We start from the raw sequence: 57,399 nt of genomic DNA, 5'->3' as shown, positions 1-57,399 counted from the left end.
TCTGCGGTCACCTCTCACATGGTAGCAATGAGCCAGATGTCCGCAAGCGGCAATGTTATCTTCGAAATTCTCCGAATCGCGCTTTAGAAACGCCAGATAACTTTCAATCGCTTCATCATGTCGACCGTTGTCCATCAGCTCGTTGGAATAATAGAAATGAACACGCGGCGACATTTCGCTCTCTTCCCGATTTATGACTTCTTCAAGGATCGAGAGATTGCGCGATTTGCTTTTATGTTCCCGGTCTGATTCATGCGTCACTTCAATGCCTGACGGCAGGACATGGCCTGATACGACTAGCACTTCATGCACCGGATTGACCCACTGGAAGCCGCGGGAGCGCTTCACGATCCGGTTGCGGCGGGTGAATGCCTGGGCATTGCCGTGATAATCTCGTGAAAGGACATAGTCCATCATTACCGAATCGTAGCCTGGATTCAGATCTTTCTTTAAATCGCGTAATGCTTTCTGGTCTTTGTCTAGCAAATAATCGTCCGCATCAAGCCAGAATATATAGTCCTTCGTGGCTTGCTTGAATGAGTAATTACGGGCAGCAGCGAAGTCGTTTATCCATTTGAAATCGAAAATCCGATCGGTATAGCGCGCGACGATTTCTTTCGTGCGGTCTGTCGAACCGGTATCGATAATATTGATTTCATCGACGAGATCGGCGACAGAATCGAGGCAGCGGGCGATCATCTCCTCCTCATTTCGTACGATCATGCATAAACTGAGGGAAATCAATCTGCTTCATCCTTTCTCCAAATGGCTTCTTATAAGAGAAGAAGCTATACGGCTCTTAGTCCGTATAGCTCCAAGTCTTGTCCTTAGACGGTGTTGGAAGCGAGACCCCAGAATACTTCTGGTCCTACCCGCGAGACGACTGTCGTGGAGACAGAGCTGACGAATGCTGAATATGCTGTCTGTGCTGCGGCGGGAGCAAGAAGATCTTGTGCGTTGAAGCTGCGGATTTGCGGTCCAGGAAGTACATTTGGAGTAAAAATAGCTGTGTAGATGATTGGATCCGTAATCAAGGTTCCGCGTACAACGTTAACAAGGACCGTAACTCCTCCAAGAGACGATAATCCGATAGTTCCGGAAAGGTCGACAATCGGGTTCGCGACTCCTCGCGTTTGCAATCCAACTACGCCGAACAGAGCTGGAGTAGCTGTGATTGTAATCGTGGTTGCGCCGGAGGCACTGATGTTCATCGAGCTGCGTTGATCAAGAAAAGTTCCCATGCTGATTTCCCCCTTTCCTCGTAGATCATACATGCTATTCCAAGTTCTCTGTAATGGAGTAGGCCAAGAATGGCCTCTATTTGCGGATTTTATGAGACTCATAGGCAAACGAATGTAAAATCACCCCAGGCCCCCGTATATTTAACGGATCAAGCATCCTGTTATCTTTTAACATTCAGGTGGTATTTTGCGCATTGTTTGCTATAATAGGAGGTGCGACATAACTGAATATGACATGGGGAGCTGGAGTAGGCCGGCTGAGAGGGGATACCGATACAATCCCGACCCTTTGACCTGATCTGGATAATGCCAGCGTAGGAATTGCATTGTAGCCAGCCCGTTTTCATGGTTTTAAGTGAAAGCAGGGGGCGGATTTTACAAAGCCGTTTACAAGCGTCTTCCAGCGGGAGGGCGCTTTTTCTTATGGACAAATCAGGGTTATGTGAAAATGTTGTCGCTTATCTTGGACGATATTGGGGAGGAGCAGCGCAGATCATGGCAGTTAACAAACGGTTCACAATGGCAAAATGGGGAATAGCGGTGCTTGTCCTGCTGCTCACGCTTGCGGGCTGCGGAGCCAAAGAGAATAATACGGAGCAGGCAGACAACGCGGCGGGTACAAACAGCAGCGGTGCGGATGCGGATGGAGCCAGCCAGGAATCCGGCAGCACGAATGTCGGACAGACTGCTGCCTTAACGAAGGTGAAGGTCGTGCTGGACTGGACGCCGAATACGAATCATACAGGGCTGTATGTAGCCCGGGACAACGGTTTTTTCAAAAACCACGGACTTGATGTGGAAATCATCCAACCCGGCGAAGCCGGTGCCGACACGATGGTGGCCACGGGCGCGGCAGATTTTGGAGTAGGTTATCAGGAAGGGATTACACAAGCGCGGATTCAGGGTGTGCCGCTGGTTTCCATAGCAGCCGTCATCCAGCACAACACCTCGGGCTTCGCTTCGCCTGCGGACAAGAATATCAAGACGCCGACCGATTTTGAGGGTAAAACCTATGGCGGCTGGGGCTCTCCGGCCGAGGAGGCCGTCATCGATTCCTTGATGCAGGAGCAGAAGGCAGATGCGGGCAAAGTGAAAATCGTGAACATTGGCGATGCTGATTTCTTTACGGCTGTGAAGAAAAACATTGATTTTGCCTGGATCTATTATGCCTGGACCGGTGTGGAGGCCGAGCTTCGCGGGGATAAAATCAACATGATTTACTTGACCGATTACAGCGACAAGCTGGACTATTATACGCCTGTGCTGGAAACGAATGAGAAGATGATTGCCGAGCGCAGCGACATTGTAAAAGCATTCGTGGCCGGAGCATCCGAAGGATATATCTTTGCGATCGATCATCCAGAGGATGCGGCGGAAATCCTGATCAAGGCGGAGCCGGATCTGAACGCCGATCTGGTCCGGGCCAGCCAGAAATGGCTCAGCCCGCGCTATCAGGATGATGCATCCCGCTGGGGAGAGCAAAATCCGGAAGTATGGACGAATTATGCCGACTGGATGTTTGAGCATAAGCTGCTGGATAAAAAACTAGAGGCGGATAAAGCCTTCACAAACGAATTTTTGCCTGAATAGCCGATAAGGCCGGAGGGAACTCAAAATAGCGAAAGGGGAAGGAAACGACATGGCGAACGCCTTATTAAGCATTCAAATACTGCCGCATACACCTGGAGGGGAAAGCGTCATCCCGTATGTGGACCGTGCCATCGAGATTATTAAAGCATCCGGCGTGCCTTACCGCGTGGCGCCGCTTGAAACGACGATGGAAGGGGAATTGAATCATCTGCTGTCTATCGTCCAGGAGATGAATGATGCGATGACCGTGATGGGATGCCCATCCGTAATCTCACAAATCAAAGTGTACTATAATCCCGAAAGCGGCGCGTCCATGGGCAGGCTGCTGGAGAAATATCCAGATGGTCAGTAAGCTTCGCAAATATGGGCCTCCTGTAATTGTATTGGCTGTTTTTATTGTGTTGTGGCAGGCGGCGGTGGCTGTTTTTGATATCGAGCCCTACATTCTCCCGTCTCCGCTTGCGATTGCGTCCAACACCGTCACGGAGGCGCCGCGTCTGTTTCATCATACGCTGTCAACGCTGGGCGTGACTCTGCTCGGCTTTACGGCAGGAACGGCGGCGGGCTTCTTGCTCGCCGCTTTGCTGCATCTTATACCGGGAGCCAAAGCCGGTTTCTACCCGCTGCTGGTCCTAACCCAGAATGTGCCCGTTATCGCACTGGGATCGCTGCTGGTGGTCTGGTTTGGCTTTGGCATACTCCCGAGGCTCATACTGATTATGCTCGTCTGTTTCTTTCCAGTTGTTGTAGCCATGCTTACGGGACTTACGCAAAGCGATCCCAAGCTGGTCGACTATATGAAGATGATCGGTGCGTCCAAGAGCCAGCTGTTCTGGCGCCTAGAGCTTCCCAACGCCGTATCCTATCTGTTTTCGGGCCTGAAAATCGCCGCTTCCTACAGCGTGATCAGTGCAATCTACGCCGAATCGATTGGCGGAAGCGAGGGATTGGGCAACTTTATGCTGGTGTCCCAACGGGGCTGGCAAACGGCTAATGTATTTTCCGCTATCGCGATCATTGTCGTTCTGAGTCTCATTCTGTTTGGAATTATCAGTTTGGCTGAGCAAATACTGGTGCGCGGAGGCAGGCGCAAACCCGAGAAAGGAGCGTGACATTACCTAATGACACAGAATGCGCTTGAGCTGAAGGCTGTATCCAAGCGTTTTAATGAAGGAAACTCTTCCAAGCTTGTATTGTCCGATGTGACCTTTCATGTGAAGGAAGGTGAATTCGTCTCGTTAATTGGACCATCCGGCAGCGGGAAAACGACTCTCTTCCAAATTATTGGCGGACTTGAGCGGCCTTCTTCAGGTGAGATCCGGATTGACGGCCGAATCAGTCTCGGCGAGCGGGGCAGAATCGCTTATATGCCGCAGCAGGCTGCATTACTGCCTTGGCTGACCGTAACGGGCAATATTGAGCTTGCTTTATCCATAGCGGGCATCCCCCGCAGAGAAGGACGGACCCTGGCAAAGGAATGGCTGGAACGCGTCGGTCTAAGCGGATTGGCTGACTCTTATCCTCATGTCCTCTCCGGAGGCATGCAGCAGCGCGTTTCTTTCCTGCGTGCTTTGCTTTCCCCTCAGCCCCTGATGTGTCTGGATGAGCCTTTCGGTGCTCTGGATGCGCTGACCAGACTGCATATGCAAACCTGGCTGCTGTCCCTGTGGGAGGAACACCGCCGGTCTGTCCTGTTTGTCACTCACAGTATTGAAGAGGCGCTCCTGCTCTCGGACCGCATCATTGTGCTGTCGGCTTCTCCGGCTGTCGTTCTCCGGGAAATTGCGGTTCCTTTCCCGCGCCCGCGCAGCGGGGAGCAGCTTTGGAATGAACCGGTATTCAATACCATGAAACTGGAAATTTATGAGCTTCTCAAGCCGGATGGAACGTTTGAGAGCAAGCGCAAGGAGGAGGCTATGCATTGAAAGGGAATACCGGCTTGAACGAAGGCTCATATATCGATGCGCATTTGCATGTGGATTTATATGCGCCGGAGGAACGGGAGAGCCTGCTGAATGGGGCTTTTCACAACGGAATTGCTGCAGTCGTTGCCGTATCCATGCATCTGAATTCCTGCAAAATAAACCGGGAGATTGCCGCAAGGCATCCGGGAAGAGTGATTCCGGCTTATGGCTTTCATCCCGAGCAGCATCTTCCTGGCGAGGGCCAGCTGCAGGAGCTTGTACAATGGATCAGGGAGCGCCATCAGGCAGATGAGGTTTTTGCAATTGGTGAGGTTGGTCTGCCTTATTATTCGCGTATGGAAGCCCGTGAAGCGGGTGTGGACTTTGATGAGAGTCCTTATCTGTTGGCGCTTGATCAATTTGCTGCTCTGGCTGCCGAACTGGACCGTCCGGTCGTTCTCCACGCGGTCTACGAGGATGCAGACAAAGCTTGCGATATTCTGGAGAAGCACGGCGTCCGGCGTGCGCATTTCCATTGGTTCAAAGGCTCCGAAGCCACTTTGGAGCGGATGCGTGCAGCCGGTTACTTTTTGTCGGTAACACCGGATGTGCTTTATGAAGAAGAAATCCGGCAGATGGTGAGCGCTTATCCCATTGAACTGATGATGACGGAAACGGACGGTCCCTGGCCGTTCGAAGGTCCTTTCGCCGGACAAATCACCAAGCCGGCCATGGTACGGGACGTGGCTAAGGCAATTGCCTCCCTGAAAGATTTACCTGTCGGTGAGGCAGCTTCCATATTGCTTCATAATGCACGGGATTTCTATAGCTAATCCAACGGAGCGGATAAGTTTGGATTAAATTTTTGCATAAAAGCATCGCCAAGAGGAGAAAACAAGAGGGAACACAATCATGTATCCCAAATGGAGGTCTTCTCTTGAAAAAGATGATCGCAAGCCTGTTCGTATGTGCGGTTCTTTCTGTTATGCTGCTGGTGCCAGCTTTTGCTGCTCATGACATGAACCGCTCCAACATCAACAACAGCACAACGTATCCCGGTACAAACCTGGGGACGGACAATGGAATGGTCGACAGAACCAGCAATACCGCAGGTGTTGGCACAAACCCTAGAATGAATACGTATGGGACAACTACAGCCAACAACATAAGAGCCAATGCAGCTGATGACAACAATGATATGGACTGGGGCTGGCTTGGTTTGCTTGGACTTCTCGGTTTGGTAGGCTTACGCGGCCGCAGCAAAGAGCGGACATAAGCTTTAGCTTTGCCAAAGACGAATAAACCCGATAAAGGGGCAGCATATGCTTCTTTATCGGGTTTATTGCGTTTTATAACTGCCCGCCGTTCATAACAAGCGCCAACCTCAAATGATAAACATCGCAACGAGCGTCGTCACGGCAAGGCCAAGCAGCACAGGCTTCAAATTCCGGCGGGCCAGCTCGAAGGGATCAACTCCGCAGATGGCGGCTGCCGGAATAAGCGCCCAGGGGATAAGGGTTCCGCCGCCGACCCAGATTGCGGCAACCTGACCGAGAGCCGTCAACGTGGCCGCTCCGGTTCCGATTGCGGATGCGAATAATTGGGCGATCGAACCAGCCAGTGATAGTCCGGAGAAGCCGGAGCCGTCCAGACCCGTAATCGCGCCGGTCACGGTAAGCGTTACGGCACCGATTGCCTGATTAAGCGGCACATGGTTGGCCAGCGCGACGCCGAGGTCATTTACGATGCCGTGAGAGCCCTCCGGCAGCACATTGCCGAACATTTCCGTGAAAGCGGCGTCTCCCAGATAGAAGAATGCCGCTATCGGAATGACTGGACCGAACACCTTGAAGCCGAATTGGAAACCTTCGATCAAATAAGAGGTGGTTTCCTCCAGACCCCGGTTCCGGTGAGCCAGCATCGTGACCCCGATCAGGATCAATACGGCAGTGCCGCCTACGAGCGCCGTGGCGTCCCCGCCCTGCAGATTCAGAATGAACATGGCCGCCACGTCGATGGCAAAAAGCACGGGAATCAGCACGGCGAGCAGCTGCTTTTGTTTGTGAGGCAGGTTGATGCGCCCTTCGCTCTGGTTCGCCGTGTGCCCGCTGATTGTCCCTGATACAAGGCCGTCTCTCCACGTTCCCTTCTTCATATCCCGCCGCATCATCCAGAATGCCGCCACCGTTGTGACGAGACCCATGACGATTACAAGGGGAATGCTAGCCTCCATTACTTCCGAGACCGGCAGCCCGGCTGCATCAGCAGTCAGCTTCGGAGCGCCTTGAATGATATAATCTCCGGAGAGCGCAATCCCGTGCCCGAACAGGTTCATGGCCATGGCCGCGCCGAGCGCCGGCAGCCCTACTCTTACGGCAACCGGCAGCAGAACAGCGCCGATAAGCGCAACGCCGGGAGAAGGCCAGAAAAACCAGGACGTAAACATCATAATCAAACCGATGCCCCAATAGGCGAGGGCAGGCGTCCTTAAGAACCGCGTAAGTGGAGCTACCATAACCTCATTGACGCCGGTTTTGATCAAGATGCGGCTCATGGCGACGATGATGGAAATAATAAAGATCGTGCCGATCAGCTCTTTTGTTGCATAGATAAAGCTGTTGAAAATACCGCTGACTGATCCGCTGAGGCTTTCTGTTGCCAACAGACCAAGCGCCAAAATACCAACCACACAAATTAAAGTCGTATCCCGCCTTTTGATGAGCAGAGCCATTATGAAGACGATAAAGGCGAGATAAACCCAATGCAGCGGGACAAGCTGAAATTCCACCTGGAATCACCCTCTCTTGCCTGTAAAAAGTCATACATTGTATGCAGCTTGTGCCATAGGCGTTCGCTGGATATGATGCGGCAAGTTTTTATGGTGATGCAAGGTGGCTTTCCAAAGACAAGCTAAGCTCGACACTTTACAGCATATCTCAACATTTGGGGGAGTTCTGACCTGGGAATCTCATATAAATTGACAATCAGGGAACAAAAAAAAGTGGCCCGCAGCTTTCGCGGGCCAAATGAAACTATATCAATGGGGGGTCATGTAACAATATTAACCGCGCCAAATGACATTGAATCACATCGTTATCCTCATTTTTCATTTATTTATGCCCGGCGTGTCTTCGGCAAATGAATGGAAAAGGTAGCTCCTGTCTGCTGACTTGACACATCGATGCTCCCGCCGTGCTTTTGCATGATCAGGTAGCAGTAAGTCAGGCCCAGCCCAAAATTATCCTCATGCTGCTTGGTGGAAAAAAACGGCTCGAAAAGCTGCGCGCGGGTATCCTTGTCAATTCCCCTGCCATTATTGGAGAAATCAACCAGGAAGTCTTTCTTGCTCTCATGTATTCTTATTGCCAGCATGCCATTGTCCATTTCCACCGCTTCAACCGCATTGCGGATCAGATTGGCGAATACCTCCTGAAGGTGGAGCTTGTCGCAAATCAAATTGCAGGGAAAAGAATAGTCCGTCAGGACGGAAATCCTTTTATGCTCAAGCAAATAGCGGTTGGATAGCAGCGCCTGGGCGACAATGTCGGACAAGCTTGCGGGTCCTTCGACAATTTCGATATCTTCTATATGTTTCTTGATCCTTTTCACCATATGCATCATCTGCCTCGTCTCCGCTTGAATAACCGCAATATCCTCGTCCGCTTGTTCATGCAGCCGGTTCTGTACATGCTCCTTCATACGGCTTGTCAGCATATCAATGTTTGTGATGTGATTTTTCATGGCATGGTTAAGCATGGCCGCCCCCGACACGATTCCCTTTATCGTCTGATCGTGAAGCTGCTTTTCAAATTTAATTCTCACGCCAAGCACGCCGAACCGGATCGCAGACACAATAAATACGGCAAAAGCGATGACGACGAACAAACTGATGTACCGGTAGCTGCCAAACGTATGCACAGCTCTTTCGAAGTGATTGACCACAACAATCATAATGACGGGAGGAACAATAAAACAGACGGTTATGAGCCGGTTTCTTCTTTTAAGCGGGTTCTTTTCTTTCAGATAAGCATAGATAACGAGAAAACATCCGGCCAGATAATAGGGAACCGCCCAGAAGAGAAGGAGGAGAAAATCCATCTGGATATCGGGCTTCATTGGCGTAATAAGCAGCGTCAGGATAATCGGCAGCGCAAACGCACAGGCGAGTATGTTTTTGACTCGGGGAATCGCGGTTTCGGAATAAACGATCGAGAACATGATGAAGCCGTAAGGGGTGCATGCCTGAAGGATGAAGAAGAAGAGACTGTGCCATACAGGGGCTTGAGCGACATCCGAAAAACTGCCCAGCCCAGCAAAAAATAGAAATAATACCGCCCATTTGGTCGCTTCGTGTTTGCGGCCGTAGAAATAAATCATGGCGGCGAGTAAAAGATCAATAATGGCTGAATAGATCATATTTTATTTTCCTACCCGTCAATCCACCCTAGCGGCGGGTTTTCCTTCATGGTAGCATGATTTTCCGAAAATTCCCATAAAAATTCCATAGATCATGCTACAGCCATCTGCCGACCAGCACATATTCCGGATGAAATAAATACTCACTTTTTTGAGTACAGACTTGAGTATGGTGGACGGGTAGAATGAATCTCGCAAGTTTACTCTGACAGACTTGTACAATCCGGGAAATGAAATGTACATGATGTCCACACATGCCGCGATTAAAGAACCGCAAAGGCTTGATCTGATCGGGCTGATCGGCCAAATGTTTACCATGCAAGCCGTACGCAAAACTCCCGCTGGCCCATGTGACCGGCGGGAGTTGTTCCGCTATCAGGACCGCTGATCCACCCCACACAAACATTTTGCTAATCAAATGACCAGCAACGCTATCGGCAAAAGAATCTGCCAATATTCCAGGTTTATAAACGTAAGCCTGAAATATAATGAGTACGAAATATTCACATACAAAAATAAAAAAGCAGACGGATAAAAAAAATGTAACCAGATCAGTAAAATTCCTTTTCTTGAACCAGGTAAAGATGAGCATCCCGACACCGGTTACAGCAAGGCAAATATACCAGAATAAGTTCATCATAGTCTTCTCTCCAAATGTGCTTGATAATAGGCAAGCCTTTCAAATGTCTCCTTCCGGAAACGAAGAATTACATAAAAAAACCGGGGCCCTCTTTCGAGAGCCCCTTTTCATGGGAGAGGAGAAACCGGACGAAGAGCTTATGGGGAAACGTAAGTCTTCTCCGCGGTTGTCTACGGCATCTCGCGACGCCGATACAGATAGGATTGCCGATTTGTGGGGATTTATACATCTCGCGATTTTTTTCAGACAATTCGGGTAATGGTAATCGAGAGAAACGAGCAAAGGCGGGGATCATCATGGGATTCAAGTTTATCCTGATCTATTTCATCATTATTTTCCTGGTGCTTGAGATTGCGATTATTCTCTTTCGCAGTACGGGTCTCAAGCGTGAAATATCTCGGTTCCAGGTGGTCTCCATGATGACGGGGACAGGCTTCACGACCAAAGAGTCTGAGCTCATATTAAGGCATCCGGTGCGGCGGAACATCGGTATGTTTCTCATTTTGTTCGGTGTGTTTTCCCTAGCGGTTATTATCTCGTCCATCAGTGCAATCATGACGGAGAGCTTTCACGTGCCCCAGCTTGTCTGGACAGCTGCTGTGCTTGGGTTATTATTGCTGATACTGCGCTTTACGCCGGTCCACACCTTTCTGACAAAATGGTTTCATGGTGAGCTCCAGCAGAGCTTCGATCTGAAGGAACTGCCGGTTTCCGAAATCTTTGAGATGGGCGAGAATGATCAATTTATCGATATTCCTCTTTTTGCAAATTCCCGGCACGTTGGCAAACGCGTTCAGGAGCTGCTGACAGATCAGTCTGATATTAATCTTCTTTTTATCAAGCGGGGTAAAGAAACCATTCGCAAGGAGCGCTTATCCACCGAACTGCGCAGCGGGGATCTCATTTATGTTTACGGCAATAAGGCAGACCTGGCAAATTTGTTTAAGGAAGAGCTGGCCGAGAGGGATAAACAGGACCATGATGAGAACAGAGCGGTCAGCCTGAACGAATAAAATCCATGATTTGTCCTGCAGCCTGACCCCTGACCCCCCATTTTATGTGATAAAATAATACTAAATATGTGCAAGCGCTATCGGCAGACTCTTATATTGCAGGTGGATTATTACGCCGCATGGGTATTAGGAGTGTCTCGAGTTTCATAATTAGGGGGACTTATTTTATGAATGACGATAAAGCAAAGCTTGCGGCTTGGCTGCAGAATCATGAATCCGGGATGATCGACCTGCTTCGCAAACTTGTATCCACCCCTTCCGACAATCCGCCGGGGAACTGCGCGTCAATCGCTGAGATGGTTGTCAGGGAGCTGACAGACAGAGGGTTTGAACCGTTTATGGATGTCGTTCCGAAAGAAGAGACGCTGGCAGCTGGTATGGCAGAGGGGAGAAATGTGGTTGCCGATACTCTATTTGGCACCGGTACAGGTCCCGTAATTGCGCTTAACGCACATGGCGATGTGGTGCCGCCCGGAGAAGGGTGGACATATGACCCCTACGGGTCTATTATTGCGGAAGGAAAGCTTTATGGCAGAGGAGCCGCCGTATCCAAGTCCGATATCGCCGTCTATACCTATGCGGTCATGGCGCTGCGTGAGTGCGGGGTAGAGGCAGACGGCAGGCTTTGTCTGGCCATCACTTTCGATGAAGAGACGGGCGGCGAAATTGGTCCGCAGCGGCTGCTACGCGAAGGATTTATTGCACCGGATTACGCAGTCGTAGCAGGTTTCACTTACTCCGCTGTAACCGCTCACAATGGCTGTCTGCATCTTGAAGTTACGCTCAAGGGAAGGTCAGCTCATGCGGCTATCCCAAATACAGGAGCCGATGCCCTTGAAGCGATGAACAAAGTATTGAGCGCTTTATATGATTACCGCAATCATTTATCCGGCATCCATTCTGCAGTCGAGGGCATTGAATCCCCGACTTTGTCCGTGGGACTTATTCAGGGGGGCATCAACACGAATGTGGTGCCGGACCGCTGTGTTATACGCCTGGACCGGCGCATCATTCCGGAGGAGAATCCCGGGTTGGTCGAGCAGGAGCTGACGTCAGTCATCGGATTGGCCGTTCAGGGCTGCACCGATATCGAACTCCAAATCCGGCGTATTTTGCTTGCTCTGCCCTTTAAGGAAGTTGAAGGGACCCGGCCGCTGCTGGAGGCGCTCCGCGCCAACTGGACACAGGTCATGGGAGAAGGGGAACTGCCCGTACAGGGGGTACCGCTTTATGCCGATGCTCGGCATTTCACCGAGGCGGGTATCCCGACGGTCATGTTCGGCGCAGGTCCCCGCACGCTGGAGGAAGCGAACGGTCATCGGGCGGATGAGCATGTCCGGCTCCAGGATGTCGAGGCAGCCGTGCGGATTGTCACGTTTACCCTGTATGATTTGCTTCGTCAGCAGGGATAGCTTGCATAAGAATATGATGGAGGGCTAAATTTCAATGAATATTGTTGTTTTGGATGGCTATACCTTGAATCCGGGCGATTTGAACTGGGAGGAAATATCCAGACTGGGCAAGCTGACGGTATACGACCGCACCACGGAGGAAGAAATTGTCCAGCGCGCGGAGGATGCCGAAGTTGTGCTGTCAAACAAAACCCCGTTGTCGGCTGAAACGCTCGCCAGGCTTCCCAAGCTGAAATATATCGGTGTTCTCGCTACCGGCTATAACATCGTTGATACCAAAGCCGCTGCACTGCAGGGGATCACGGTCACCAATGTGCCTGACTACAGCTCGTTCTCGGTCTCGCAGCTGGTTTTTTCCTTGATTCTGGAGTTTTGCCATCAGGTTCAAAAGCATAGCGATGCCGTTCATGGCGGGCGCTGGTCGGCCATTAAAGATTTTACGTTCTCCTTATCCCCGCTTCATGGATTGGTTCATAAAACGATGGGCATTATCGGTTTTGGCCAAATCGGCCAGCAGGTCGCTCAGATCGCAGCAGCCTTCGGCATGCATGTGGTGGTCCATACCCGGACCGCCAAACAGGTTGAGGGCCTTGAGCATGTTCGATTTGTAGAGGAGGACGAGCTGTTCCGCGAGTCTGATTTTATCTCTCTTCATTGCCCGCTAACCGATCAAACGAAGGGGATTGTGAGCAGCCGGACGCTCGGTCTGATGAAACCGACGGCGTTTCTCGTTAATACGGCTCGCGGCGGTCATATCGTGGAACAGGATCTGTTGGATGCTCTGCAGGCAGGCACGATTGCCGGCGCAGGTCTGGATGTATTGTCCGTGGAGCCGCCTCCGGCTGACCATCCGTTAATTGCCGCGCCCAATTGCTTTTTGACCCCGCATATGGGCTGGGCTACCGTTGAATCGAGAAAGAGCCTGATGAGCCTGGCTGCAGGGAATCTGCAATCATTTATGGATGGTGCGGTGAGGAACCAGGTAGGGTTATAGCCCCCTAAATCCCCCGGAGGGGGACCCCAAGGGCCCCGGCCCTCTGGACACCCGGATGGTGTAACGAGGGAGATGCAGAGACGCTCCTGACAACAGTTGGCGGACTGCCCGTTTGCGTCCTGCGGACTCACTTACCATGCGGCGCATCCGAAAGGGATGGAGTCCCAGAGGGACCGGGAATAACGCAGAAGGTGCAGAGACGCACCTGATGGCTAGTGGCGGACTGCCCGTTTACGTCCTGCGGACCCACTTACCGTGCGGCGCATTCGGAAGGGATGGAGTCCCAGGGGGACCCGGAATAACGCAGAAGGTGCAGAGACGCACCTGATGGCTAGTGGCGGAATGCCCGTTTGCGTCCTGCGGACGCACTTACCATGCGGGGCATTCGGAAGGGATGGAGTCCCAGGGGGACCGGGAATAACGCAGAAGGTGCAGAGACGCACCTGATGGCTATTGGGCGGACTGCCCGTTTACGTCCTGCGGACCCACTTACCATGCGGCGCATCCGAAAGGGATGGAGTCCCAGGGGGACCGGGAATAACGTGGGAGCGCAAGGGAATAAACGAGGAAAATAAGGCGAAAATGGATAGTGAGGAGAGTTTGATGCGCGGATTTGTCATTATTATCGGTTTTGATGGTTTAGGGTGGCTGCTGCATTCAATTGCCCGTGTGCCGCTTCCTTCTCATGTGCTGGGGCTGCTTCTGCTGACGGCGGCTTTGTTTTTGAATGTCATTAAACTGGAATGGGTGGAAGCCAGCGCAACGTTGCTGACGCGGCATATGATGCTGTTTTTTGTACCGCTGCTTGCCGGCGTGTCGACCTTCCTACCCTTGCTTCAGGAATCCTGGCTTGCCGCATTGATCAGCTTGACGGCAGGTACAGCTGTTGTTACGCTTCTGACCGGTCTGGTCACGCAGCTTTTAACGAACAAGCGGAAGGAGATTCCGCATGAACGGCAGCAGTCTTTATAGTGATCCGCTTTTTGGCGTATGTGTCACTGTTGTCGCGTATGCAGTCGCGTTGCTTGTCCGGAAACGGGTTCCGCGGCTGCATCCGCTTATCACGGCACCTGTTCTTGTTTATGGATTCCTGCAGCTTGGACGCATTGATTATTCGAACTACAAGGTTGGCGGGGATATGGTCACTTTCTTTCTCGGTCCGGCAACGGTAGCGCTGGCTATTCCGCTTTATAAACAAGCCGTCCGGTTGAAGCCGCTTCTGCCCTCCCTCCTGCTTGGAGCCTTCGTGGGTAGCGCACTGGGTATTGGCGTGAACGCCCTGTGCGTAATCGCTTTCGGCGGCACCGAGGAGCTGCTGAGATCATCGCTTCCGAAATCAGTGACCGCGGCCGTCTCGGTCGAGCTTTCACGCTGGCTGGGCGGATCGCCGGAATTCACCGCAGCCCTTACCGTGATGACGGGATTGTTCGGCAGTGTGGCCGGCCCTGTGCTGCTCAAGCTCGTTGGCGTGCACGACCGTGTAGCCGCTTCTATCGCCATTGGCGCCGCTGCGCACGGCATAGGCTCCGCCAGACTGCTCGCCGATTCCCAGGAGGAGGGCGGCGTGAGCGGGTTTTCCATGGCCGCCTGCGCTGTGTTTACCCCGGTTTTGCTGCTGCCGATTCATTGGTTTCTTTTATAGAAACTGCCGACATTTTATCTTCTCTTAAGGTTTTTTAATTTTTAATCTGGTATATTTGACTGCAGCAGAAACAATAACTGCATCCATTTTCAGAAGGGAGTTTTACGCATTGAACGAGAAAGACAAGGATCTAGATAAAGAGATTGAACTGGAAGAAAAGGAAGCTTCGGCAAGTCCCGAGCTTGACGGAGAAACGGACGTTGATTCCCCCGCCAAGGGAGGCTTTAATCTCGAGAAGGAAACGCCCTCGGACTTGACGGAGGATGTCACGGACCGGGACATAGAGTCCGGGCTTGCAGATGAGCGTGAAGAGACCGATGGTGCTCAAGACGAGTCGCTCACGCCCGTTCCGGTTGGAGCAGGCCCCTCAGCACCGGAAGCAGGCCGCAGAGGCAACAGCAGCAAGCCCTGGATGTTCATCGCGATCGGACTGGCACTGCTGCTTGTTGTAGCGCTGATCAAGCCGCCTTTTGGCAGCGCAAGCGGCAGTGATGAAGTTGTGGCAACCGTCAATGATGTCAAAATCACGCAGGACAACTTGTTTGACAAAATGATCAGTTTGGGCGGCAAGTCGACGCTGGATCAGATGATTCAGGAAGAGCTGGTCAAACAGGAAGCCGATAAAGCCGGCATCACGGCGACAGAAGCCGATATTGACAGCGAGGTCAAGCTTTGGGAGGGACGTTTCCCTACAGCGGACGACTTTAATGCATGGCTGCAGCAGAACGGAATGACAGAAGCGGATTTCCGCAAGGAAATGCCGACTCAGCTTCGTATCCGCAAATTGCTGGAACCGAAGGCAACGGTTACCGACGACCAGATCAAGCAGTATTTTGACCAAAACAAAGCATCCTTCGATACGCCGGAGCAGGTTCGCGTCTCCCATATTCTTGTCGCAACCAAAGCGGAAGCGGAAGCGATTCTGAAGGAGCTTCAAGGCGGAGCAGATTTCGCCAAGCTGGCTTCCGAGAAATCGATTGACACGGGCAGCAAGGATAATGGCGGAGATTTGAACTTCTTCCCGCGCGGCGTGATGGACAAGCCGTTCGAGGATGCGGCGTTCGCTCTCAAAACCAAGGACGAGCTTAGTCCGATTGTACAGGGTGCCAACGGCTTCCATATCATCAAGTTCACAGACCGCAAAGCAGCCCACACGGCTACCCTGGATGAGGAAAAAGCGAAAATCAAGGACCAATTGCTTGCGCAGCAGGTTTCTGAGCTGTCCTCATCATGGCTTCAGGATATCAAAGCCAAAGCCAAAATCACCAATACACTGGAAGAACCGGCAGCAGCCGATGCGCCGGCAGATCCAAATGCACCTCCTGCAGATCCGGCTGCTGAGACTCCAGCGGGCTAAACAGCATTCGGTATAGGAAGCAGCTTCAACACAAAGACCGCTTGCCTTTTGCGACGCTTCATGCGCAGAAGACAAGCGGCTTTTTTTTTACAGGATTTTCTCTCCGAGCAGAGAGCTGATAAGCTCGACGGCAAGCTTGGCTGTTCCATGTGTGCTGTCGAGCAGCGGATTGACCTCTACCACATCGGCGGAGGTTACCGCACCGCAATCATGCAGCATTTCCATGGCCAGATGAGCCTCCCGGTAATTCAAGCCGCCCCTCACAGGGGTACCGGTTCCCGGAGCTTCGCCGGGGTCAACGCTGTCGATATCGAAGCTGACATGAACGCCGTCTGCTCCGTTGGCGGCGATACGAATCGCCTGCTCCATGATACGGCCCATGCCGAGTTTGTCGATATCATGCATGGTGAAGCAGGTGACTCCGAGCGCCTGGATGAGCTGTTTCTCTCCTTCATCGAGCTGCCTGGCGCCAACGAGCACTACGCGGCTGGGCTCAAGCTTGGGGCTGCTGCCGCAAAGCTGGACAAAACCGGGGTCCCCATACCCAAGGCCGGCAGCAAGACTCATGCCGTGCATATTGCCGGAGGGCGATGTGAGAGGAGTGTTGAGATCAGCATGTGCGTCGATCCAGATGACGCCAAGCTTTTTTTTATGCTGACATAGTCCGGCAATGGTGCCGATGGCAATGCTGTGATCGCCGCCGATCGTCAGCGGGAAGGAGCCGCTGGCAGACAGCCGCGATACCTCGGACGCGACCGCCTTGCTCATGGCGAGAACGCGCCCCCAGTGTTTCATGCGCTCTGAGGTCCGTTCGTCAGCCGCAGGATCAGGCAGATAGGAGTCCTTCAGGATGACATAATCCAGCTTTAGCTGCAGCAGCTTATCCTCAAGGCCCGCGATGAGAACGGCTTGCGGGCCGCCTTCGGCTCCGCGTCGGCTGGCTCCCCAGTCAAAAGGAACAGGGAGGACGGCGATTTGCTGTTGTTTCATACTTTTGGCCTCCCTGTGCATAATTGGTAGTTTTATTTGCGCAGCACTACGCTCTTCACGACGAACATCACATTAGCGGGCCGTTCGGCCAGACGCCGGACGAAATAGGGATACCAGCTGCGGCCGAACGGAACGTAGCTGCGAACCGTGTAGCCCTCCTTCGCCAAGGACCGCTGAAGCGGATTCCGGATGCCGTAGAGCATCTGGAATTCGAAGCGGCTTCGGGGAATTGCGCGCATGCGCGTGTAGGATTGCACCCACCGGATGATGCTTTGGTCATGGGTTGCAATCGCTGTATAAACGCCGCTGTCCAAGCGCGCTTTGATCAAACGCCGCATATTGTCGTCTACTTCCCGTTTCGTTTCGAAAGCAATGCGGCGGGATTCCTTATAAGCGCCTTTTACGAGCCGCAGATTCATTTTATTTGCCGTCATGGCTTGAACATCACGACCGCTCCGGTACAGATAGGCTTGAATAACGGTGCCGACATTCGAATATCCTTCCTCATGCAGCTTCCGGACGATGCCGATTGTGGAATCGGTCCATGGACTGTCCTCCATATCCAACCGGACGAACAGCCCGAGACTGGCGGCCTCCTTCACAACGGTCCGGATTCCTTCTTCGCATGCGGTCCGGTCCAGCGCCAGACCGAATTGAGTCGGCTTGAGCGATATATTGCCGTTGATGCCTTCCCGCTCAATTGTCCTGAGCAGCTCCAGGTACCCAAGCTCGCTTGTTTTTGCCTCTTCCAGACTGCTCACGCTCTCCCCCAGAAAATCCAGCGTAACCGCAATGCCTTCCGCATTCAGCCGTTTAGCCTGAACGATTGCCTCTTCCATGGTCTCGCCTGCGACAAAGCGCCTGGCCCCCAGCTTCATCCCATATCGTTGTGACAGTGCCCGTGCCGCACGGTTGCCGGCAAGACCGAGCAGCGCCGAGCGGAACAATCGGTTTCCGATATCCATCCGAACACACTCCTCACGCCTATAGCCGAAAAACTCCCGCTCGCCGCCTTCGCGCACACAAGCTGTCATTTTTACCGGCCGTCATGCTTATATATAGACCATATGCGTCGATGACATGACAAAAAATGATCGCAGCATAATAAGTTTCCATTAAGCAGACGGATGAGGCTATAGAAAATGATAAAGAATGTTTGAAGGAATGGTCCATGCTTATAATGAACGTTTACCTTATTTATCATTCAAAAACAGTCTTAGGGGAACCGACTTCAAAGCCGGCGGACCCGATTATTTGCTTCCATTTTTTCAGGCGAAGGTCGTTTCGGGGCGAATGTAGAGCGCCCCATACGCTTTAACAACTGCCGGGAAGTATGTTAAGATAGCAGCAGTCTTAACGAGAGCTTTTGAAAGGGGAAGGGCAAGAAGTTGAGAGTTATTGCAGGTACGGCTAAAGGCCGTGCTTTAAAAGCAGTTCCCGGAATGAATACGCGTCCGACCACCGACAAAGTCAAGGAAGCGATCTTCAGCATGATCGGTCCCTATTTTGAAGGCGGATGGGCGCTTGATCTGTTCGCCGGTACCGGTGGGCTTGGCATCGAGGCGTTGAGCCGGGGGGCGGATCATGCGGTATTTGTCGATTTGGAGCAGAGCAGCATCGATGTGGTCAAACGGAATGTACAAGCTGCCGGGTTCACGGAGCAGGCCGAAATATACCGCAATGAAAGCTTGCGTGCATTGAAGGCCCTCGCCAAACGTGGGACGGCATTTCGTATCGTTTTTCTGGATCCGCCTTATAAAATCAGGAACATGGATGTCATGATGCAGTCGCTCTCCGGGCTTGGGCTGCTTAGTCCCGGCGCGGTTATTGTCGTCGAGCATGATGCCGGACATACCTATCCGGAAGCGATTGACGGCTTTGAGCAGGCGAAACATTCAACATACGGCGACACGGCAGTTACGATTTATTATTACCGTCATACAGACGGTTCGACTGTACAAATGGAGGAATAATGCATGCCTTTCTCATCTAATCCCGCAGCCGGTTCAATAGGCGCAGCGCCTTCCATAAACCCGCTTATCCCGGTGGAAGGAACGCTCGCCGGTCAGCGGGTAGCTGTCTATCCAGGCAGCTTCGATCCTGTCACATACGGGCATATGGATATTATCCGCAGAGCCGCCAGGCAATTTGATCATCTGATTGTGGCTGTGCTGAATAATTCCAGCAAGAATCCGCTTTTTACCGTGGAGGAGCGTAAGGTGCTTCTGAAGGAAGTGACCCGGGATTTGCCGAATGTGTCCATTGACAGCTTCCGCGACTTGCTGGTTCATTTCATGCGCTCGCGCAATGCGGACGTGATTGTCCGGGGTATCCGCTCCGTGACGGATTTTGAATACGAGCTTCAGCTGGCATCGACCAACCATCAGCTGGACGGTGAGATCGAAACGATCTTTATGATGACCAACCCCCGGTACTCGTATCTCAGCTCCAGCATTGTCAAGGAAATCGCCAAATTCCATGGCAAAGTGCAGGATCTGGTTCCGCCTGAGGTCGAAAAAGCGCTGGCTGTGAAATATAAAAACAAAGAAATATGACCGCTGCCTGAACGAAAAGGAAATTCGCTGCGCCGCGGCGTTTTTTAGCGCGTCCACTTCCGTGGGGCGCTGACAGAGGCGATTGCGAGCACAAGCACTCCGCCGGCAAACAGAAGCAGGACCAGAGGCATGAACGGCCACAGGCTGAACAAATCTCCGGCTTGTACGGTTTGCGTGAACGGGTGCACGCTGCCGCCCATATGTTCAAGCGTCGTGGTGGAGGCGGGGAAGAATGCGGCGAGAGCACCGGTAACTGGCCGCCATAAGGCGATTGTTGCGGCGAAGGCGAGAGCCGATTGGGCCAGCCGCATCAGAAGGAGCGGCCGGACCGACAGATCGGTTCCGGATACGGAGCTTGCGGCCTGGAGGAGCGAACTGATTCCCCCCCAGCTGAGCACGGCTGCAATCGCTGCCGCATTCCAGGCAAGTCCGCCTGATTGTTCGGAAACCGCGGCCGCATACGCGCCTATATGGCTCTCAATAAGTCCTGGCAAAATATAAGAAGGCAGCTGACTTGGCATAAGCGGTTCAAGCAGCCGGACAAGGACGGCGCAGATCATCATAAACCCGCCGATTGCCATCAGCTTGTACACCGATGTAGTGACAGCGTCGCCCAGTGTTTTGCCGAAGGTGCGGCCATCGGCTTTGCGGGCATCCGCCATTGCGGTCGCAGCCCGGCGAATCAAAGGGCGGTTATCGGTTACGACGGGAGCGCTCTGATCGCCGGCATTTGTGATTCTGGCATGGACAAGACCGCTGGCCAACCCAACCAGCCATACGATAGCGGCGATTACAATACCCAGCTCCGGCCGATGCATGAACCCGGCGCCGACGACAAGCAGCATGAACAGGGGACTTGGCATATGGGAGAGGGCGAGCAGGCGCTGTCCCTCCGTGCGGGAGACAAGACCGCTTCGTCTGAGCGCGGTGGCGGCTTCCGCACCTGACGGGGAGCCGGCCGTCCAGCCCATCGCCATGGCGAAGCCCGCTTCGCCAGGCAGCCTGAACAGCCTTCTCATCAGCGGATTGAGCAGGGTTCCGAGAAAATGGACCCCTCCGAAGGCAAGCATCAGCTCAAGCAGCGCCAGGAAAGGCAGCAGGCCCGGGAAAACAATATTCCACCAGATGGTCAGGCCCTGCAGCGAAGCCTGAAAAGCGTCATCGGGACGATATATGATCGCTCCGACCAAAAGAATGGACAGAAAGGCGATCAGCAGCGTTCTTTTCATTGGGACTCACTCCATTACAAGTATAGTAGCTGGACATAAACAGCCACTACATTGTACGCTGGACTTGTCCGTATTAGACCTGTTAAATCGTAATCGGCTTCTCATAATAATCGCGAAAACAATCGCGTGCCGCGGCATTGCCCCTGGCCAGCGTGTAGGCGGCGGTGGCCTGTACATCGAGATCGAGGTAAGGGAAGAACTCCGGAGGCCTTGCGGCGCTGTGCAGAACCGGAAGCTGGGCCGTCGTTTTCATTCTTCGAAGCAGCTCGCGGCCTTTGCCGGTAAAACCAAGCACGCGCAGGTATTGGAGGCCGTTTCTCAGCCGCTCCGGCGTCATGTCCCGCTTGCGGTGCCCGAGCAGAACGGCAAGCAGCATACGCTGCAGCTTCGTCCGCGTATAACGGCGCGTCTTGAGAGCTTCAAGCAGGGCATCGACCTCCAGGGAAGCAAGCGCGGCTGCGGAATGCTTGAGCCTATGCTGAAGCCCTTCGCTCATTTCATGGTACTCGGCAAGCGATGCCGCCGATTCGGTCATAATTTTGTGAAACAGCGGCTTCGTAAAAGAAGACCAGCTGATGGGGCCGCGGCCTGCTGCATAATCCCGTTGCAGCAGACCCATTGTGGACTCGGGCACATAGGGAGCCGCCTCATCAGGCGTCCCCTGCTGCGAAACCAGCTTGCGGATCGCCGTGGCGCTGGCGATCCGGCGGTCCGTTATTTCCGCCTGCGAGTACCCGGCTTTCTCGCGGCGGAGCGTATAGGGCTCGATGCGGCTGTCCAACCGCTCAAGCGCCAGCAGGTAATGCAGCCCAAGCGTATTGTTGGGCTGCTCCAGAGGGAAGGCGGCAGCCTCCTGATCGCCCGTCTGCGCCATGTGGAGGCGCACCGCTTTGCTATAAGCCGCAGGGTAGCTGGCGCCGCCGCCCAGCGTATCCGCCATCAGCCGGGCGAATGGCTCCGGCTCATGCGCGAGCGTGCGGGCAATGCGGCGCAGCGGCGCAATATCTCCGGCCTCGCTGCCGAAGCAGAGGGCGTCTACGACGCCGGTCGCGCCGAGCAGCGCGACGGCGCCGTAGGCGAACCATTCCGCCGCCTGGGTGGAATAGGCGACAGGCAGTTCAATGACCAGATCGCAGCCCCCGCGGAGCGCCATCTCGGTCCGCGTCCATTTATCCAGCAGCGCAGGTTCGCCGCGCTGCAGGAAATTTCCGCTCATTACGGCAATAACCGCGTCCGCGTTCGTTATTTTGACAGATTGTTGTAAATGATAGTAATGTCCGTTATGGAACGGATTATATTCAACGATTAGACCGACTGTACGCATCGCAATGACCCTCCGGAATAGTGCTGGTATTTTTTTCACTATATCATGGAGTGAAATTGTTGACAAAACGATTCAAGAATCGATATAATAAACTTTGTTTGTTTGGGGTGATCTTATGAAGATTCAGCTTCGTGAATTTTTGTCCAAAGGGGCAACGATTCCGATTCGCGAGAGTTTAAACGCAGATTGGCTTCAGCAGGTTCGCAGCGACGTTATCAGCGCAGGTCCGCTTGAGGTTGATATGACGGCCAGAGTGACAGACGGTATTGCTCATGTGGAGGGCAAGCTGTCCGTTGAAGTCGAATTCGCATGCTCCCGCTGTCTGGAACCGACGAAGGAACAGATTACGGCTTCCTTCGATGAACGTTTCAAGCCTGCCAATGCCAAGATTGAGAATCCTGAGAATCTTGAGAATGCGGAAGAAATTATTGCGGTAGAAGAGGACAAGGTGGATCTTGAGCCTTTCGTCGAAGAAACGATGCTTCTCTCCCTGCCTTTCATCCCGCTGTGCGAAGAGGACTGCAAGGGACTCTGCCACACATGCGGCGCCAACTTAAATGTGGAAAATTGCGGATGCTCGAAGGATGTTATTGATCCCCGTTTGGCCGCGTTGCAAGATTTGTTCAAGGAAAAGTAGGGGCGGCTGCTCATGGGCAGGCGTCTGACGCGAATTCTGTTAAGGAGGTGGGAAATATGGCAGTACCACAACGAAGAACATCGAAAACCCGTCGTGACAAACGCCGCACGCATTTCAAACTGGCTGTGCCGGGCATGGTGAAATGTGAGCAATGCGGAGAGTTGAAATTGGCTCACCGGGTGTGCAAAGTTTGCGGATATTACAAAACGAGAGAAATCATCAAACAATAGTACGATTGACCAGTAGTACTTCATCCCGCGGTGAGGTGCTATTTTTTTTGTCTCCTTCATCCGGCATGGGATCAATTGATGAATTTAACCCTGTTGTCATTGCTTCCCATCGGATTCTTATATATACTTGTTAGGACCAGGTTATAATAGCTGGATTCAATTGGATACCCGCTAACAAGGACGAAAAAATATAAAAAGTCCGCAAAAGGCCATGCAAAATCATAGATAAAGGGTGGTGCGGATTATCGAGCGTCTTCCGAAAAGACAACGGCACCAGCAGCTCTCCCGGCTTATTGAGGAGAACCCGTTCATTACGGACCGTGAGCTTACACGTCAATTGAAAGTAAGCATTCAGACCGTAAGGCTTGACCGAATGGAGCTGGGCATTCCCGAGCTGCGGGAGCGCATTAAGCTGATGGCCGAACGCTCCTATGATTCAGTCCGCTCCCTGCCGCTGCATGAAGTCATAGGGGATATTGTTGATCTGCAGCTGGATAAGAGCGGTATCTCCATATTTGAAATACGGGCTGAACATGTTTTTTCCCGAACCGGCATCGCCCGCGGACATCATATTTTCGCGCAGGCCAATTCGCTGGCTGTCGCTGTTATTAACGATGAGATCGCACTGACGGCTACGGCGGACATCCGTTTTTTGCGTTCGGTGAAACTGGGAGAGAAGTGTATTTCCAAGGCCTATGTAAGGTCCATATCGGGCAGGCAAAGCAAAGCGAAAGTAGAAGTGTTTTCTTATGTGGGAGATGAAATGGTGTTTCAGGGCCACTTCGTCATTTACCGGTCCGCGGGAGAGACGGCCATCGAGGGAGGAAATTAAGTGCGGATCGCAATTGATGCGATGGGAGGAGACCATGCGCCTGAGCTCATCGTCAAAGGAGCACTGGAGGCAGCGTTAGAATGGCCCGATACGAAGCTGATGCTTGTCGGCGACACAGTCCGGATTAGAGAGCATATCGCGGGGGCGCTGCCGTCCAACGTGACAATCGTTCATGCAGAGGATGTTATCGGTCCCGATGAAGAACCGGTGAAAGCCGTGCGCCGGAAGAAGGAAGCTTCCATGGTTGTAGCGGGCAGACTGGTTCGTGAAGGCGAGGCAGAGGCGATGCTCTCAGCCGGCAATACCGGTGCGTTGATGACCACAGGACTGCTCGTTGTGGGCAGAATTGAGGGCATTGAACGGCCGGCGCTGGTCTATATGCTGCCTACGGTGAACGATGTTGGCGTGCTTGCGCTTGATCTGGGCGCGAATATGGATGCCAAGCCGGAGCATCTGCTGCAGTATGCCATTATGGGCAGCATTTACCGGACCAAGGTACAGGGCCTGAAGAACCCGCGCGTTGGTCTGCTGAATGTGGGAACGGAAGCCATGAAAGGCAATGAATTGTCGAAGGCGGCCTATAGCTTGCTGGAAGCGGCACCGATAAATTTTATCGGGAATGTGGAATCGCGGGATGTGCTGGCGCATAATTGCGATGTGCTTGTCTGTGACGGCTTCGCCGGCAACATTATGCTCAAGACCATGGAAGGAACGGCTGGGATGTTATTCAGCACCCTGAGGGACACATTGACCAGCTCTTTCATTAATAAAATCGCGGCATCGATTCTTCGCTCCAGCATGCAGAAGCTGCGCAAAAAAATGGACTACAAGGAGCATGGCGGCGCACCGCTGCTGGGCGTAAACGGACTTGTTATCAAATGTCACGGATCATCAGATATCAAAGCGGTGAAGAACGGTATCCGCCAGGCCAAAATAGCGATAGAGAGCCAGCTGATTCCTTCAATCGCGGCTGAAATCGGCAGGAAGTGAGAGTGAGTCATGCTGCAATCATCAGTTGGCATTATTGGAACGGGCAAATATGTGCCTGAACGTATTTTAACGAATCATGAACTGGAGCAAATGGTCGAGACCAACGACGAGTGGATCGTCTCCCGGACCGGAATCCGCGAACGCCGGATAGCCGCTCCGGAGCAGGCGACATCGGATCTGGCATTCCATGCTTCGACAGCTGCTCTTAAGGCAGCCGGCATTACAGCCGAAGAGCTGGATCTTATTATTGTGGCGACGATTACGCCGGATATGTTTTTTCCTTCAACCGCCTGCTTGCTGCAGGAGAAGCTGGGAGCGAAGCGGGCGGCCGCGTTTGATTTGTCGGCCGCCTGCTCCGGCTTTATCTATGGTTTGGCAACGGCAACCAGTATGATTTCAACCGGCATGTACCGTCATGTGCTGGTAGTCGGCGCAGAATGTCTGTCCCGGATTACGGATTACACGGACCGCAACACCTGCATCCTGTTTGGAGACGGGGCGGGAGCGGTTGTAGTCGGGGCCGTGCCGGAAGGACGGGGCTTCAAATCCTTCGAGCTTGGTGCGGACGGAGGCGGCGGCGATCTGCTTAAAATTTCCGGCGGCGGTTCGCGCAACCCTTCTACGGCGCAAACAATAGCCGATAAACAGCATTTTATTTATATGGCGGGCAGCGAGGTATTCAAATTTGCCGTCCGGATTATGGGCAATGCCGCAGAGGAAGCGCTTCGCAAAGCCGGGATGGACAAAGGGGATATCGATCTCTTAATCCCCCACCAGGCCAATATCCGTATTATTCAGTCCGCATTGAACCGGCTGAGTCTTCCGGAAGAGAAAAGCATGATTAATCTTCACAACTACGGCAATGTCTCGGCCGCATCGATACCGATTGCGCTTGCCGAAGCGGTAGAGCAGGACCGCGTCCATGATGGAGATCGTCTTGTAATGGTCGGCTTTGGCGGCGGGCTTACATGGGGAGCGTCCGTATTGGTCTGGTAATGGCAGAAGGTTTGATGATTTGAATAAGGAGGTGCATCGTCATGGGCAAAACAGCATTTGTATTTCCCGGTCAGGGTGCGCAGGCGGTAGGAATGGGCAAGGACGCCTTCGATACGATTGACGCTTCAAGAGCCGTCTTCGAGCGGGCGGACGAGGCGCTCGGCTTCAAGCTGAGCGAATTGATCTTCAACGGTCCGGACGAAGCGCTAAAACAAACGGTGAATACGCAGCCTGCACTGCTGACGGTAAGCATTGCGTTTCTGGAAGCCTTTCGCAAGCTGGGAATCACAGCGGATTATGCCGCAGGCCACAGTCTGGGCGAGTACAGCGCCCTTGTTGCCTCAGGCGTGCTGTCGTTCGAGGACGCAGTTCGCACAGTCAGAGCGCGCGGCGAATTCATGGAACAGGCCGTGCCTAGTGGACAAGGGGCTATGGCAGCGGTGCTTGGCGCAGAGCGCGATGATCTGGCGGCGCTGTGTGCAGCAGTTTCTGCAGAGACAGGCGCAGTGGAACTGGCCAACATAAACTGTCCGGGACAAATCGTTGTATCCGGCACATCGGCTGGTGTACAAGCCATCGTTGAGCGCGGCAAGGAAGCGGGCGCCAAGCGGGTCATTCCGCTGGAAGTGAGCGGACCGTTCCATTCCTCCTTAATGAAGCCGGCTGCCGAGAAACTGGCTGAGGTATTAGCCAACATTCAATTAGGCGATGCGGCTGTGCCGGTTATAGCCAATGTTACAGCAGGCCCGGCAGTGGAGGCGTCGGAGATCCGCCGTTTGCTGGCCGAGCAGGTTTACTCACCGGTTCTTTGGGAGGACAGCATCCGCTATTTGATCGGTCAGGGCGTGGATACCTTCATCGAAATCGGATCCGGCACCGTTCTGGCAGGCTTGATCAAAAAAATCGATAAATCCCTGAAAATCATCTCCATCAACTCGGCATCATCCATCGAGGCAGCAGTGATTTAAAGATTGGTGGGAGATAGGCTGCGCATGCTTTAGTTAATCCTCGTGCGAAGCACCTGAGGAGCAACAGTTATAGTAGTTAAGCAAGAAGGATTCATTCATCCCTAATTCTTCATTTAAGGTCTCAGGCAGACTCATAGTTAAGAAGAAACTCAACAAAGCGACTCTATGGCACACACGTTAGTTAATTCTCATGCGAAGCACCTTAAGGAGCACTGGCAGTAAATTGTGTCCCGCAGGGACGAAAACGGGTACAGGGCACGGATGGACAAGGGAGCGCCGCAGCATCAGCGCGGACAACCATCCGGGAGTCCAGAGGGCAGGGGCCCTTTGGGGTCCCCCTCCGGGGGGATTTAGGGGGCGCACCAACCGAGGGCAACGCCCCATGATATCTCCATAGCGGGGGAGCGCACAGAGGGGCCAGCCAGTCTCCATCGTCCAAACAGAAAGGAGCCAAACCATTTGTTTGCAAACCTAACAGGCAAAATCGCCCTCGTCACAGGCGCATCCCGCGGCATCGGCAGGGCCATCGCAATTGCTCTTGCGGAAGGCGGCGCGGACGTAGCGATCAATTACGCGGGAAGTGAAGCGGCAGCAGCCGAAACCGCACAGGCCGTAGAGGCCCTGGGCCGCCGCGCCATCACAATCCAGGCGAACGTCGGCAAGTCAAACGAGTTCGAAGCGATGGTCAAGCAGGTTGTCGAAACGTTTGGCACCATCGATATTTTGGTCAATAATGCAGGAATCACGCGCGATAATCTCATTATGCGAATGAAGGAAGATGAGTTCGACCAGGTCATCGAGACCAATCTCAAAGGCGTCTTCAACGGGATCAAAGCGGTAACGCGCCCCATGATGAAGCAGCGCTCAGGCCGGATTATTAATATTTCGTCTGTTGTAGGCGTGCTTGGCAATCCTGGGCAAGCTAACTACGTAGCGGCCAAGGCAGGAGTCATCGGCCTGACGAAAGCTTCAGCCCGTGAGCTGGCATCACGCTTCATTACGGTAAACTGTGTGGCGCCGGGTTTTATAGAAACCGATATGACCGACAAGCTGCCGGAAGAGATGAGAACCAATCTGCTAGGGGACATACCACTGGCACGCCTTGGAGCACCGGAAGACATTGCGTCAGCAGTCCGGTTCCTGGCGTCCGATTCCGCTTCCTACATGACCGGACAGACGATTCATGTGGACGGCGGCATGTACATGTAAATGAACCGGAGCCTGCTGTTTCAGGCTATTTCCGGCCGATGACAGACGTATGGCAATTTGTCCAAGATTCTCGTATAATACCATGGAGGAGGTGAACCGGATGTCCGATGTATTTGATCGTGTGAAACGCATCGTTGTCGACCGCCTTGGCGTTGACGAATCGGAAGTATCGCTTGAAGCGTCGTTTAAAGACGACCTTGGCGCTGACTCTTTAGATGTCGTCGAACTAGTCATGGAACTGGAAGATGAATTCGATATGGAGATCTCTGATGAAGATGCAGAGAAAATTACCAGTGTGGGAGAAGTAGTGAAGTACATATCTTCTCATACCTAAACGTAAAATTACGGGTCCCGTTCACAGCGGGACTTCTCTCCTTTTCGACTTTCACATGGATTTATCTAAATTGAGTAAGCGCAGGTAAGCGTTTTTAATAGATTATTATAAATATGGTACGGTAACCATTATCGTTGTCCATCTGAGGTGAGTTGAATGAAACAGAGAGTGGTCGTTACGGGCATGGGGGTCATGACCTCGCTCGGTTCTGATTTGGAACAGTTTTGGGAGAACCTGATACAAGGCAAGTCCGGCGTTTCGCATATCGAGGCGTTTGACGTATCTGAATATACAACGCAGATTGCAGCTGAGATCAAGGATTTCCAGCCCGATGAATTATTGGGCAAAAAGGAAGCGCGCCGCATGGACCGTTTTGTGCAATTTGCGGTTGTTGCCAGCCAGCTTGCTGTCAAAGACGCCGGTCTTACGCTGGGGGAGAATATGGATCCCGAGAGAATCGGCGTTGCGATCGGATCAGGCATCGGCGGACTCGGCACATGGGAAGACCAGCATAATATTTTGCTGGAGAAAGGCCCCAAGCGGGTCAGCCCATTTTTTATTCCGATGATGATCGCCAATATGGGATCAGGCCAGGTTTCCATTACAACCGGAGCAAAAGGCCCCAACAGCACGGCGGTGACCGCTTGTGCAACCGGGACTCACTCCATCGGCGACTCGTTCAAAATCATTCAGCGGGGCGATGCCGACGCGATGATTTGTGGCGGGGCGGAAGCGACGATTCGTCCTATCGGAATGGCAGGGTTCTGCTCCATGCGCGCCATGTCAACGCGCAATGACGAACCGACAAAAGCAAGCCGGCCGTTTGATCTCAATCGCGACGGATTTATTATGGGCGAGGGATCAGGTGTGCTGATTCTTGAATCCTTGGAGCATGCGCAGAAGCGCGGAGCCCGGATTTATGCGGAAATTATCGGCTATGGTATGAGCGGCGACGCTCATCATATGACGGACCCCGATCCTGACGGCGCTGCCCGATGCATGGTGAAAGCGCTCAAAGATGCGGCTATTGACCCGTCGGCTATCGATTATATTAATGCCCACGGCACTTCAACGGGAATTGGCGACCGCTCGGAAACGATTGCGATCAAGAAGGCTTTCGGTGAACATGCCTATAAGCTGGCTGTGAGCTCGACGAAGTCGATGACCGGCCATCTTCTGGGAGCCGCCGGAGGCGTCGAAGCCGTCATTCTCGGCCTGACGCTGCAGAATGGCAGGATTGCGCCCACTATTAACCTGGAAACTCCGGATCCGGAGTGCGATCTCGATTATGTGCCGAACACGTCCCGTGAAGCGGATGTGCAGATCGCATTGTCCAACTCGTTCGGTTTCGGCGGTCACAACGCCACGATCGTGATGAAGAAATATGAAGCTTGAAAAGTTTGAGGAGCTTCAATCGCGGCTGCAGCTTCGATTTCGTACGACCCGTCTGCTGAGACAAGCGTTCACTCACACCTCATATGTGAATGAACACCGTCAAAGCGTGCTTGAACATAATGAGCGGCTTGAATTCTTGGGCGACGCCGTTCTTCAATTGACGGTTTCGGAGTTTCTGTACCGGACTTTTCCGGAGCGTCCTGAGGGTCAATTGACCCGGATGCGTGCTTCGATTGTTTGTGAGCCATCGCTTGCCAGATTCGCCGATATGCTCGGACTTGGCGCCCATGTTATGCTGGGGCGAGGGGAAGAACAGCTTGGCGGCAGGCTCAGGCCTGCCTTGCTGGCTGATTTATTCGAGTCGTTCGTCGGCGCGATTTATCTCGACCAGGGGCTGGAGGCTGTCCGGACGTTTCTTGTCCGGCACATCTTTCCCCATATCGACAGCGATGGGGGCATGCTTGTCAAGGATTACAAATCGACGCTGCAGGAGCGGGCTCAGCATAGCGGCATGGGTTTGATCGAGTATCGGATTACGGAAGAGCGCGGGCCAGCCCATGACAGAGAGTTTGTCGTGGAGGTCTACATTGCTGATGTTCTGTATGGAACGGGAATCGGACGAACAAAGAAGGAAGCGGAGCAGCAGGCTGCTGCGGAAGCATGGCGCAAGCTGCCGGGTTGAACTCCTTTACTTGAATAGCTGTGGAAAAGATCCTGGTCGCTGACTTAAGCGTACCGGGATTTTTGTTCACCTTATAGAATGTATAAGTTTCACGCCTATAAATTTCCATAAGGTTTGAGGGAAGAAACTAACGATGCCACCAAAGGACGGCGCCGCCGTTTCTTCTTAAAATAGGAAAGTTTGAATATCCATCATACTTTGCTTCTATATTTCTTTCGTTAGGGAAGAAACCTGGCTTGGCCGACAGAGGACGGCGGGCAGCCGTTTCTTCTTGGACAGAGCGGGCCTGGATGTTTTTATGATACAATAGTCGATGAGGTGAAGGCTAAGCTATGTTCCTGAAAAGGATTGAATTAGCAGGATTTAAATCATTTGCCGATAAGACGGAGCTTGAATTCGTTCAAGGCATTACGGCTGTTGTCGGGCCCAATGGCAGCGGAAAAAGCAATATAAGCGACAGCATCCGCTGGGTGCTTGGCGAGCAAAGCGCCAAAAGTCTGCGCGGCGGCAAGATGGAAGATATCATTTTCGCCGGCAGCGATGCCCGCAAAGCGGTAAATTTCAGCGAGGTGTCGCTGACACTGGATAACGCGGACAACGCGCTTCCCCTGGAATTCAATGAAGTTACCGTTACGCGCAGGGTTCACCGCAGCGGCGACAGTGAATATATGATTAACAAGCAGCCCTGCAGACTGAAGGATATTACGGAATTATTCATGGATACGGGCATCGGCAAAGAAGCCTATTCCATTATCGGTCAAGGCCGTATTGAAGAAATTCTCAGTACACGCTCAGAGGATCGCCGGGGAATCTTCGAGGAAGCCTCGGGTATCGTGAAATATAAGTCACGCAAACGTGAAGCGCAGAGGAAGCTCGACGATACCGAGCAGAATTTGCTGCGCATTCATGATCTGGTCTCGGAGCTCGAAGACCAAGTTGAACCGCTTCGGGTTCAATCAGAGAAAGCTGTATCCTTCAAGCAGTTCAAGGAACAGCTCAAGACATCGGAAATTTCCATGTATGTACATAATATTCAAGCCGTACACACCTCCTGGAGCGAGGCAAGCGTACGGATGGCCAAGCTTCAGGAAGAACAGCTGGCTTTGTCTACAGTGGTCAGCAAGCATGATGCCTTGCTGGAGAAGGACCGGCAGAAGCTGCGCGAGCTGGAGGCAGCGCTTGACCAACTGCATGCGGCCATGCTGCAGTACAGCGAGGATTACGAGAAATGCGAAGGCTACGGCGAGGTGCTCAAAGAGAGAAAACGCAATCTGGAGCAGAACCGTTCTCAGCTGGAGGCTTCAATCACCGCGCAGAACGAGCGGATTTCGCAGCTGGCCAGGGAAGAAGCGGAGTTCCGAGGCAAGGCTGCGTCGCTTGATAATGATCTTCAGACTCTGCGCGCCAAGCTGGCGAGCGAGGAGGCCAGGCTGCTGGGAACAGCAGCGTCGGCTTCAGGAGATGCGGAAGAATCGTTGAAAAGCGAGCTGCTTGATGTGCTCAGCTCCATGGCCCAGCTGCGCAACGAAATCCGCTATGCGGTTCAGCAGGAGGAAGCGCTGCAGCGGCGTATGGAGCGGCTCGGCGAGGAGCATGCCAAATGGCGCGAGCAGAACGGGAAGCTCACCGTACGCAAGGCGGAGCTGGAGCAAAAGCTGGAAGCGACGCTGGCGGAAATAACCACACTCCGCAACCGCTATATTCATGAAGGCGAGCAGCTGCAATCCGGTCAGAAATTGCTGGAGGAAGCCCAGGCATCAGCGCGAAAATGGGAACAAAAGCTCGAAGCGCTCCGCTCGCGCCGGGATACAATGAAGGAAATGCAGGACGATCTGGACGGCTTTATGCAAGGTGTCCGTGAGGTGCTGAAGGCTTCCCGCCGCACCTCGGGCGGGCTGGAAGGCGTGCATGGAGCAGTAGCGGAGCTTGTGCGTGTGCCGGAAAAGGTGGAGCTGGCCGTAGAAACCGCCCTCGGCGGCGCACTGCAGCATGTCGTGATGGAGGATGAGAAAAGCGCGCGGACAGCGATTGCTTTCCTGAAGCAGCGTCAGCTGGGGCGGGCGACATTTCTGCCGCTTGATGTCATTCGCGGACGGAATATTCCCGACCATGATAAACGGATGATTGAGAGCATTGAAGGGTTTGTCGGAGTGGCCGCAGAGCTTGTCTCCTGCGAACCGAGATATTCTTCGATTATCAATAATTTGCTTGGCAATGTGCTTCTTGCCGAGACGCTGGAGCATGCCAACCGGATCGCGGCAAAATGCCAGTACCGCTTCCGGGTCGTTACGCTGGAAGGCGATGTGGTGAATGCGGGCGGATCCATGACGGGCGGAAGCTTGCAGAAGAAAGGCGCGAATCTGCTTGGCCGCCAGCGTCAAATTGAGCAGCTGAGCGAGGAGCTCAAAGCAACGGACGACCAATTAGCCAAGCTGCGCGACAAAATAAGCGATCTGCGCAAGGAGCAGTCGATACGGAATCAGAACGTGGATGACCTGCGCGCCCAGGGCGAGCAGCGTCGTATTGAAGAGCAGCATGTCCGCGCCGAACTCCAGCAGCTGGATAATGAGAACCGGCATTTGGTCGAACAGCGTCAGCTGTTCGATGCCGATAATGTCGGTCAGCAGGCTGAACGCGAGAATATCGCCAAATCGGAGGCGGCTGCCAGGGAACGTCTGGCTGAACTGACGCTTGAGGAAGCGAAGCTGCAGGAAGCTATCCGGATCGCCGAGACCCGCCGCAAAGAAGGGGAGACGGCCAAGGAGCAGCTGCAGGATCAATTGACGGATCTCAAGATCGCTGTCGCCAAGACGGATCAGGAAAAAAACTCCTTCGAGGACCAGGCAGCCAGGGTGCGCTCCGATATTGGACGCGCCAAGCAGGAGCTTGCGGGACTACGCGATATGCTGGCACGTCAGGAAGAGGACGCAGGCCAGCATGCTGAGGAGAGCGTCAGGCAAATCGAGCAGCTCAACCACCTGAAGCTGCAGAAGGATTCGTGTTCGGAGCAGACGGACATCAAGCGCTCGCAGCGGGCTGAGCTTATACGGGAGCTTGAGGAGGGGGAAAGCGAAACGAAGGAGCAGCGCTCGCAGCTGCGCTCGGTCGACGATCAGCTGAGGCAGACGGAGATCGCAGCCAACCGGCTGGACGTAGAGCTGGATAATCTGCTCCGCAAGCTGAGCGAGGAATATGAGCTTAGCTATGAATTGGCCAAAGAGCGTTATCCGGTACCCGAGGATGTCCAGGAGACGCAGAATCAGGTCCGTGAGCTGAAGCGCCGGATATCTGCCCTTGGCGAGGTCAATCTCGGGGCGATTGAAGAATATGAGAGAGTGAAGGAGCGCTTTACCTTCCTGAACGATCAGAAGAATGATCTTATTGAAGCGAAGACGACGCTGTACCACGTCATCCGTGAGATGGATGAAGAGATGAGCAAACGTTTCAGGACCACTTTCGAAGCGATTCGCGGGCATTTTGTCATTGTTTTTGCCAAGCTGTTTGGCGGCGGGCGGGCGGATCTGATCATGGTTGAACCTGAACGGGTGCTTGACAGCGGAATCGATATTGTGGCGCAGCCTCCAGGCAAGAAGCTGCAGAATTTGCAGCTTCTCTCCGGGGGGGAGCGGGCGCTGACGGCTATCGCCCTGTTGTTTGCCATTCTGCAGGTTAAGCCTGTGCCGTTCTGCGTGCTTGACGAGGTAGAGGCCGCATTGGACGAAGCCAATGTATCCCGATTTGCGCAATACCTGCGCGAATTCTCGGAGCTTACACAGTTTATTGTGGTTACCCACCGCAAAGGCACGATGGAAGAAGCCGATGTCCTGTACGGGGTAACGATGGAGGAAGGCGGCGTATCCAAGCTTGTCTCGGTGCGTCTGGAGGACGAGGAAGCCGTTTCTGCCTGATGAAATGAAGGAGATGGAGGAAAATCGATGAGTTTTTTTAAACGCCTGAAGGAAAGTATCTCAAGCAAAACCGAGGCGGTCACCAATGCATTCAAGGAAGGGCTGACCAAGACAAGAACAGCTTTCGTCGAGAAGGTCGAGGAGCTGATCACCCGCCGCAAGAAGATCGATGAGGAGTTCTACGAAGAGCTTGAGGAGATTCTGATCGGCGCCGATGTTGGCGTGAATACCGTGATGCAGCTGATCGAGGAACTGCGGATTGAAGTGAAGAAGCGCAAAATTGAAAATGCTGCCGATCTGCAGCCGATTCTCTCGGAGAAGCTGGTCGATCTGCTCAGAAGCGAAGAGAGGACCGGTCTGCAGATGGCCTCTTCCGGAATGACTGTCATTTTGTTTGTCGGTGTTAATGGGGTCGGCAAAACAACCACAATCGGCAAGCTTGCCCATAAGTTTAAATCCGAAGGAAAAAAAGTGCTGCTGGCGGCGGGGGACACGTTCCGCGCCGGGGCGATCGAGCAGCTGGAAGTGTGGGGTCAACGGGTTGGCGTGGATGTAATCAAGCAGCAGTCGGGTGCGGATCCGGCCGCGGTCATGTTCGACGCCGTTCAGGCAGCCAAACAGCGTAATGTCGATGTGTTGTTATGCGATACGGCTGGAAGGCTGCAGAACAAATCCAATCTGATGGATGAGCTCAATAAAATATACCGCGTAATCCAGCGTGAAGTACCCAGCGCTCCGCATGAGGTGCTGCTTGTGCTTGATGCGACGACGGGGCAAAATGCACTCAGTCAGGCCAAGCTTTTCGGCGAAAAAAGCGGAGTCACGGGGCTTGTGCTGACGAAGCTGGATGGAACGGCGAAGGGCGGCATCGTCATTGCCATCCGCAATGAATTGAATTTGCCGGTCAAGCTCGTTGGGCTGGGGGAAAAAATGAGCGATCTGCAGGAATTCGATTCCGAGCAGTTTGTACACGCGCTGTTTGCCGGTCTGATCCAGAAGTCGGAAGAGAACGAAACGGCCTAGTAATCCCGTTTACATGGTGACAAGGGATTGCACTTGACAGCCGCTGGTCTGCTGGGCTATGATAGACGACGACAGATAGGGTGTAAAGGTTTTTCCCTTGACGGAAGAGGTGGCTGAGTTGACCGCAATTGAACCTGACGCCCTGACCAAAACAAATCGAATCAACATGCTGTTTGACTTTTACGGGCTGCTGCTCACCGAGAAGCAGCGGACGTTTCTTAAATACTACTTTCACGATGATTATTCGCTTGGAGAAATTGCCGAGGAGTTTGAAATCAGCCGCCAGGCTATATATGAGCATATTAAGCGGGCAGAGTCCGTTCTGGAGAGCTGCGAGAGCAAGCTGCATCTTCTGCAGAAGCATGAAGCCGGCAAGGAATGGCTGAGCAGGCTGGAAGCTTGCGCAGACGGTCTGAGCGGGATGGATGATCTGGCAGATGAGCTGAGGCGGATTGCTCAAGGCATCCGGGATATGTAAGCAGAACTTTTAGAGGTGATGAAAATGGCGTTTGAAGGGTTATCCAACCGGCTGCAGAATGTGTTCGGCAAGCTGCGGGGCAAGGGCAAGGTGTCGGAGGAAGACGTAAACGAAGCAATGCGTGAAGTGCGTCTGGCGCTGCTGGAAGCCGACGTTAACTTCAAAGTCGTGAAAGATTTTATCGCCAAGGTCAAGGAACGGGCAATCGGTCTGGAGATGGCAAAAAGCTTCACTCCCGGCATGGTTGTTGTCGACATCGTCAACAAAGAATTGACGGAACTGATGGGCGGAACCCAAAGCAAGCTTGCCAAAGCCAACAAGCCGCCAACCGTTATTCTTATGGCGGGTTTGCAAGGGGCCGGTAAGACGACCTCCTCTGCGAAGCTCGCCAAGATGCTCCAGAAGAGCAACCATAAGCCGCTCCTGGTGGCGGCAGATATTTACCGTCCGGCTGCGATCAAGCAGCTTCAGGTGCTTGGCGAGCAAATCGGAGTGCCGGTGTTTACGCTCGGTGATCAGACCTCTCCGGTCGATATTGCCCGTTCCGGACTTCAGCATGCCAAGGACAACGGACTGGATTATGTCATTCTGGATACGGCCGGACGGCTTCACATTGATGAAGCCCTGATGGATGAGCTTCGTCAGGTGCATGAAGTGACGCAGCCCGATGAAGTGCTGCTTGTCGTGGATGCGATGACGGGGCAGGAAGCGGTCAATGTAGCACAGAGCTTCCACAGTCAGCTTGAATTGACCGGCGTTGTACTGACCAAGCTTGATGGCGATACGCGCGGCGGTGCCGCTTTGTCGGTCAAGGCCGTAACGGGCTGTCCCATCAAATTCGTGGCTACCGGCGAGAAGATCGAGCCCCTTGAGCCGTTCCATCCGGAGCGGATGGCTTCCCGTATTCTGGGCATGGGCGATATGCTGTCCCTGATCGAGAAAGCGCAGTCCAGCATCGACGCGGATAAAGCCGCCGAGATGGAGCGCAAGATGCGTACGGCCGAATTTACATTCGATGACTTCCTGGAACAGATGGAACAGGTCCGCAAGCTCGGTCCGCTGGACCAGCTGATGGACATGATGCCCGGCATGGGCAAAATGAAAGAAATGAAAAATCTCAAGGTGGATGAAAAGCAAATCAACCGGGTAGAAGCGATCGTCAGATCGATGAACAAGGATGAGAAGCGCAAACCGGAGATTCTCAATCATAGCCGGCGCAAGCGCATAGCGGCAGGCAGCGGCACGACAGTGGCCGATGTGAACCGGCTGATCAAGCAGTTTGACGATATGCGCAAAATGATGAAGCAGTTCTCCTCGATGATGGGGCCTAAGGGACCAAAAGGCGGAATGAAGGGTCTTAAAGGGATGCTTCCCAAAGGCATGAAGTTTCCTTTCTGAGTGATGTTCAAATTCAATATTGTTTACGAAGTCATTCATGAAACAGATTCTTACATTGAATCTTGATTTCGGCAGGTATCCAGTCCGATATTGAACGTTTACTTTTGTAAATTTTTGAAGGAGGTGATTTTCTTGGCAGTACGTATTCGTTTGAAACGTATCGGAGCGCACAAAGCGCCTTTTTATCGCGTCGTTGTTTCCGATTCCCGTTCCCCGCGTGATGGTCGTTTTATTGAAGAGATCGGCACATACAATCCGGTTTCCCAACCGGCTCAGGTGAACATTGATGAAGAGAAGGCATTGAAATGGCTTCAAAACGGAGCGCAAGCATCCGATACCGTTCGTAACCTGCTTTCCAAAGCTGGTGTTATGACGAAGCTTCATGAGCTGAAACTTCAGAAGTAGGACACTTTTACGGGGGGCCTTGATGATGAAAGATTTGATTCTTGTCATAGCTAAGGCTTTAGTGGATTACCCGGAGGATGTACGCGTCGATGTGAAGGAAGACGATCGCGGCACGGTCTACATGCTGTCGGTTCATGCCAGCGATATCGGCAAAGTAATCGGCAAGCAGGGACGGATTGCAAAAGCGCTGCGGACGGTGGTAACATCGGCTGCCGTGAAATCGCAAAAACGTGTGATCGTCGATATTATTTCATAGATCGTACATCAAGAGAGGGTTAGGATCAACGTCCTAGCCCTTTTTTTTAGCCTTGTACGGGGTACAAGCATACGATAAGCGGAAGCGGATAAATGGAAAGAGGAAGGTAACAGCGATGGAACAAGGATGGCTGATGGTTGGCAAGGTGGTCAACACGCATGGCATACGCGGGGAAGTGAAAGTGTATTCCCAGACGGATTTTCCGGAGGAGCGTTTTGCGGCAGGCAACAAGCTGACGCTGATGAATCAGGAGACCGGGCAGAAGCTGATCGTGGAAATCATGACCGCCAGACCGCAGAAAAATATGTTTATCGTGAAGCTGAAAGGCTTCGATAACATTAATGATGTGGAGAAATATAAAGGCTGGGTGCTTGCTGTAACCAAGGACGACATGGTTGAGCTTGAAGAAGGCGAGTATTATCAATATCAGATTATCGGCTGCCGGGTTGTGACGGATGAGGGTGAGGAGCTTGGCATCATTACAGAGATCCTCGTGCCGGGCGCAAATGATGTGTGGGTTGTGCAGGAGCAAAAGCCCAAGGGCAGACAAATTCTCATACCGGTGATCGATGATGTGCTTCTGGATGTCAATATTGAGACGAAAACGGTCACGGTGCACCTGATGGAAGGGTTGATTTAAAGGGATGCGAATCGACGTGTTAACCCTGTTCCCGGAAATGTTCGATGGCGTATTCGGAGCCAGCATTTTGGGAAAAGCGCGTGACAGGGGACTGGTCAGTCTTCAGGCGATTAACTTTCGTGAATATGCCAATAATAAGCATAATACGGTGGATGACTACCCTTATGGCGGAGGCGGCGGAATGGTGCTCAAGCCTGAGCCGATTTTTGCAGCTGTCGAAGATTTGAAGCCTGAAGGCTCTACGCCCCCGCGTATCATTCTGATGTGCCCGCAGGGAGAGACATTCTCGCAGCGTAAAGCGGAAGAACTGTCGGCTGCCGAGCATCTTATATTTGTGTGCGGCCACTATGAAGGCTACGATGAGCGGATCCGCGAGCATCTGGTGACAGATGAGCTGTCCATCGGCGATTACGTGCTGACCGGCGGGGAGCTGCCCGCGATGGTTGTCATTGACAGTGTCGTCCGGCTGCTGCCTGGCGTTCTGGGCAATGAGAATTCGGCTGTTACCGATTCCTTCAGCACAGGGCTGCTTGAGCATCCGCATTATACGCGACCGGCTGTTTTCCGCGATATGGAGGTTCCGGATGTGCTCCTGTCCGGCCATCACGCGAACGTGGCGGCATGGAGACGGGAACAATCTCTCCTTCGCACGCTGCAGCGTCGTCCCGAGCTCCTGGAGCAGGTAGAATTAAGCAAGAAGGAACGGGAGTGGCTACGCCGTTTGATGGCTGACCGGGAAACCGGAAAAGCGCAGAAATAGGCTGTAATGACTTGATTTCCAGCTGAGGGTGTTATTGGGAGTCATCAGATTGACGCCCGTTTGGATTCTGGGAATAAAGTCATTGTTTTATACAAGCAATTGTGGTAAAATTTCTGGTGTTGCTTTTGTATAGTCGGACGGTCCGCTACTAAGCGATGATCCGGTCCATATGAGGGGCCGATGAGCTTATATGAACGTCTATGGTGGAAGGAGTGATTACAATGAATCTTGTACAACTGATTGCTCAAGAAAATTTACGTAAGGATCTTCCTAACTTTCGCCCAGGCGATTCGCTGAAGGTACACGTTAAAGTTATCGAGGGAACTCGTGAGCGGATCCAGCTTTTCGAAGGCGTCGTTATTAAACGCCGCGGCGGCGGCATCAGCGAAACGTTTACCGTGCGTAAAATTTCGTATGGTGTAGGCGTGGAAAGAACTTTCCCGCTTAACTCGCCGAAAATCGAGAAGATCGAAGTTATGCGTCGCGGTAAAGTACGCCGTGCTAAACTGTATTATCTTCGCAATCTTCGCGGTAAAGCTGCGAGAATTAAAGAAATTCGTTAATGTAACGACTGGAGAGGGGCTTGCTCAAACAAGTCCCTTTTCGTTTTTTCATATATCAGAAAGCATAAGGTTCGTTTGAATACTTTTCTGATATTTCAAAGGGAAGATACTTGCATCGGACATACAGGACGACGTAATGAACTTGCTGCAGAAGAGGGTGTAAATCATGGATCAACCGCATAATCTTGATGAGAATGGTCAGCAGTTGAATGAAATGACGACAAAATCAAATGAAACCCCAACTACCGGGCATAAGGAGGTGGAGACGATAACCCCACCAGCCAAGCAAGGCGGCGGCAAGGCGCAAAAGGAAGTTTTTGAATGGGTCAAGGCTTTGGCGATTGCCGCGATACTGGTGGTTGTCATTCGCTACTTTTTGTTTGCCCCGTTTATTGTCGACGGCCCTTCGATGGAACCTAACTTTTATACTGGCGAGCGTCTGATTGTAAACAAAATCATTTACGATATCCGCCAGCCGAGGCATGGTGAAGTCGTCGTTTTCCACGTGCCGGAAGAAAATCGCGATTTCATTAAACGGGTTATCGGCGTGCCCGGAGACAAAGTGAAATATGATGGCGATAATTTGTACATAAACGGCGAGAAGGTGGAAGAGCCTTATCTGAAGGAATCCATTGATGCGGCCATGGCAAAGGGTGAAATTTTTAATAATCAGGGTGCTGACCGCAACTTCCCGAATGAAAATTTCCAGACGGACATTGTGCCTGACGGCACGATTCTGGCCTTTGGGGATAACCGCCGGAACAGCCGGGACAGCAGGATGATCGGCTATGTATCGGACAAGCAAATTATTGGCAGGGCAGATGTGATTTTCTGGCCGATGAGCAAAATTACGTTTGTGAAACACGGATGAGGTGGCTGTTTGCATGACAATTCAATGGTTTCCCGGCCATATGACGAAGGCCCGGAGACAAATTCAAGACAAGCTTAAACTGATCGATTTAACGATAGAACTGCTGGATGCCCGGGTACCGATTTCGAGCCGCAACCCCATGATTGATGAAATCCTCAAGGATAAGCCGCGTCTTATTGTCCTGAACAAGGCAGATCTGGCGGACAGCCGTACGACGGAGCAATGGATCGCATTTTTTACAAAAGCGGGACATGCCGCTCTGGCGGTGGATTCGTCGACGGGGACGCGGGTGAATGAAATCCCGGTCCGCGCGAAGCAGCTGCTGCATGAGAAAATTGCGCGGCAAATCGCCAAGGGCGTGAATCCCCGGGCGGTGCGGGGGCTTATCGTCGGCATACCCAATGTGGGGAAGTCCACGCTCATTAACCGTCTGGCCGGACGGCATATCGCCGCCACGGGAGACCGGCCGGGCGTCACCAAGGGTCAGCAGTGGATCAAGGTCGGCACGGAAATGGAACTGCTCGATACACCGGGGATTCTGTGGCCCAAATTTGAGGATGCTCTGGTGGGATACCGCCTTGCGATGACCGGCGCGATCAGGGAGCAAATCCTTAACGTGGAGGATATCGCCTTCTTTGCAATTAAGGAATTGGTCAAGCGTTATTGGGGGCCGACTTCGGAGCGGTTTGGGATTACCGACCCTCCCAAGGATCTTGACGATGCTGATGAAATTGTCCGGGTGATGGAGGATATCGGCCGCAAGCGGGGCTGTCTCATCAGCGGCGGGCGCGTCGATTTGGAGAAGGTATCCGGCATTATTTTGCGCGAGCTGCGTTCAGGCAGCCTGGGCCGGATTTCGCTGGAAACGCCGGATGACCTGAAATAAGGCCCCCGGATTCAGGAAACAATGACGGCTGCCTTGTTCATGGGGGCGGCCGTTTATGCTAAAATCAAGGGAAAACCTGAACGGGCAAGCTATTGATACTGTATACATAGATGGGGGAATTAATCTTTCGCGCTCGGCACTTTTGCGTAAAGAGGGGAAACGGGGAGAAGCGGATGCTGGAATTTGAACAGCCCTTGTGGGAGCAGGGCTGTCCTTATATTGCCGGGATCGATGAAGTAGGACGGGGCTGTCTGTTTGGGGATGTTGTGGCAGCTGCCGTTATTTTGCCGGAAGGGCTGGTGCTCGAAGGCATTAACGATTCCAAAAAACTTTCAGAGAAGAAACGCGAGGAGCTTTATTCTGTCATTATCGACCATGCCGTCGCGTGGGCTGTATCCAGAATCGACGCGGCAACCGTGGATGAAATTAATATCAAGCAGGCGGCACGCCTTGCTATGAAGCAGGCGGTTTCGCAGCTTTGTGTGCAGCCAAACCATCTGCTGGTCGACGCTGAGAAGGTTGACTGCGATATTCCGCAGCTGGCCATTATTAAAGGGGATGCCAGAAGCCAGTCCATTGCCGCAGCTTCCATCCTGGCCAAGGTGACCCGCGACCGGCTGTGCGTCAAGGAATGGGATGCCTTATATCCCGCTTACGGTATTGCCATACATAAAGGATACGCAACCAGGCAGCATCGGGAAAAACTGCTGGAATACGGCCCCAGTCCCATGCACCGGCAGTCCTTCCTGGGCAAGCTGTTCGTGGAACAGCAGGTGTTGTTTTAAAGGACCGGCTTTTCAATAATTCAAACCAAACCAAAACCGCCTGTTATGGCGGCAATAGGCCCTTATCGGGGTTTACTGCCGCCATCGTGAGGGCGGTTTTTGTCCGCCATATACCCATATGTTAATACAGATAGAGGATTCAGCCGATATTGAAAGGATAAGGACATCAGCGAATGGTTGGGCCATATAAAGCGGTGGATGCGTAGCTGCGGCTAAGGGAAGGAAGTGGCGGTTAATGAATATCGGACAATTGATGAGAGGGCTGATCGGCGATGCCCAGCCGGTTGATAGCAAGGCGCTGGAGCTGAAAATCGGACAAATTGTGCGCGGCGTTCTGCTGCAGGTGCTGGATAATCAGGATGCTCTGGTGCAGATCAATGGCGTTCAGGTTCGCGCCAAGCTGGAGGTGCCCCTGCAGCCAGGCCAGTCCACGCTGCTCCAGGTGCAGCCCCAGTCCGGCGGCGGCGCTTTGGTGCTGAAGCCCGTTGACCAGCAGGCCGCTGATCTGCCTGAGGGCAGTCTGAAGGAATGGGTAAAGGCGCTGGGGCTTCCGGATCAGAAATGGTCCCTTGCGCTGGTTCGCGATTTGCGCCGGGAAGGCGCGGCTCCCTTGAAGGATGCAGCGGCGCAGTTTCAAGAGGCCAAGGCCGCCATGCCTGCCGGCGGCGACGCCAGGCTGTGGATGCAGGCGGCTGCGCTTGGCTATAAGCGCGGCCTGCCGATGACCGCAGCGACGATCGGTTCGCTGCAGCAGGTGTTGAGCGGTACGCAGGCGCATGCTCTTCTGGAGGCGCTGGAGCAGGGTCTGGCCGCCTGGAGCGGCGCGTCCGCGGGTGATAACGCGGACGACCCCGCGCAGCCGCGTACTGCGGCGCAGGCGGCTGCAGCGAAGCTGACGGCGCTGCTGCCCGAAGGGGCAGCGCTGATGCGCGCAGCGCAGGGTGCGGGCGGGGCGCAGCCGCCCGCCGCAGGTCCGGGCGCGGGCACAGCCGCCGCGCCCGAGGCGGGAGCAGCGGGCGCGGCGGCTGCTCCTTCAGCTGCGCGAAGCGCGGCCGGGGCGCCCCCCGCTGAGCGCGCAGCAGCGGGGGCGCAGGCGGCTGGCTCCTCTGCAGCCGCTGGAGGCGCCAAGCCCGCTCCAGCCGTACAGCCAGCCGCCGCAGGCGCGGCGCAGCAAGCTCCGAGCACAGCGGCCGAAGATTCCGCTGCGGCGGGGAACCCGCAGCGCGCAGGCGGCTGGGTCGGCCAGCTTATCAAATGGCTTGGCGTCGATCACGAGCATCTGCTGGCTGCCTCAGCCGGGTCGTCCCCAAAAGACGGGACAGCGGCGGAACCGCCCGCAAACGAGGCGCGTGCATCCAAACCGCCAGAGAACAACCCGCAGCAGCCTGCGCGGATTGTTGCCGGTGCTCATCAAGAGACCCACGCTCCCCTTGAGCAGAAAAGCGCTAATATCCTTTCGCCGGCTGATATATCCCGTCAGCCTGGTTCCTCTTCGCTGCCGGTTCATGCTGCCGCAGATGAAGGATCTTTGCCCGGGCCTGCGCAGTCAACCGCTGACAAGCCAGCCGCTGCAGATACGCTCAAGAGCGCGCTGATCTCGCTTGCTGCCGGGGATGACGTGCCGCAGGCGCTGAAAGATACCGCGCAGCAGCTGGTCCAGCATATTACCGGCCAGCAGCTTCTGTTGACGCCTGAACGTACCGCCTCGCTATTTTCGCATGTCACCCTGTTCATTCCGATGCAGGGGCAGGATGGAAGCCAAACCGCATCCGTACATATCCAGACGCGCCGCGGGCGCAAGGGGGAGCTGGATGCTGAGAACTGCAGGCTCTTATTTGATCTGCGCATGAACACGCTGGGAGAGACGGTTGTTGATGTACAGGTAGTCAATAAAATAGTCAGTCTGAATCTATGGAATGATCATCCTGCAATTGCGGAATTGCTTGAATCATCCAGACCCGAGATGAACGAGGCGCTTCAGAAAGCGGGCTTCCAGCTTTTGTCGCTGCGTGCAACGCCGATGCCCGACAGAAGCCGGCAGGGTGAAGACGGGTCATCGGTGGAGGATTCCTCCGCTGCAACTGTTCCGGCTTGGTCAATGAAGCCATACAAAGGGGTGGACTTCCGCGCATGAGGCAGGCAAAAGAGAAAGGGACGATCAAGAAAGCGGTGGCCCTGAAATATGAACCAGGCGAGCGCAGTGCGCCTGTCGTTATCGCCAAGGGCAGCGGAACGATTGCGGAAGCGATTTTAAGCAAGGCGGCAGAAAACGGCATCCCGATCCAGCATGATTCGTCACTTGTCGAGGTGCTGTCCAAGCTCGATATCGATCAGGAAATTCCTCCTGAGCTGTATACGCTGGTGGCCGAAATCTTGTCCTTCGTCTATCGTTCGGACCGAAGAGCGGGGGATATCGGGAAGTGAATAATTCTAGGAACAGACGCAATCCGTTGAAGCCGGACGACAGAGGCGCTACCGGCAGGCAGGGTGAGGAAGCGGCTGTGGAGCTGCTGCTTCAGGAAGGCTGTAACATTCTGCACCGCAATTGGCGCTGCCGCTTCGGCGAGCTGGATATTATCGCCAGACAGGGTGCTGAGCTTGTGTTTGTGGAGGTTAGAACAAGAAAAAGCGGCGGACGCTTTGGAACAGCGGCAGAATCGGTGGATGCACGCAAACAGCGGCAGGTACGCACCATTGCCGAGGTTTATATGCAGGCAACCGGGACGCATGGGATGCCTGTCCGTTTCGATGTAATTGCTGTGATGGTCGACCGCGGCAGCGGCAGCGTCGTAGAACTGAATCATATAGAAGCGGCGTTTTAAAATGCACGCTGCAGGAAGAAACGGCTGCCTGCCTCTTGGGGGAATCCAGATTTCATTCCCACAAAAAATATCCAGCGTGTTATGGAATTTATACGTTCTCCTATTACAGACAAAGGCACTCGTATAGCTTCCTGACCCGGAAGCTTTACGAGTGCCTTTTATGATTTATGCCTGCACTTTATAATGTAAGCAAATTCCGGTCGAGGCTGCGGTAGCCAACCGCTTCCGCGATATGCTCGGCCTCCACCAGATCGGATTGCTCAATATCGCTGATTGTCCGCGCCAGCTTCAATATCCGGTCATGGGCGCGAAGACTTACGCCGAGTGAATCAAAGGCCAGCTTGAGCATCCGGTCGGCTTCCAGTGTCAAATCGACGGCACGCCTCAGCGAATCGCCTGCCAGTTCTGCGATTGGACGCAAGCCTTTCATCCGCTCCTGCTGGCGTGCGGATGCTTCCAGAACGATACCCCGCATTTGTGATGAGTTCATTCCGGTTTTCAGTCCTTCGGTTGTCGGCGGCCGAGGCACCTCGATATGCATGTCGATGCGGTCGAGCAGAGGTCCGGAAATTTTGGTGCGGTAGCGGGCGATCTGCTGGGGGCTGCACTGGCATAGTTGGTCATCTGTTTCATGCCCATAATAGCCGCATGCGCATGGATTCATGGAAGCTGCCAGCAGAAAATGAGCCGGAAAGCGAAAAACGGCTCTGGATCTGGCGATTGTAACCTCCCGATCCTCAAGCGGCTGCCTGAGCACCTCCAGAGCAGTCCGCGAGAACTCGGGCAGCTCGTCCAGAAACAGAACGCCGCGATGTGCAAGCGTGACCTCGCCGGGTCTTGGAACTGATCCTCCCCCGATAAGGCCTGCAGCAGAGATCGTATGATGGGGAGTACGGAATGGACGCTCCCTCATCAAGGCCGGTCCGTGTCCGAGCTTACCGGCCGCGCTGTAAACTTTGGTCACCTGGAGTGCCTCCGCTTCCTCAAGCGGAGGCATAATGCCCGGGAGCCTGCGGGCAAGCATGGTTTTGCCCGTACCCGGCGGACCGGACAGCAGCACATTATGCTGGCCAACAGCGGCAATGAGCATGGCTCGCTTGGCATGGTGCTGACCAAGGACATCGCCGTAGTCGCCTTGTTCAAACAGCTGCTTGCCAGCTTCGCCATCCGGATGGCGAAGCCGCGATGCGGCTCTGTGATCGTAGCGGAGAGCTTCCCAATTGCCGAGTTTTGTTCCATTTTGCCGGGAATCTCCCAGTTCGCGCAAATGCCGGATACCGAACAATTCCAAACCGTCAATGCAAGCGGCTTCCGCAGCGTTCTCCTCCGGCAGAAGAACACGCCCCATACCGGCTGTTCTTGCCTGCTCCACCATGGCAAGCACGCCGTTAACAGGTCTGATTTCCCCGCTTAGGGACAGTTCGCCCAGCACAAGCGTACCCTGATACAGCTCCGGAAGAAGCTGGCCGCTCGCGGACAGGATGCCAGCTGCAATGGCCAGATCAAAGGCAGTACCTTCCTTGCGCAGGTCCGCCGGGGCAAGATTGACCGTAATCCGCTCCATAGGAAATTTAAATCCGCAGTTTTTGACAGCGGATCTGACGCGCTCGATGGATTCGCGTACCGCCGGGTCGGGGAGCCCCACTACATTTACCTGCGGCAGGCCATTCGAGATATCCACCTCAACCGTAATCAGTCTGCCTTCAACTCCGTACACACTGGCGCTGAACATACTTCCATACATAAAAAAAAACACCCCCATCGTCAAGTCGGATGAAGGTGCTTCCTCACGTGTCCGTATCAAGCTTGCTATTTCCCCATAATAGTCCAGACCATAAATGGTTGTCAATATAAGCTCCTTTGTGTGAAGAGGCAAATGGATATCAATTCATGACCGATAAATTTCTGACAATAGGTCATAATATAGCGGACGAGAATCAGACGTTCATGCCGTTCAATATTAAGGTCAATTGCCTCTAATCCCATCTCGATTCGAGATGGAACTAATATCAAAAAAGCTCGAGCTTTATCACAAATAATTAGGAAAGCCCTGCCGAAACGTGCTACAATAGTAAGGGTTTTAAGCGAAGACAAGGGAGAGCCGCCCTGGCATCTGATGATGTTCGAGCAGTTTTCATCCCCACAGAAATATAAGTAAGGTCCGTAAGAGGCCGGCTTTCCTTTCCACTGGGAATCTGCTGCTTCTGCTGCACTTTGCTTGTTATTCTTTTGTCTAGAGATCGTAGGATTTGACTGCGGATAGGAGGATTCTCGTAATGAATATCCATGAGTATCAAGGAAAAGCGCTTTTGAAACAGTACGGGGTCGTCGTTCCAGAGGGTAAAGTGGCATTTTCTGTCGATGAAGCGGTAGAAGCTGCCGAAGCGCTCGGAACACCGATTGTTGTGGTAAAAGCCCAAATCCACGCAGGTGGACGCGGTAAAGCAGGCGGCGTCAAGGTTGCCAAAAATTTGGACGAGGTTCGCGCATATGCGGGCGAAATCCTGGGTAAAGTGCTGGTAACGCACCAGACAGGTCCTGAAGGTAAAGAAGTGAAGCGCCTGCTGATCGAGCAAGGCTGCGACATTAAGAAAGAATATTACGTCGGCGTCGTGGTCGACCGTGGAACGGGCCGTATTGTCATGATGGCTTCCGAAGAGGGCGGCACAGAGATTGAAGAAGTCGCCGAGCACTCCCCGGAGAAAATCTTTAAAGAAGTGATTGATCCGGCTATCGGGCTGCAGCCTTTCCAGGCGAAGAAGCTGGCTTACGCCATCAACATTCCTAATGAGCTGGTCAATAAAGCAGCCAAGTTCATGCTTGCGCTTTATGCGGCCTTTGTGGACAAGGATTGCTCCATTGCGGAAATCAATCCACTTGTTGTCACAGGCGACGGCAATGTCATGGCGCTTGACGCCAAACTGAACTTTGACTCTAATGCGCTCTATCGTCACAAGGATATCCTTGAGCTCCGCGATCTGGATGAAGAGGATGCCAAAGAAATTCAAGCTTCCAAATTCGACCTTAGCTATATCGCCCTGGACGGCAATATCGGCTGTATGGTCAACGGTGCGGGACTTGCTATGGCGACGATGGACATTATCAAATATTATGGCGGAGACCCGGCCAACTTCCTCGATGTAGGGGGCGGTGCTACGAAGGAGAAAGTCACGGAAGCCTTCAAAATCATTCTTTCCGATGAAAAAGTGAAGGGTATCTTCGTTAACATTTTTGGCGGAATCATGAAATGCGACATCATTGCTGATGGCGTTATTGCAGCTGCCAAAGAACTTGGACTGGATCGTCCGCTCGTTGTTCGCCTTGAGGGAACAAATGTGGAGCTGGGCAAAAAAATGTTGAACGAATCCGGATTGAACATCGTGGCCGCAGACTCCATGGCCGACGGCGCACAAAAAATCGTCGCGCTGGTGAAGTAGTCGTTTTCTCTTCATAAGCATTGCGGCATACGAATTCATTTTAGGGGATGTGAGTTTCGATGAGTATTTTGGTCGACAAGAATACAAAAGTAATCACCCAAGGTATAACAGGCGCTACAGGGCTGTTTCATGCGAAAGGCGCCCTTGAATACGGCACGCAGATGGTTGGCGGCGTAACGCCAGGCAAAGGCGGAACGAACGTTGATATCACGCTGGAGAACGGCGAAACCGTTTCTCTGCCGGTTTTCAACACCGTTGTTGACGCGGTTGCCAAAACAGGCGCTACGGCATCTGTCATCTATGTTCCGCCGGCATTTGCGGCAGACTCCATCCTGGAAGCGATCGACGCCGAACTGGATCTGGTCATCTGCATTACGGAAGGCATTCCGGTTATTGACATGATCAAGGTAACCCGTTATCTGGAAGGACGCAAAACGCGTCTGATCGGTCCTAACTGCCCAGGCGTCATTACTCCGGGTGAATGTAAAATCGGCATAATGCCGGGTTATATTCATACCAAAGGCCATGTAGGCGTCGTTTCGCGAAGCGGAACGCTCACATATGAAGCGGTTCACCAGTTGACTGCGCGCGGTATTGGCCAGTCTTCTGCTGTCGGTATCGGCGGAGACCCGGTCAAAGGGTCCGAGTTTATCGATATTCTGGATATGTTCAATAACGATCCTGACACCTATGCCGTGATCATGATCGGTGAAATCGGCGGTTCCGCAGAAGAAGAAGCGGCCGAGTGGGTCAAAGCCAACATGAAGAAACCTGTCGTTGGTTTCATCGGGGGCGCAACAGCGCCTCCAGGCAAACGCATGGGCCATGCCGGCGCGATTATCTCCGGCGGTAAGGGAACGGCAGCCGAGAAAATTGCCACTCTTGAGAAATGCGGCATCAAAGTTGCGCCTACGCCTTCTGAAATGGGATCAACTTTGGTAAGCGTTCTGGAGGAGCAAGGACTTCTGGAGAAATGCACAACCAATAAATAAGCTTATCCGTCAATGATTGCGGAGAGGGTACCGAATGTAACCTTTTCGATTGGCTAAAATAAGCTTCAACCTAAAGGTAAGCAACCTTTCGCCAGCCCGTATCGGGCTCGAAAGGTTGCTTTTTTTGTTTCTATTATTCAGGGCGGCTTGCATTCTGATTCCATGTCAAGCAAAATAGGGTAAGGATGTGAGCCCCTCACCAAGGGGCGATAACGATTATGTTGAATGATAACTTTAATGAAGAGATGCGAAGAGAAGTTCTGATCACCTTGCATGAAACGCCGGGTGTTGGCTGGCATACAATTCAAAAAGCGGCTTCTTACGGCGCCTGGTCCTGCTACGAACGATTTACGGAGGAGGCCTGGTGCTCGTCGGTTGGCCTGAAGCCGGAACAGGCGAAGAAAATTACAGAAGCCTTCCGGCAATTGGACAAAAATATCCGCAGAGAGCGTTTTGAGAAGCTTGGTATAAAGGTTATGACTTTCTTTGACCCTGGCTACCCGACACTTCTGGCGCACACACCGCAGCCTCCATGGGTCTTATATTTAATCGGGCACATAGATCTGTTGTACCGGCCGACGATGGCAATCGTAGGCACCAGAGGCCCTACATCCTACGGTAGACGGGCCGCAGCCGATATGGCCGGTCAGTTATCAAGGCGCGGGCTGACCGTTGTCAGCGGCCTTGCTCGAGGCATAGACAGCATTGCCCACGTAGGGGCGCTCCCTTCACCAGGAGGCACCATCGCTGTGCTGGGCACGCCTATTGATAAAGTGTATCCTGCCGAGAACCGTTCACTATATCGCGAGATTGGATATGGAGGCAATGGCTTGATCGTATCGGAAGTACCGCTCGGCACACCTTTTCATCCCGGCTTATTTCCGCTGCGCAACAGGATCATTGCCGGTTTGTCGCTGGGAACAATCGTCATTGAAGCAGCCGAGAGGAGCGGTTCACTCATTACGGCCGATCAGGCTTTTGATATGTCCAGAGAGGTTTTTGCCGTGCCTGGCCCGATATCGTCACCAAAGAGCGGAGGCACGAATATGCTTATCCGAACAGGCACCGCCAAACTTATATCTTCCGTGGAGCATGTTTTGGAGGAGTATGAAGGCCGGCTGCCGCTCTCGCATGAGGGAAGTGCAGGAGACAGGGAACAGGACGCCCGGGAAGATATTACACTGAGCAAGGATGAGGCTTTCATCTATACTTTACTGAAGGATAAACCGCTCACATCGGATGAGCTCCACGAGCTGACATCGTTCCCGTTTGGACTTTTACACGCAACTCTGATAAATTTAACTGTAAAACGGAAGATTGAACAGCATCCTGGTTCCATATATAGTGTTAGGTAATATGCAGCAGAAAGGGGGACGCATGAATGGCGGATTCACTTGTAATCGTCGAATCACCGGCAAAAGCGAAAACGATCGGAAAATATTTAGGCAGCAAATTCATCGTAAAAGCATCGATGGGACATATACGCGATTTGCCGAAAAGCCAGATCGGTGTTGAGGTCGACAATGACTTCAATCCCAAATACATTACGATCCGCGGGAAAGGCAGCGTTCTCAAGGAACTCAAGGACGCCAGCAAGAAAGTCAAAAAAGTTTATCTCGCGGCTGACCCGGATCGCGAAGGGGAAGCGATCGCCTGGCATTTGGCGCACTATCTGGAAATCAACGAAGGCGATTCCTGCCGCGTTGTGTTTAATGAAATTACGAAGCAAGCGGTCAAGGATGCATTCAAGACTCCGCGTCCCATTAATATGGATTTGGTGAACGCCCAGCAGGCACGCCGGATCCTGGATCGACTTGTCGGCTATAAAATCAGTCCGCTGCTGTGGAAGAAGGTAAAAAAAGGCCTTTCTGCAGGTCGCGTCCAATCGGTAGCGGTCAAGCTCATTATCGATCGGGAGAACGAAATCGATGCGTTCATTCCCGAGGAGTATTGGACGATCACCACGCAGCTCAAGCATAATGATGTCTCCTTTGAAGCCAAGTATCATTCCTTGAATGGCGAGAAACGGGAGCTGGGAAGCGAACAGGATGTGCAGGAGGTTCTTCAGGCAATGGGGAACTCCGCCTATACTGTCGCAGATGTGAAGGAGAAAGAGAGACTGCGCAATCCGGCGCCTCCCTTCATTACAAGCTCGCTTCAGCAGGAGGCTGCCCGCAAGCTCGGATTCCGCGCTTCGAAGACCATGTCCGTCGCGCAGCAGCTGTATGAGGGTGTGGAACTTGGCAAAGAAGGAACGGTAGGTCTCATCACTTATATGCGTACCGATTCGACCCGTATTTCCCCGATAGCTCAAGAGGAAGCAAAGGGCTATATCGAGGAGAAATACGGCTCTTCCTTCGTTCCGGATCAGCCCCGTGTCTATGTCAAGAAGAACAGCAATGCGCAGGATGCCCATGAAGCGGTGAGACCGACATCTGTGCTCCGCGATCCGGATTCGATGAAAGAGTTCTTGAGCCGCGATCAATTCCGTCTATATAAACTGGTTTGGGAACGGTTCGTTGCCAGCCAGATGACATCTGCGGTACTGGATACGATGACGGTTGATCTGAATGTCGGTACGGCCGTATTTCGGGCAAACGGCTCCAAAATAAAGTTCCAGGGCTTTATGAAAATTTATGTCGAGGGCAATGACGATGGAGCTACGGATGAAGAAAAGTTCCTGCCCCCGCTTGCTGTAGGCGATATCGCCGAGCCGGAAGTCGTAGATCCCAAACAGCATTTTACGCAGCCTCCCCCAAGATATTCGGAAGCGCGTCTGGTCCGTACAATGGAGGAAGTCGGCATCGGCCGCCCGAGCACCTATGCGCCTACGCTTGAAACGATCCAAAAGCGCGGCTATGTGGCGATGGAAGAGAAAAAATTCATTCCTACAGAGCTGGGCGACCTGGTTATCCAACTGATGGAGGAGTTTTTTCCGGAAATTCTCAATGCCGAGTTTACCGCCCATATGGAAGAGGATCTGGACCATGTCGAGGATGGCAAAGAGGATTGGGTTCGCGTTCTGGCGGCCTTCTACGAGACATTCGAGAAACGGTTGGAAGTGGCCGAAGATGAAATGAAGGAAATCGAGATCCAGGATGAAGTATCCGATGAAATTTGCGAGAAATGCGGCAGGCATCTGGTCTATAAGATGGGCCGCTTCGGAAAATTTCTGGCTTGTTCGGGATTTCCGGAATGCCGCAACACGAAGCCTATCGTCAAGGATATCGGGGTGACCTGTCCCAAATGCGCGGTCGGCAAAATTATTGAAAGACGAAGCAAGAAAGGCCGGTTTTTCTATGGCTGCGATCAATATCCTGGCTGTGATTATGTCTCCTGGGATAAACCGTCAAGCAAGCCTTGTCCGCAGTGCGCCGGCTTAATGGTCGAGAAGCGCAACAGGAGCGGCGCCCGTCTGCAGTGCACGCAGTGCGACCACACCGAAGAGGTGCTGGAAGATCAGGATCAAGCCGAATAACAACTTCCGTATTATAGGAAAGGATGGTAAGTTCATTGTCCGATTTACAACGCGTCACCGTTATTGGAGCGGGCCTTGCCGGCAGCGAGGCTGCCTGGCAAATCGCGTCCCAGGGTGTACCCGTGACTCTATATGAAATGAGACCGCAAACCCAGACACCGGCCCACCATACCCATCATTTTGCCGAGCTCGTATGCAGCAACAGCCTGCGGGCCAATGGTCTCGCGAATGCAGTAGGTGTCCTCAAAGAAGAGATGAGGCGCCTAAGCTCGCTTATTCTGGAATGTGCCGATCTGCATGCCGTACCTGCGGGCGGGGCGCTCGCCGTTGATCGCGACCGCTTCTCAGGGGAGGTAACCAGACGCCTGCATGAGCATCCGCTAGTGGAGGTGCGCTGCGAAGAAGTAACCGATATTCCTGCCGATGGGATCGTGGTTATCGCTACCGGCCCGTTGACCGCGCCTAAGCTGTCCGCTCAAATCCAGGCGTTGATGGGCCAGGAGTATTTTTATTTCTACGATGCAGCCGCGCCGATTGTTGAGAGAGATTCTATCGATATGAGCAAAGTCTACCTGGCTTCCCGTTATGATAAAGGAGAAGCGGCTTATCTGAATTGTCCCATGAGCGAAGAAGAGTTTGAAGCTTTCTATGAGGCGCTCGTGACAGCAGAGAAAGCCGAAGTGAAGGAGTTTGAGAAAGAGCAGTATTTTGAAGGCTGCATGCCTGTTGAGGTCATTGCCAGCCGCGGCAAACAGACGCTGCTTTTCGGACCGATGAAGCCGGTCGGTCTGGTCAATCCCCATACCGGCAAGCTGCCACATGCCGTCGTCCAGCTGCGTCAGGACAATGCTGCGGGAACGCTTTACAATTTGGTCGGTTTTCAAACCCATCTTAAATGGGGCGAGCAAAAACGGGTATTATCTTTAATTCCGGGACTTGAGAATGCCGAATTCGTTCGGTTCGGAGTTATGCACCGCAACACATTCATCAATTCGCCGAAGCTGTTGAAGCCAACTTACCAGCTGATCAACCGGGAAAGCCTCTTCTTTGCAGGGCAAATGACCGGCGTGGAAGGCTATGTGGAGTCAGCGGCGTCGGGTCTTATTGCCGGTATTAACGCAGGGAGGCTGGCCAAGGGGCTTGAGCCGCTCGTCTTCCCGGCCGGCACGACGCTCGGCAGCATGGCGAATTATATAACAACTGCCGATTTCAAGCATTTCCAGCCGATGAATGCGAATTTCGGTTTATTCCCGGCTCCGGAGAAACGCGCACGCAGCAAGAAGGAAAAGAATGAAGCCCTCGCCGGGCGCGCACTGGATCAGCTCGCGCAGTTCAAAGAGCAGTACATAAATGGTGCACCCGCAGGCATTGCTGGCGAATAGTCGTTAGAGCCCAAGCTTACGGGTATGCGGAAATGAAGAAGGGGATGATTCTGATGGAAATGCAGTTTCATGCGACGACAATATGCGCCGTTCGCCATAACGGCAAAGGGGCCATCGCAGGAGATGGCCAGGTAACCTTCGGCAACAGCATGGTGATGAAGCATCATGCGAAGAAGGTCCGGCGGCTGTACCGCGGTCAGGTTGTAGCGGGGTTTGCCGGATCAGTGGCAGATGCGATTTCGTTATTCGAGAAGTTTGAAACGAAGCTTGAGGAGCATCATGGAAATCTGCAGCGTTCGGCTGTGGAGCTGGCGAAGGATTGGCGCTCAGACCGTGTGCTGCGCAGGCTGGAAGCGATGATGATTGTCATGGATGCAACCGGAATGCTGCTGATCTCCGGCAATGGGGAAATAATTGAACCTGATGATGGCATATTGGCGATTGGTTCAGGAGGAAGCTTTGCCCTTGCTGCAGCCCGTGCGCTCAGTCTGCATGCGACGAATTTGGAAGCTAGAGATATGGCGAGGTCTGCGCTTGAAATTGCCGCTGATATTTGTGTATTTACCAACCGTAATATTATTGTTGAAGAAATTGAGTAGTGCGGCCCGTGAGAGGTCCTATGTGGAGGGATAATCGATGGTAAACGAAGCGATGACGCCGAGACAAATAGTCACGGAACTTGACAAATATATTGTGGGTCAGAAGCAGGCGAAACGATCGGTGGCCGTAGCGCTGCGCAACCGTTACCGGAGAAATCGTCTGGACGAGACGCTGCGTGATGAAATTGTGCCGAAAAATATTTTGATGATCGGGCCGACAGGAGTCGGAAAGACCGAAATTGCCAGACGTCTGGCCAAGCTCGTGAAGGCTCCGTTCGTTAAAGTGGAGGCTACCAAATTCACAGAGGTCGGTTATGTCGGCCGCGATGTGGAGTCGATGGTTCGCGATCTGGTGGAAACGTCAATCCGTATGGTCAAGTCCGAGAGGACAGAGCAGGTCCGTGACCGAGCGGAAGAACTGGCAAATGAGCGTATCGTGTCCATGCTGGTGCCATCCGCATCCAAATCCAAAGCGCAGAAAAACCCGCTTGAAATGCTGTTCGGCGGTAATTCGGGCGCCAAGGAGCCGCAGGAAGAGCCGCAGGAGAGCGAGTCGATTCTGGATCGCAGAAAGCAGGTTAAGGAGCAGCTTCTCGCAGGCAAGCTGGAGCAGGAAATCATTGAAATCGAAGTGGAGGATTCCTCTCCGAATATGCTTGATATGCTGTCCGGGCAAGGCGGCGAAGGAATGGGCATGGGGATGAACATCCAAGAAATGTTCGGCCAGCTGATGCCCAAGCGCACGAAGAAAAGAAAGCTGCCGATTAAAGAAGCCCGCAAGGCCCTTACACAAGAGGAAGCGAACAAGCTGATTGATATGGATGATGTGATTGCGGAATCCGTAAGCCGGGCCGAGCAGTCGGGAATTATTTTTATCGATGAAATTGACAAAATCGCCAGCGGTTCCCGAGGCTCGGGTCCCGACGTTTCGCGCGAAGGCGTTCAGCGGGATATACTGCCCATTGTCGAAGGTTCGACCGTGATGACCAAATATGGGCCGGTAAAGACGGATTTTGTGTTGTTCATTGCCGCCGGCGCTTTCCATATTGCCAAACCGTCCGATCTGATTCCTGAGCTGCAGGGGAGGTTCCCGATTCGGGTGGAGCTGACCAATTTGACCCTTGAAGATTTTGTGAAGATTCTGACCGAGCCCAAAAACGCCCTTACAACACAATATACGGCGCTCCTGGAAACGGAAGGCATACGTATTGATTTTTCTGAGGAAGCGATTCATGAGCTGGCATCCATTGCGGCAGAGGTGAACAAGAATACGGAGAACATCGGCGCACGAAGACTGCATACCGTGCTGGAGAAGCTGCTTGAGGATCTATCGTTTGAAGCTCCTGAGCTATCGCTCGACCAGATGACCATAACACCGGAATATGTCCGGGAGAAGCTGGGCAACATTGCGAAAAACAGAGATTTGAGTCAGTATATTTTGTAAAGGCTCGGAGTGGAAAGTAGGAGGAAGAGGTAATGATTTTACTTGCAAAAACGAGAACGCTGAACCGGCTGCTACAGCGTGCGGCCGGAGGGGCCCTCAATTTCCGGGAAATGGCGGAGGTGCTGTGCACAACCATACAAGCGGATGTATTTGTGGTCAGCCGCAGAGGCAAGGTGCTGGGCTGTGCCGCCGTTGGACCTTATCAGCATGAGCAGCTTCGGGCATTGCCGCTTGAGGACATGCGTTTCTCAACCGAATGCAATGACCGTTTCATGAGCATGCAGGAGACGGTTACCAATGCCAAGCCTGATGAAGGCGTATGTGATGCGTTCCCGATGATGGCCGGTCATGAGAAAATGACGGTTGTCCCCATTGTTGGCGGAAGAGACCGTTTGGGAACTTTAGTGCTGCTGAGAAGCTCTGAGCCTTTTGGCGATGATGATTTGATACTTGCTGAATACGGTTCTACTATTGTCGGCATGGAGATTCTTCGCGAGCGTGCGGAAGAAATCGAAGTCGAGGCAAGGAGCAGGGCGGTGGTAGCTGTAGCGGTAGGCTCTCTGTCCTTTAGCGAGCTGGAGGCGGTTGAGCATATTTTTGAAGAGCTGGACGGCAAGGAAGGACTTCTCGTTGCATCTAAAATAGCGGATCGGGTAGGTATTACACGGTCGGTTATTGTTAACGCGCTGCGT

57 protein-coding genes and 1 riboswitch (2 of these 58 cut by a window edge) are annotated in these 57,399 nt (G+C 53.2%); of the genes, 47 read left to right on the top strand and 10 right to left on the bottom strand.

All coding sequences use genetic code 11. From position 1 onward, the window contains the following. On the bottom strand, positions 1-744 hold the 5' portion of the coding sequence (locus tag AC0YNV_RS09590) for a glycosyltransferase (RefSeq protein ID WP_475767823.1). 435 nt of this gene lie to the left of the window's left edge; the window shows 744 of its 1,179 coding nt (coding positions 1-744); the start codon lies at positions 742-744; its stop codon lies beyond the left edge, outside the window. 83 nt (positions 745-827) lie between these two features. Further along, positions 828-1,241, bottom strand: a complete 414-nt coding sequence (locus tag AC0YNV_RS09585) for a hypothetical protein (RefSeq protein WP_475767821.1) — start codon at positions 1,239-1,241, stop codon at positions 828-830. Positions 1,242-1,467: 226 nt separating this feature from the next. Then, positions 1,468-1,579: riboswitch (TPP riboswitch) on the top strand. A 157-nt stretch (positions 1,580-1,736) separates the two neighbouring features. Here AC0YNV_RS09585 and AC0YNV_RS09580 point away from each other — a divergent pair. From AC0YNV_RS09580 to AC0YNV_RS09555, 6 genes are all read left to right on the top strand, one after another. Then, on the top strand, positions 1,737-2,831 hold the full coding sequence (locus AC0YNV_RS09580) for an ABC transporter substrate-binding protein (RefSeq protein WP_475767819.1): 1,095 nt from the start codon (positions 1,737-1,739) through the stop codon (positions 2,829-2,831). A 49-nt stretch (positions 2,832-2,880) separates the two neighbouring features. Beyond that, on the top strand, positions 2,881-3,183 hold the full coding sequence (locus AC0YNV_RS09575) for a thiamine-binding protein (RefSeq protein WP_210041309.1): 303 nt from the start codon (positions 2,881-2,883) through the stop codon (positions 3,181-3,183). Next, positions 3,173-3,943, top strand: a complete 771-nt coding sequence (locus tag AC0YNV_RS09570) for an ABC transporter permease (protein WP_475767817.1) — start codon at positions 3,173-3,175, stop codon at positions 3,941-3,943. The genes AC0YNV_RS09575 and AC0YNV_RS09570 overlap by 11 nt, the downstream gene beginning before the upstream one ends. A 9-nt stretch (positions 3,944-3,952) precedes the next feature. Then, the gene (locus tag AC0YNV_RS09565) at positions 3,953-4,756 is read left to right on the top strand and encodes an ABC transporter ATP-binding protein (protein ID WP_475767815.1); all 804 of its coding nucleotides are present in this window, start codon (positions 3,953-3,955) and stop codon (positions 4,754-4,756) included. Then, the gene (locus AC0YNV_RS09560; RefSeq protein ID WP_475767813.1) at positions 4,753-5,568 is read left to right on the top strand and encodes a TatD family hydrolase; all 816 of its coding nucleotides are present in this window, start codon (positions 4,753-4,755) and stop codon (positions 5,566-5,568) included. Before AC0YNV_RS09565 ends, AC0YNV_RS09560 begins: the two co-directional genes overlap by 4 nt. Before the next feature lie 113 nt (positions 5,569-5,681). Continuing rightward, positions 5,682-6,011 carry a WGxxGxxG family protein gene (locus AC0YNV_RS09555; protein ID WP_475768404.1) on the top strand — a complete coding sequence of 110 codons (330 nt, stop codon included), beginning with the start codon at positions 5,682-5,684 and terminating at the stop codon, positions 6,009-6,011. A gap of 108 nt (positions 6,012-6,119) precedes the next feature. On the opposite strand, the gene AC0YNV_RS09550 is transcribed toward AC0YNV_RS09555, so the two are convergent. From AC0YNV_RS09550 to AC0YNV_RS09540, 3 genes are all read right to left on the bottom strand, one after another. Further along, positions 6,120-7,466, bottom strand: coding sequence for a hypothetical protein (locus AC0YNV_RS09550; RefSeq protein ID WP_475768403.1), 1,347 nt, complete (start codon positions 7,464-7,466; stop codon positions 6,120-6,122). A gap of 383 nt (positions 7,467-7,849) precedes the next feature. Then, complete coding sequence (locus AC0YNV_RS09545; RefSeq protein WP_475767811.1) at positions 7,850-9,151, bottom strand: sensor histidine kinase; 1,302 nt, start codon at positions 9,149-9,151, stop codon at positions 7,850-7,852. A 97-nt stretch (positions 9,152-9,248) separates the two neighbouring features. Further along, positions 9,249-9,791 carry a hypothetical protein gene (locus tag AC0YNV_RS09540; protein ID WP_475767809.1) on the bottom strand — a complete coding sequence of 181 codons (543 nt, stop codon included), beginning with the start codon at positions 9,789-9,791 and terminating at the stop codon, positions 9,249-9,251. 296 nt (positions 9,792-10,087) lie between these two features. Between AC0YNV_RS09540 and AC0YNV_RS09535 the strand changes: the two genes are divergently transcribed. From AC0YNV_RS09535 to AC0YNV_RS09510, 6 genes are all read left to right on the top strand, one after another. Further along, positions 10,088-10,804, top strand: a complete 717-nt coding sequence (locus tag AC0YNV_RS09535) for a TrkA C-terminal domain-containing protein (RefSeq protein WP_475767808.1) — start codon at positions 10,088-10,090, stop codon at positions 10,802-10,804. Positions 10,805-10,971: 167 nt separating this feature from the next. Then, positions 10,972-12,216: an ArgE/DapE family deacylase gene (locus AC0YNV_RS09530; RefSeq protein WP_475767806.1), complete on the top strand. Its 1,245-nt coding sequence runs from the start codon at positions 10,972-10,974 to the stop codon at positions 12,214-12,216. A gap of 34 nt (positions 12,217-12,250) precedes the next feature. Further along, positions 12,251-13,210, top strand: coding sequence for a D-2-hydroxyacid dehydrogenase (locus tag AC0YNV_RS09525; RefSeq protein ID WP_475767804.1), 960 nt, complete (start codon positions 12,251-12,253; stop codon positions 13,208-13,210). Positions 13,211-13,813: 603 nt separating this feature from the next. Continuing rightward, positions 13,814-14,182, top strand: coding sequence for a CidA/LrgA family protein (locus AC0YNV_RS09520; RefSeq protein WP_475767802.1), 369 nt, complete (start codon positions 13,814-13,816; stop codon positions 14,180-14,182). Next, entirely contained in the window at positions 14,160-14,852 is a 693-nt protein-coding gene (locus tag AC0YNV_RS09515; protein ID WP_210041288.1) for an LrgB family protein, read from the top strand. Before AC0YNV_RS09520 ends, AC0YNV_RS09515 begins: the two co-directional genes overlap by 23 nt. 109 nt (positions 14,853-14,961) lie before the next feature. Further along, positions 14,962-16,209 (top strand): peptidyl-prolyl cis-trans isomerase, encoded by a 1,248-nt coding sequence (locus AC0YNV_RS09510; protein WP_475767800.1) that lies wholly within the window; start codon positions 14,962-14,964, stop codon positions 16,207-16,209. Between the two features lie 87 nt (positions 16,210-16,296). On the opposite strand, the gene rocF is transcribed toward AC0YNV_RS09510, so the two are convergent. Both rocF and AC0YNV_RS09500 read right to left on the bottom strand, forming a co-directional pair. Next, positions 16,297-17,199 carry an arginase gene (gene rocF / locus AC0YNV_RS09505; RefSeq protein WP_475767798.1) on the bottom strand — a complete coding sequence of 301 codons (903 nt, stop codon included), beginning with the start codon at positions 17,197-17,199 and terminating at the stop codon, positions 16,297-16,299. A 32-nt stretch (positions 17,200-17,231) separates the two neighbouring features. Further along, positions 17,232-18,164: a proline dehydrogenase family protein gene (locus tag AC0YNV_RS09500; protein ID WP_475767796.1), complete on the bottom strand. Its 933-nt coding sequence runs from the start codon at positions 18,162-18,164 to the stop codon at positions 17,232-17,234. 423 nt (positions 18,165-18,587) lie between these two features. Here AC0YNV_RS09500 and rsmD point away from each other — a divergent pair, with 423 nt between their 5' ends. Further along, positions 18,588-19,172, top strand: a complete 585-nt coding sequence (rsmD, locus tag AC0YNV_RS09495; RefSeq protein ID WP_475767794.1) for a 16S rRNA (guanine(966)-N(2))-methyltransferase RsmD — start codon at positions 18,588-18,590, stop codon at positions 19,170-19,172. Positions 19,173-19,175: 3 nt separating this feature from the next. Continuing rightward, entirely contained in the window at positions 19,176-19,754 is a 579-nt protein-coding gene (coaD, locus tag AC0YNV_RS09490; RefSeq protein WP_475767792.1) for a pantetheine-phosphate adenylyltransferase, read from the top strand. A gap of 44 nt (positions 19,755-19,798) precedes the next feature. On the opposite strand, the gene AC0YNV_RS09485 is transcribed toward coaD, so the two are convergent. Together AC0YNV_RS09485 and AC0YNV_RS09480 are read right to left on the bottom strand one after the other, a co-directional pair. Next, entirely contained in the window at positions 19,799-20,983 is a 1,185-nt protein-coding gene (locus AC0YNV_RS09485; RefSeq protein WP_475767790.1) for a nucleoside recognition domain-containing protein, read from the bottom strand. Positions 20,984-21,065: 82 nt separating this feature from the next. Then, the gene (locus AC0YNV_RS09480) at positions 21,066-22,307 is read right to left on the bottom strand and encodes a nucleotidyltransferase (protein WP_475767788.1); all 1,242 of its coding nucleotides are present in this window, start codon (positions 22,305-22,307) and stop codon (positions 21,066-21,068) included. Between the two features lie 115 nt (positions 22,308-22,422). Here AC0YNV_RS09480 and AC0YNV_RS09475 point away from each other — a divergent pair, with 115 nt between their 5' ends. From AC0YNV_RS09475 to AC0YNV_RS09355, 25 genes are all read left to right on the top strand, one after another. After that, entirely contained in the window at positions 22,423-22,944 is a 522-nt protein-coding gene (locus AC0YNV_RS09475) for a YceD family protein (protein ID WP_475767787.1), read from the top strand. Between the two features lie 56 nt (positions 22,945-23,000). Then, a complete protein-coding gene (gene rpmF, locus AC0YNV_RS09470) occupies positions 23,001-23,174 on the top strand; it encodes a 50S ribosomal protein L32 (protein ID WP_188992574.1) in 174 nt (57 codons plus the stop codon). Between the two features lie 232 nt (positions 23,175-23,406). Next, entirely contained in the window at positions 23,407-24,006 is a 600-nt protein-coding gene (fapR, locus tag AC0YNV_RS09465) for a transcription factor FapR (RefSeq protein ID WP_210041269.1), read from the top strand. After that, entirely contained in the window at positions 24,007-24,996 is a 990-nt protein-coding gene (plsX, locus tag AC0YNV_RS09460) for a phosphate acyltransferase PlsX (protein WP_475767784.1), read from the top strand. It abuts the gene before it with no gap. Positions 24,997-25,005: 9 nt separating this feature from the next. After that, positions 25,006-25,992, top strand: coding sequence for a beta-ketoacyl-ACP synthase III (locus tag AC0YNV_RS09455; RefSeq protein WP_475767783.1), 987 nt, complete (start codon positions 25,006-25,008; stop codon positions 25,990-25,992). Between the two features lie 41 nt (positions 25,993-26,033). Next, a complete protein-coding gene (gene fabD / locus AC0YNV_RS09450; RefSeq protein WP_475767781.1) occupies positions 26,034-26,960 on the top strand; it encodes an ACP S-malonyltransferase in 927 nt (308 codons plus the stop codon). A 459-nt stretch (positions 26,961-27,419) separates the two neighbouring features. Then, positions 27,420-28,169, top strand: coding sequence for a 3-oxoacyl-[acyl-carrier-protein] reductase (gene fabG, locus AC0YNV_RS09445; protein WP_475767779.1), 750 nt, complete (start codon positions 27,420-27,422; stop codon positions 28,167-28,169). Between the two features lie 100 nt (positions 28,170-28,269). Then, positions 28,270-28,503, top strand: a complete 234-nt coding sequence (gene acpP / locus AC0YNV_RS09440) for an acyl carrier protein (RefSeq protein WP_188992569.1) — start codon at positions 28,270-28,272, stop codon at positions 28,501-28,503. A gap of 156 nt (positions 28,504-28,659) precedes the next feature. After that, complete coding sequence (gene fabF, locus AC0YNV_RS09435) at positions 28,660-29,898, top strand: beta-ketoacyl-ACP synthase II (RefSeq protein ID WP_475767777.1); 1,239 nt, start codon at positions 28,660-28,662, stop codon at positions 29,896-29,898. Continuing rightward, positions 29,888-30,580, top strand: a complete 693-nt coding sequence (gene rnc, locus AC0YNV_RS09430; protein ID WP_210041258.1) for a ribonuclease III — start codon at positions 29,888-29,890, stop codon at positions 30,578-30,580. The genes fabF and rnc overlap by 11 nt, the downstream gene beginning before the upstream one ends. A 332-nt stretch (positions 30,581-30,912) precedes the next feature. Then, the gene (gene smc, locus AC0YNV_RS09425; protein ID WP_475767774.1) at positions 30,913-34,488 is read left to right on the top strand and encodes a chromosome segregation protein SMC; all 3,576 of its coding nucleotides are present in this window, start codon (positions 30,913-30,915) and stop codon (positions 34,486-34,488) included. Positions 34,489-34,515: 27 nt separating this feature from the next. Continuing rightward, positions 34,516-35,511: a signal recognition particle-docking protein FtsY gene (ftsY, locus tag AC0YNV_RS09420; protein ID WP_475767773.1), complete on the top strand. Its 996-nt coding sequence runs from the start codon at positions 34,516-34,518 to the stop codon at positions 35,509-35,511. A gap of 166 nt (positions 35,512-35,677) precedes the next feature. Beyond that, positions 35,678-35,989: a YlxM family DNA-binding protein gene (ylxM, locus tag AC0YNV_RS09415; protein WP_379112716.1), complete on the top strand. Its 312-nt coding sequence runs from the start codon at positions 35,678-35,680 to the stop codon at positions 35,987-35,989. 24 nt (positions 35,990-36,013) lie between these two features. Then, positions 36,014-37,387: a signal recognition particle protein gene (ffh, locus tag AC0YNV_RS09410; protein WP_475767771.1), complete on the top strand. Its 1,374-nt coding sequence runs from the start codon at positions 36,014-36,016 to the stop codon at positions 37,385-37,387. Positions 37,388-37,519: 132 nt separating this feature from the next. Then, entirely contained in the window at positions 37,520-37,792 is a 273-nt protein-coding gene (gene rpsP, locus AC0YNV_RS09405; protein ID WP_188992563.1) for a 30S ribosomal protein S16, read from the top strand. 25 nt (positions 37,793-37,817) lie between these two features. Continuing rightward, positions 37,818-38,048, top strand: coding sequence for a KH domain-containing protein (locus AC0YNV_RS09400; RefSeq protein WP_210042239.1), 231 nt, complete (start codon positions 37,818-37,820; stop codon positions 38,046-38,048). A 115-nt stretch (positions 38,049-38,163) separates the two neighbouring features. Beyond that, positions 38,164-38,688: a ribosome maturation factor RimM gene (gene rimM / locus AC0YNV_RS09395; protein ID WP_210041250.1), complete on the top strand. Its 525-nt coding sequence runs from the start codon at positions 38,164-38,166 to the stop codon at positions 38,686-38,688. A 4-nt stretch (positions 38,689-38,692) separates the two neighbouring features. Further along, positions 38,693-39,448, top strand: coding sequence for a tRNA (guanosine(37)-N1)-methyltransferase TrmD (gene trmD / locus AC0YNV_RS09390; RefSeq protein ID WP_210041248.1), 756 nt, complete (start codon positions 38,693-38,695; stop codon positions 39,446-39,448). A gap of 221 nt (positions 39,449-39,669) precedes the next feature. Continuing rightward, complete coding sequence (rplS, locus tag AC0YNV_RS09385) at positions 39,670-40,011, top strand: 50S ribosomal protein L19 (RefSeq protein ID WP_210041246.1); 342 nt, start codon at positions 39,670-39,672, stop codon at positions 40,009-40,011. Between the two features lie 166 nt (positions 40,012-40,177). Then, a complete protein-coding gene (gene lepB, locus AC0YNV_RS09380) occupies positions 40,178-40,882 on the top strand; it encodes a signal peptidase I (RefSeq protein ID WP_475767768.1) in 705 nt (234 codons plus the stop codon). Between the two features lie 13 nt (positions 40,883-40,895). Then, positions 40,896-41,768: a ribosome biogenesis GTPase YlqF gene (gene ylqF, locus AC0YNV_RS09375; protein WP_210041244.1), complete on the top strand. Its 873-nt coding sequence runs from the start codon at positions 40,896-40,898 to the stop codon at positions 41,766-41,768. A 173-nt stretch (positions 41,769-41,941) separates the two neighbouring features. Then, on the top strand, positions 41,942-42,553 hold the full coding sequence (locus AC0YNV_RS09370; RefSeq protein WP_475767766.1) for a ribonuclease HII: 612 nt from the start codon (positions 41,942-41,944) through the stop codon (positions 42,551-42,553). A 235-nt stretch (positions 42,554-42,788) separates the two neighbouring features. Beyond that, complete coding sequence (gene fliK, locus AC0YNV_RS09365) at positions 42,789-44,687, top strand: flagellar hook-length control protein FliK (RefSeq protein WP_475767764.1); 1,899 nt, start codon at positions 42,789-42,791, stop codon at positions 44,685-44,687. Then, complete coding sequence (locus AC0YNV_RS09360) at positions 44,684-44,977, top strand: EscU/YscU/HrcU family type III secretion system export apparatus switch protein (RefSeq protein WP_475767762.1); 294 nt, start codon at positions 44,684-44,686, stop codon at positions 44,975-44,977. The genes fliK and AC0YNV_RS09360 overlap by 4 nt, the downstream gene beginning before the upstream one ends. Next, positions 44,974-45,375, top strand: coding sequence for a YraN family protein (locus tag AC0YNV_RS09355; protein ID WP_475767760.1), 402 nt, complete (start codon positions 44,974-44,976; stop codon positions 45,373-45,375). Before AC0YNV_RS09360 ends, AC0YNV_RS09355 begins: the two co-directional genes overlap by 4 nt. 178 nt (positions 45,376-45,553) lie before the next feature. On the opposite strand, the gene AC0YNV_RS09350 is transcribed toward AC0YNV_RS09355, so the two are convergent. Further along, complete coding sequence (locus tag AC0YNV_RS09350) at positions 45,554-47,119, bottom strand: YifB family Mg chelatase-like AAA ATPase (RefSeq protein WP_475768402.1); 1,566 nt, start codon at positions 47,117-47,119, stop codon at positions 45,554-45,556. A gap of 532 nt (positions 47,120-47,651) precedes the next feature. Here AC0YNV_RS09350 and sucC point away from each other — a divergent pair. The 8 genes from sucC to codY all read left to right on the top strand — a co-directional run. Continuing rightward, positions 47,652-48,812, top strand: a complete 1,161-nt coding sequence (gene sucC / locus AC0YNV_RS09345) for an ADP-forming succinate--CoA ligase subunit beta (protein WP_210041234.1) — start codon at positions 47,652-47,654, stop codon at positions 48,810-48,812. A gap of 59 nt (positions 48,813-48,871) precedes the next feature. After that, positions 48,872-49,804, top strand: a complete 933-nt coding sequence (sucD, locus tag AC0YNV_RS09340) for a succinate--CoA ligase subunit alpha (protein WP_210041231.1) — start codon at positions 48,872-48,874, stop codon at positions 49,802-49,804. 218 nt (positions 49,805-50,022) lie between these two features. Next, a complete protein-coding gene (gene dprA / locus AC0YNV_RS09335; RefSeq protein WP_475767758.1) occupies positions 50,023-51,159 on the top strand; it encodes a DNA-processing protein DprA in 1,137 nt (378 codons plus the stop codon). Between the two features lie 26 nt (positions 51,160-51,185). Continuing rightward, entirely contained in the window at positions 51,186-53,282 is a 2,097-nt protein-coding gene (gene topA, locus AC0YNV_RS09330) for a type I DNA topoisomerase (RefSeq protein ID WP_475767756.1), read from the top strand. A 35-nt stretch (positions 53,283-53,317) separates the two neighbouring features. After that, positions 53,318-54,664, top strand: a complete 1,347-nt coding sequence (trmFO, locus tag AC0YNV_RS09325; protein ID WP_475767754.1) for an FADH(2)-oxidizing methylenetetrahydrofolate--tRNA-(uracil(54)-C(5))-methyltransferase TrmFO — start codon at positions 53,318-53,320, stop codon at positions 54,662-54,664. Between the two features lie 53 nt (positions 54,665-54,717). Next, positions 54,718-55,263 (top strand): ATP-dependent protease subunit HslV, encoded by a 546-nt coding sequence (hslV, locus tag AC0YNV_RS09320; protein WP_210041225.1) that lies wholly within the window; start codon positions 54,718-54,720, stop codon positions 55,261-55,263. A gap of 37 nt (positions 55,264-55,300) precedes the next feature. Continuing rightward, entirely contained in the window at positions 55,301-56,707 is a 1,407-nt protein-coding gene (gene hslU, locus AC0YNV_RS09315; RefSeq protein WP_475767752.1) for an ATP-dependent protease ATPase subunit HslU, read from the top strand. Between the two features lie 32 nt (positions 56,708-56,739). Continuing rightward, positions 56,740-57,399, top strand: the 5' portion of a protein-coding gene (gene codY, locus AC0YNV_RS09310; RefSeq protein ID WP_210041221.1) for a GTP-sensing pleiotropic transcriptional regulator CodY. It continues 111 nt past the right edge of the window; 660 of the gene's 771 nt are visible here — the first part of the coding sequence; it begins with the start codon at positions 56,740-56,742; its stop codon lies beyond the right edge, outside the window.

Source organism: Paenibacillus sp. JT31N11 (assembly GCF_056269285.1).
Note: the sequence above shows the minus strand (reverse complement) of the source record. Positions and strands in the feature narration are given on the sequence as shown.

What these genes read in the sequence shown, in the direction of transcription:
- AC0YNV_RS09515 (WP_210041288.1), top strand. Translation starts at nt 14,160, where the DNA reads ATGAACGGCAGCAGTCTTTATAGTGATCCGCTTTTTGGCGTATGTGTC.
- AC0YNV_RS09565 (WP_475767815.1), top strand. Translation starts at nt 3,953, where the DNA reads ATGACACAGAATGCGCTTGAGCTGAAGGCTGTATCCAAGCGTTTTAAT.
- AC0YNV_RS09530 (WP_475767806.1), top strand. Translation starts at nt 10,972, where the DNA reads ATGAATGACGATAAAGCAAAGCTTGCGGCTTGGCTGCAGAATCATGAA.
- trmD (WP_210041248.1), top strand. Translation starts at nt 38,693, where the DNA reads ATGCGAATCGACGTGTTAACCCTGTTCCCGGAAATGTTCGATGGCGTA.
- AC0YNV_RS09485 (WP_475767790.1), bottom strand. Translation starts at nt 20,983, where the DNA reads ATGAAAAGAACGCTGCTGATCGCCTTTCTGTCCATTCTTTTGGTCGGA.
- AC0YNV_RS09520 (WP_475767802.1), top strand. Translation starts at nt 13,814, where the DNA reads ATGCGCGGATTTGTCATTATTATCGGTTTTGATGGTTTAGGGTGGCTG.
- AC0YNV_RS09370 (WP_475767766.1), top strand. Translation starts at nt 41,942, where the DNA reads ATGCTGGAATTTGAACAGCCCTTGTGGGAGCAGGGCTGTCCTTATATT.
- AC0YNV_RS09455 (WP_475767783.1), top strand. Translation starts at nt 25,006, where the DNA reads ATGCTGCAATCATCAGTTGGCATTATTGGAACGGGCAAATATGTGCCT.
- AC0YNV_RS09360 (WP_475767762.1), top strand. Translation starts at nt 44,684, where the DNA reads ATGAGGCAGGCAAAAGAGAAAGGGACGATCAAGAAAGCGGTGGCCCTG.
- AC0YNV_RS09400 (WP_210042239.1), top strand. Translation starts at nt 37,818, where the DNA reads ATGAAAGATTTGATTCTTGTCATAGCTAAGGCTTTAGTGGATTACCCG.
- AC0YNV_RS09550 (WP_475768403.1), bottom strand. Translation starts at nt 7,466, where the DNA reads ATGGCTCTGCTCATCAAAAGGCGGGATACGACTTTAATTTGTGTGGTT.
- dprA (WP_475767758.1), top strand. Translation starts at nt 50,023, where the DNA reads ATGTTGAATGATAACTTTAATGAAGAGATGCGAAGAGAAGTTCTGATC.
- smc (WP_475767774.1), top strand. Translation starts at nt 30,913, where the DNA reads ATGTTCCTGAAAAGGATTGAATTAGCAGGATTTAAATCATTTGCCGAT.
- hslU (WP_475767752.1), top strand. Translation starts at nt 55,301, where the DNA reads ATGGTAAACGAAGCGATGACGCCGAGACAAATAGTCACGGAACTTGAC.
- AC0YNV_RS09555 (WP_475768404.1), top strand. Translation starts at nt 5,682, where the DNA reads ATGATCGCAAGCCTGTTCGTATGTGCGGTTCTTTCTGTTATGCTGCTG.
- AC0YNV_RS09535 (WP_475767808.1), top strand. Translation starts at nt 10,088, where the DNA reads ATGGGATTCAAGTTTATCCTGATCTATTTCATCATTATTTTCCTGGTG.
- AC0YNV_RS09525 (WP_475767804.1), top strand. Translation starts at nt 12,251, where the DNA reads ATGAATATTGTTGTTTTGGATGGCTATACCTTGAATCCGGGCGATTTG.
- rplS (WP_210041246.1), top strand. Translation starts at nt 39,670, where the DNA reads ATGAATCTTGTACAACTGATTGCTCAAGAAAATTTACGTAAGGATCTT.
- sucD (WP_210041231.1), top strand. Translation starts at nt 48,872, where the DNA reads ATGAGTATTTTGGTCGACAAGAATACAAAAGTAATCACCCAAGGTATA.
- ylqF (WP_210041244.1), top strand. Translation starts at nt 40,896, where the DNA reads ATGACAATTCAATGGTTTCCCGGCCATATGACGAAGGCCCGGAGACAA.
- ylxM (WP_379112716.1), top strand. Translation starts at nt 35,678, where the DNA reads ATGCTGTTTGACTTTTACGGGCTGCTGCTCACCGAGAAGCAGCGGACG.
- ftsY (WP_475767773.1), top strand. Translation starts at nt 34,516, where the DNA reads ATGAGTTTTTTTAAACGCCTGAAGGAAAGTATCTCAAGCAAAACCGAG.
- AC0YNV_RS09540 (WP_475767809.1), bottom strand. Translation starts at nt 9,791, where the DNA reads ATGATGAACTTATTCTGGTATATTTGCCTTGCTGTAACCGGTGTCGGG.
- AC0YNV_RS09585 (WP_475767821.1), bottom strand. Translation starts at nt 1,241, where the DNA reads ATGGGAACTTTTCTTGATCAACGCAGCTCGATGAACATCAGTGCCTCC.
- acpP (WP_188992569.1), top strand. Translation starts at nt 28,270, where the DNA reads ATGTCCGATGTATTTGATCGTGTGAAACGCATCGTTGTCGACCGCCTT.
- AC0YNV_RS09545 (WP_475767811.1), bottom strand. Translation starts at nt 9,151, where the DNA reads ATGATCTATTCAGCCATTATTGATCTTTTACTCGCCGCCATGATTTAT.
- AC0YNV_RS09500 (WP_475767796.1), bottom strand. Translation starts at nt 18,164, where the DNA reads ATGGATATCGGAAACCGATTGTTCCGCTCGGCGCTGCTCGGTCTTGCC.
- AC0YNV_RS09575 (WP_210041309.1), top strand. Translation starts at nt 2,881, where the DNA reads ATGGCGAACGCCTTATTAAGCATTCAAATACTGCCGCATACACCTGGA.
- rpmF (WP_188992574.1), top strand. Translation starts at nt 23,001, where the DNA reads ATGGCAGTACCACAACGAAGAACATCGAAAACCCGTCGTGACAAACGC.
- fabF (WP_475767777.1), top strand. Translation starts at nt 28,660, where the DNA reads ATGAAACAGAGAGTGGTCGTTACGGGCATGGGGGTCATGACCTCGCTC.
- hslV (WP_210041225.1), top strand. Translation starts at nt 54,718, where the DNA reads ATGGAAATGCAGTTTCATGCGACGACAATATGCGCCGTTCGCCATAAC.
- AC0YNV_RS09580 (WP_475767819.1), top strand. Translation starts at nt 1,737, where the DNA reads ATGGCAGTTAACAAACGGTTCACAATGGCAAAATGGGGAATAGCGGTG.
- rimM (WP_210041250.1), top strand. Translation starts at nt 38,164, where the DNA reads ATGGAACAAGGATGGCTGATGGTTGGCAAGGTGGTCAACACGCATGGC.
- lepB (WP_475767768.1), top strand. Translation starts at nt 40,178, where the DNA reads ATGGATCAACCGCATAATCTTGATGAGAATGGTCAGCAGTTGAATGAA.
- AC0YNV_RS09350 (WP_475768402.1), bottom strand. Translation starts at nt 47,119, where the DNA reads ATGTATGGAAGTATGTTCAGCGCCAGTGTGTACGGAGTTGAAGGCAGA.
- sucC (WP_210041234.1), top strand. Translation starts at nt 47,652, where the DNA reads ATGAATATCCATGAGTATCAAGGAAAAGCGCTTTTGAAACAGTACGGG.
- topA (WP_475767756.1), top strand. Translation starts at nt 51,186, where the DNA reads ATGGCGGATTCACTTGTAATCGTCGAATCACCGGCAAAAGCGAAAACG.
- rnc (WP_210041258.1), top strand. Translation starts at nt 29,888, where the DNA reads ATGAAGCTTGAAAAGTTTGAGGAGCTTCAATCGCGGCTGCAGCTTCGA.
- AC0YNV_RS09480 (WP_475767788.1), bottom strand. Translation starts at nt 22,307, where the DNA reads ATGCGTACAGTCGGTCTAATCGTTGAATATAATCCGTTCCATAACGGA.
- coaD (WP_475767792.1), top strand. Translation starts at nt 19,176, where the DNA reads ATGCCTTTCTCATCTAATCCCGCAGCCGGTTCAATAGGCGCAGCGCCT.
- AC0YNV_RS09570 (WP_475767817.1), top strand. Translation starts at nt 3,173, where the DNA reads ATGGTCAGTAAGCTTCGCAAATATGGGCCTCCTGTAATTGTATTGGCT.
- AC0YNV_RS09475 (WP_475767787.1), top strand. Translation starts at nt 22,423, where the DNA reads ATGAAGATTCAGCTTCGTGAATTTTTGTCCAAAGGGGCAACGATTCCG.
- rocF (WP_475767798.1), bottom strand. Translation starts at nt 17,199, where the DNA reads ATGAAACAACAGCAAATCGCCGTCCTCCCTGTTCCTTTTGACTGGGGA.
- fabD (WP_475767781.1), top strand. Translation starts at nt 26,034, where the DNA reads ATGGGCAAAACAGCATTTGTATTTCCCGGTCAGGGTGCGCAGGCGGTA.
- fliK (WP_475767764.1), top strand. Translation starts at nt 42,789, where the DNA reads ATGAATATCGGACAATTGATGAGAGGGCTGATCGGCGATGCCCAGCCG.
- ffh (WP_475767771.1), top strand. Translation starts at nt 36,014, where the DNA reads ATGGCGTTTGAAGGGTTATCCAACCGGCTGCAGAATGTGTTCGGCAAG.